Source organism: Dactylosporangium sp. NPDC050588 (assembly GCF_040654975.1).
Taxonomy (GTDB): domain Bacteria; phylum Actinomycetota; class Actinomycetes; order Mycobacteriales; family Micromonosporaceae; genus Dactylosporangium; species Dactylosporangium maewongense.
Map to the genome: position 1 here is coordinate 55,869 of NZ_JBFAJA010000022.1, position 57,671 is coordinate 113,539.

The following is a 57,671-nucleotide window of genomic DNA, read 5'->3' on the forward strand; positions in this document are numbered from 1 at the left end:
CGGTCACCAGGGCCACCTGCCCGGGCACGTCGAACCGGGGCGCCTCGAACGGGGGCACGGCGGAGCGGGGCAAGGGCGCGTCAGAGCCGTCCATGCCGGCAGCGTACGTGAAGGGGCACGATGATCATCGAGGCGCGGTACAACGGTCCACCCGGCTCCGGCAACGGCGGCTACACCGCCGGGCTGGTCGCGGCGCACCTCGAGGGGCCGGCCGAGGTGACGTTGCGGAGGCCGCCGCCGCTGGACACGCCGCTCGCCGTCAGCGCCACGGCCGGTTCGGTGCAGGTGCACGACGGCGACGCGCTCGTCGCCTCCGCGCGGGCCGACAGCGGGGAGCGGCCCGGCGCGGTCCCGCCGGTCCCGTTCGCGGCGGCCGTCGAGGCGTCGGCGGGCTACCCCGGGTTCGCCGCGCACCCGTTCCCGACCTGTTTCGTGTGCGGGCCGGAGCGCACCGACGGCCTGGGCCTGTTCCCCGGTCCGCTGCCCGACGGCCGCACCGCCACGCCCTGGCGCGTCCCGGCGGACGTGTCGCCGGTCCTGGTCTGGGCGGCGCTGGACTGCCCCGGCGGCTGGTCCGTGCTGACGGAGGGCCGCCCGTACGTCCTGGGCCGCATGACCGCCCACGTCGACGCCGTCCCGCCGCCGGGGGCCGAGTGCGTGATCACCGGCCGGCACGTCGGCTCCGAGGGGCGCAAGGCGTCGGTGCTGTCCACGCTGTACGGCCCCGGCGGCGACGTCCTCGCCGTCGCCCACGCAACCTGGATCGCCGTCGACCGCTGACCCCGGTGCCCACCGTGGTGATGCCGCGGTGCCGCCGTGGTGATGCCGCGGTGCCGCCGTGGTGATGCCGCGGTGCCGCCGTGGTGCCGCCGTGGTGCCGATGCGGTGACGCCGTGCTGTCGTGATGCCACGTGTCCCGCCGACTCAGGACCTTCGGCCCTGAGGACCGGTGCCGGGCCCGCCGATCCTGAGATGGCAAGGATGACGGCGGACGCTGGAGGCGACCCGATGCAACGCGACGACATTGTGCTGGCCCACGAGAAGTGGTTCCTCAAGGACCCGTCGGCCTACACGCCGGACTGGTCGTTCGCGACCCGGCCGGCCACGCTCGCGGTGCTCGCGCTCGTCGTCGCGGTGACCGTGGCCTGGCGGGCCGCCGGCCGGCGGGTCGGCACCCCGGAGCTGGGGATCCTTCGCCCGCTCGGCCGGATCACCCCCTACCTGCCGCGCCTGCTGGCGATCCACCTCGGCGTCAGCCTGCTCACCCTCGCCGCCCGCGGCTACTTCCTCGCCGCCGACCTGGAGCTGCACGAGCTGCCGGCCCCGGCGCTGCTGGGCGTCGTGGAGGGTGCGCTCGGCGTCTGGTTCATCACCGGGTACCGGCTGCGCCCCGCCGCCCTGCTGCTGGTGGTCGTCGGGCCGGTGGCGCTCGCCGCGACCGGGCCGGTCAGCCTCCTGGAGGCCGCAGACCTGCTGGGCATCGCCGGGTTCCTCGCGTTCCTGCCGCCGTCCGGCGACCGGCACGGCGCCGTCACCCCCGACCCGAAGACCCTGCGCCGGGCGCTGCTCGCGCTGCGGGTCGGCGTCGCGACCGCCCTGGTCACGCTCGCGTTCTCGGAGAAGCTCGCCAACCCGGCGATGGCCCGCGCCACCCTGGAGCACTACCCGCAGCTGGACGTCTTCGCCTACCTCGGCCTGCACGTCCCCGCCGACACGTTCATCCTCGTCGCCGGCGCCACCGAGCTGCTCTTCGGCCTGCTGGTCCTCTCGGGCGCGATGCCGCAGCTGGCGATGCTGGTCGCGGCGGTCCCCTTCAACGCGACGCTGCTCATCTTCGGCGCCCCGGAGCTGCTCGGCCACCTGCCCGTCTACGGCGTCTTCCTGACCCTGCTCGCCTACGGCTCGGACCCGGCCACCGCGGGCGACGTCCGCTGGCTGCCCCGCCTGCGCCGCACCCCGGCCCCGCAGCCCGCCACCGCCTGAGCGGCCAGTCCCTGGGCGAACCGGACACCACCCGAGCAACCCGTACAGAGCAGCCGCCTGCGTCGCACCCCGCGCCGCGGGCGGTTCCTCGTACACCGGCAGACGCCACGGTCCTGAGAAGCGCGGGACCAAGGTCCCGCGGGTGGGGGTATCTGCGCCCTGCCCGCCACCCGCCGCCGGCGGCGAGGCTGGAAGCGTCACTCTCCGAGCATCCGAAGGAGCCCGTCATGGCCGCCATCCTGTACACCGATCACGGCGCCGCCGTGCGGGTCAGCCCGGCCGGCCGGGCGCTGACCGACGCCGTCCTCGCCGCCCTCGGCGCCCCGTCGATCCTCAACACGCAGCCGTGGCACTGGCGCATCGACGGCGACACCGCGCAGCTGCTCGCCGACCGGTCGCGGCAGCTGCCGGTGATCGACCCCGACGGCCGGCTGCTGACGCTCAGCTGCGGCGCCGCCCTGCACCACGCCCGGGTCGCGCTCGCCGCGGACGGGTTCGCCGCGGAGGTGACGTACCTGCCGGACGCCGGCGACCCGGACCTGCTCGCCACCGTGCGGGTCACCGGCGCCGGGGAACGCACCGCGGCGGCGCAGCGGCTGCGCCGGGCGATCGGCATCCGGCGCACCGACCGGCGGCCGTTCGCCGAGCGGGACGTGCCCGAGGCCGCCCTCGACGGGCTCCGCCGGGCGGCCGCGACCGCCGGCGCCGACCTGCACGTGGTCCGCCCGCGGGACCTGGTCGACGTCGTGGTGGCCGCCGGCCACGCGGCCGACGTCGAGCGGGCCGACCCGGCGTACCGCGCCGAGCTGGCGACCTGGGTGCGCGACGACGCCGAGGACGGGGTCCCGCCGGCGACCGCCGCGGAGGGCGGGCCGCGGCCGGTGCCGGTCCGTGACTTCACCGGCACGCCGGAAGCTCTTCCCAGCGTGTACGCCGGCGGCGACGTCGCCGACCGGCACGCCCGCTACGCGGTGCTGGTCACCGGCGGCGACCTGGCCCGCGACTGGATCGCGGCGGGCGAGGCGCTGTCGGCGGTGCTGCTCACCGCCGCCGGTGACGGCCTGGCCGCCTCGCCGATGAGCGACCTCGTCGAGGTCCTGCCGGCCCGCACGATGCTGCGCCGGATGCTCGGTGACGTCGGCCACCCGGCGATGGTGGTGCGCATCGGCGTCCCCGGCCGGATCCAGCCCGCCCCCGCCTCCCCGCGCCGCCCGTCGGGCTCGGCGGTCGACCTGGCTGGGTGAGCATCGCCACACTTGCCACCCGTACATCGGGTGAACACGGGACGACCAGTGGAAACTCGTCGGCGCTATCGTCAGAGACGGCCGACCCGAGTAGCGAGACGCAACGTTGCACGCCCCGGTTCCGTCTTCAGCATGAGATCGACGGTTGGAAGGGCGTGCGGTGGCGAAGAAGAAACGCAAGGACCCGCTCTGGGCGAAGCTGCTCCTCGTGCTGGGCGCGTTGCTGCTCGTCGCCAGCGGCGGCGGGCTGATCGGCGGCAAGCTGCTGCTGGACCACTACAGCGACCAGATCACCCATGAGGGCGGTCTCGGCCAGGCCGCCGCCGAGGGCAACACCATCGACGGCCCGATCAACCTGCTGCTCGTCGGCGTCGACGAGCGCGCCGGTAACGCCGAGATGGGCGCCCGCGCCGACTCGATCATCATCGCGCACATCCCGGCCAGCCACGACGCCGTCTACCTGACCTCGATCCCCCGGGACACCCGGGTCAGGATCCCGGCGTTTCCGAAGACGAAGTACACCGGCGGCACCGGCAAGATCAACGCCGCGTTCCAGGCCGGCTCGGAGAACGGCGGCGGCCGCGAGGGCGGCCTGGAGCTGCTCGCCGAGACCGTCAAGGAGCTGGCCGGCGGCCTGCGGTTCAACGGCGCCGCGATCGTCAACTTCGACGGGTTCAAGGGCCTGGTCACCGCGATGGGCGGCGTGCACATGTGCGTCGACGAGCGGGTCATCTCCATCCACACCGGCTGGAACACCAAGACCGGCAAGGAGGGCGTGCCCTACAACTTCGTCAACGACCTCCCCACCACCCTCAAGCCCAACATGCGCCCCCAGATCTACGAGGTCGGCTGCTACGACATGGCGGCCTGGGAGGCCCTGGACTACGTGCGGCAGCGCGACAAGCTCGCCAACGACGACGGCGACTACGGCCGGCAGCGCCACCAGCAGCAGTTCATCAAGGCGATGCTGAAGAAGGCCACGAGCTCCGGCGTGATCCTCAACCCGATCAAGATCACCGAGATGCTGAACCGGATGGGCGACGCGGTCTCGTTCTACAACAACAAGATCGACCTCACCGACTGGATCTTCACCCTCAAGGGCATCAAACCCGACCAGATGGTGACGTTGAGGGTCAACAACGGCGACTACCACTCCGAGACGATCGGCGGGCAGTCGTACGAGATCCTCGACGACAACGCGAAGGCGCTCCTCGCCGCGATCGTCCGGGACGAGGTCGGCCCGTTCCTCGCCGGGCACCCCGAAATGATCAACAACAACGCCGACCAGCCTGCCGTGACGCCCGGCGCGACGCCGTCGAAGTCGGCGTCTGGGAAGCCTTCCACCCGTTAGGCACCGACAATGGGGTGGTGGGTGCCGAGACGCTGCTGCTGTTCGCTCTCGCCGCGGTAGCCGTCGTCGTCGCGGTGCGCTGGTTCGCCGGGCGCACCGGGCTGCCCGCCGCCGCGATCCTGCCGGTCCTCGGCATCGTGTACGGGCTGCTGCCCGCCCCGGACATCACCCTCGAGCCGGAGATCCTGCTGACGTTCGTGCTGCCGCCGCTGCTGTACAGCACGGCGCTCGACGCGTCGCTGATGGCGATCCGGCGCAACGTGCGGATCGTCGTCAGCCTGTCGGTCATCCTGGTGCTCATCACCGCGCTCGCCATCGGCGCCGGCTTCCACCACCTCGTCGCGGGCGCGTCCCTCGCCGCCGGGATCGCGGTCGGCGCCGCCGTCGCCCCGCCCGACCCGGTCGCCGCCCTCGCCGTCGGGCGCAGGGTCGGCCTGCCGCAGCGGCTCGTCACGATCATCCAGGGCGAGGGCCTGCTCAACGACGCCACCGCCCTGACGATCCTGAGCTTCGCGTCCGCGGCGATCCTCGGCGACAAGTTCTCCGCGACCGCGGCCGTCGTCCGGTTCGTCGTCGCGGCCGTCGGCGGTGCCGCCGTCGGCGCGGTCGTCGCCGTGGGCGTCGGGATGCTGCGGCCCCTCAACCGGGACCCGCTCACTGCCAACGCGATCTCCCTCGCCACCCCGTTCGCCGCGTACCTGCTCGGGGAGCACCTGCACGTCTCCGGGGTCCTCGCCGTCGTCGTCGCCGGTCTCGTCGTCGGCCACCACGCGCCCCGCGCCGCGTCGGGCGCCAGCCGCCTGCAGACCAGCGCCGTCTGGCGGCTCGTCGACTTCCTGCTCGAGGGCTTCGTGTTCCTGTACATCGGCCAGCAGCTGCCGGACGTGCTCCAGGGGCTGCGCCGGTACGAGACCTCCACCATCGTCACGGCGGTCCTCGTGTCGGTCGGGTCGGTGCTGCTCATCCGGCCCGTGTGGCTCCTGCTCACCCAGTCGCTGCCCAGGTCGCTGCACTCCCGCCTCGGCACCGGGCAGCACGCCGGCAAGCTCACCGGCCGGGAGGTCACCGCGCTGAGCTGGGCCGGCACCCGCGGCGTCATCAGCCTCGCCGCCGTGTTCACCCTCCCCCGCATCACCCCCGACCGGGACCTGCTGCTGTTCTGCACCCTCACCGTCGTCCTCGTGACGCTCGTCGGGCAGGGCCTCACGTTCGGCCCCCTCGTGCGCCGCCTCGGCCTGCGCGCCGACGCCGTCGACGAGGCCCGCCTGCGCAACGAGGCCCGCTCCGCGTCGGTCCGCGCCGCCCTCGAACGCCTCGACGACCTCGCCGTCGTCATCGGCGAGAAGCCCGGCCGGCGGTCCGCGGAGGACGCCGCCGCCGAGATGGAGGCGATCCAGGTCATGCGCGGCCTGCTCAACCAGCGCCTCGCCCGCTACCAGGGCCGCATCGACCTCCTGCAGAACGCCGAGTCGCCCGAGATGCCGGTGTCGCCACGGTACGAGGCGGCGCTGCGGGTCCGGCGCGCCGCGATGGACGCCCAGCGGGAGGAGCTGCTGCGCTGGCGCGACGCCGGCACCCTGCCCGACGAGGGCCTGCGGGTCCTGGAGCGGGAGCTCGACCACGAGGAGCGGCTCCTGCCCGAACGGCCGTCCCGATGACGTAGCGTCGCAGCATGGAGCGCAGGCGGGTGCTGGTGTCGGGACGGGTCCAGGGCGTCTACTACCGCGACACGTGCCGGCGGGTCGCCGTCGGCGCCGGCGTCGGCGGCTGGGTCCGCAACCTCGACGACGGCCGCGTCGAGGCGGTCTTCGAAGGCCCCCTGGAAGCGGTCGAGCGGCTGGTCGCGTGGACCCGCCAGGGCCCCGCGGAGGCGTCCGTCTCCGGCGTCGAGATCCACGCGGAGGCCCCGGAGGGCCTGGCGGTCTTCGCCATCCGCTGACCGGCGGCGTTGCGCCCCGGCGGAGGGCTCCGGGATAGTCGGCGGATGGGTGACGGGGACCGCCTGACGGCGCTGCTCGACGAACAGGCCGCCTTCTACCAGGCGGTCGCGTCCGAGTACGACGACCACGCGCTGCACTTCGCCGGCGGCGACGAACTGACAGAGCGCCTTGAGAGAGCCATCGACGACTTCCGGCCGACCGGCCGGGTCCTGGAGCTCGCCTGCGGCCCGGCCACCTGGACCCGGCAGCTGCTGCGGCACGCCACCGACCTCACCGCCGTCGACGCCTCCGCCGAGATGCTCCGCATCGCCGCGGCGCGCGTCGGTGCGGCGCCCGTGCGCTTCGAGCGGGCCGACCTGTTCAGCTGGCGGCCGGACCGCCGCTACGACGTGGTGTTCTTCGGCTTCTGGCTGTCCCACGTCCCGGCGGAGCGCTTCGCGCCGTTCTGGTCCATGGTGTCCGACTGCCTCGAGCCGGACGGGCGGGTGCTCTTCGTCGACGACCCCTACCGCGCGGAGGAGGAGCTCATCGAGGGCGCGGACTCCCCGGTGATCCAGCGCCGGCTCACCGACGGGACGCCCTACCGGATCCTCAAGATCCCGCACCGGCCCGCCGACCTCGAGCGGCGGCTCGAGGAGCTCGGCTGGGCCGTCACCGTCCACGCGAACGGCCCGTTCTACTGGGGCAGCGGCGGCCGCCGCTAGCCGGCCAGCTCCACCGGGGCGGCGGCGGGCGCGACCGGGCCGGCCGCGGTCGGTGCCGTGCGGCGGGAGACGGACCAGGCGCGCAGCGCCACGATCGGGACGACGAGCGCCGGCGTGACGACGTACAGGAACATGCCGGCGCTGCCCCCGCGGCTGACGGCGACGGTGTAGCCCTCGGCGTCGAGGCGCTGGGCGACGCCGTCCAGGAGGTCGGCCGAGACGCCGACGGCGAGACCGATCCAGAGGGGTGCGACCGCGGCGGCGAAGGTGGCCACGCCGCGGAACCACTTCGGCAGGAACGGGATCGCGACGACGAGCGCGGCCAGGAGGGTGATGACGGCGGGCCAGGCCAGGGCGCGGCCGCCGAGCTCGAACGCGGAGTAGCTGACGCGCTCGGCCCTGCCGTCGCGCAGCCCCCAGAAGTCGGCGCCGAGGTGCGGGGCGCTGAGCATCGTGACGCCGGCGGTCACCGCGACGAGCACCACCAGGTCGTGCGGCCGGGCGAGCAGCAGCACGAGGACCATCGCCAGGAGCGCGACGCCGAGGACGCCCATGATCCAGCCGCCCATCGCGTACGCGCCGGCGGCACCGTCGCTGGCGTCGGGGGTCGGCCCGAGCTCCGGCAGGTGGGCGCCGGCGAGGCGCTCGTCCAGGTGGCTGATCTTCAGGCGCAGCGCGGCCATCAGCAGGATCATCAGGGCCGCGACCAGCGCCGCCGGCGGGCCCACGACCCGGCGCAGGGTGGCCGGCGACTTCAGCAGCGCGGTGACGAGGACGACGAGGAGGCCGCCGCCGATCAGGTACGCGATCCAGTACACCGGTGCCTGCCGGCCGTGCAGCTCGAAGAGGGTCGCGGAGTCGCCCGGGTGGGCGTCGACGAACGGGATCCGGGCGCCGAAGAACAGCAGCACGGTCGCGATCACCGTGAGGAACGCCAGGCCGAGCGCCGGCCGGCCCGGCGGCGGCGCGACCGGGCCGCGCCTGCGGCGCAGCACCGCCAGGGTGGCCAGCAGCGCGAGCGCCAGCAGCACCCCCACCCCCGTCAGCACGGTGACGACGGTGGCCTCCGTGTCCGACGGTGCCAGGTCCTCCATGCGGCGCCTCCCCCGAGTCGACCGCCGATCCTAGAGGACCCGGCGGCGGCAGGAGGCCCTGTGCTAGGCGGCTTCCTGCAGGGCGACGCGGCCGGCGCGGGTCTTCTTCGCGCGGTACATGGCGGCGTCGGCACGGGCGACGAGGGCGTCGGCGGCGACCGTGCCGGGGCGCGCCCAGCTGACGCCGATGCTGGCCCGCGGCAGTATCCGCACGCCGTCGAACCGCAGGGCGGCGCTGTCGGCGGCGACGGCGGTGGCGAGGGCCTCGGCGATCCGGCGGGCCTGCGGCCGGCCGGCGACGTCGCGGCAGACGACCACGAACTCGTCGCCGCCGAAGCGGCCGACCACGTCGCCGTCGCGGACCGCGCCGCGCAGCAGGTCGCCGACGTGGGTGAGGAGGCGGTCGCCGGCGGCGTGCCCGTGCCGGTCGTTGACCTGCTTGAACTCGTTGAGGTCGACGAAGACGACGGCGACACCGCGGCCGCCGGCCGGCAGGGCCAGGGCCTCCTCGAGGGCGGTGAGGGTCGCGGCGCGGCTGCGGCAGCCGGTGAGGGCGTCGTACGTCGCCTGCCGGTGCAGCTCCTCGCGCATCCGGACCGCGTCGGTGACGTCGGTGAGGCAGATGATGGCGCCGGTCACCCGGCCGTCGTCGCCGGCGAGCGCGCGGACCTTCGCGTCGACGCGGCGCAGGCCGGTGTCCGGGTGGCGGAAGCCGTACTCGAGGTCGGCGTCGGCGCCGTCGCGCAGGACCGCGTCGAGGGCGGCGGAGACCTTGGGCAGGTCGCCGGGGATGACGCCGCCGGCGAGGCGGGTGCCGTCGAGCACGTCGCCTTCCGCGGTGCCGACGGTGCGGGCGACCCGCGCGTTCTGATACACGATGACCCGGTCGGCGTCGATCTGCAGGATGCTCATCGGCAGCGCCTCGGTGAGCCGGCGCAGCCGCTGCTCGCCGGCCCGCAGGGCCTCCTCGGCGGCCATCTCGTCGCTGATGTCGAGCATCTCGCCGACGACGTGCGGGTCCCCGGGCGTGCCGAGGAAGCTGTGGTTGGTGATCTCGAACCAGACGGCGTGGCCGTCGCGGTGCAGGTGCCGCAGCCGGACCCGGCGGGCGCCGCCGTCCGGGACGGTGAGCAGGTCCATCCAGCTGGCGATGGCCCGCTGGTGGTCGTCGGGGTGGACGAGGTCGATGGCGCGGCGGCCGACGAGCTCCTCCGCGGTCCAGCCGAGCAGCCGCGCGATGCCCGGGTCGGCGGCGGTGATGACCGCCGTCTGGTCCTTGCGCACGGTGACCATCCGCGGCCGCACCGGGTCGGCGCCGAGCGCGCCGAGCGGTCCTTCCAGTCCCGTGATGCAGCAGGTGTACAGGCCGAAGCGGTGCGTCGTGTCGACCAGAAGCATGCGGGCGACGACGCCGGGCGCGGCCCTCGGGCGGACCAGGCACTCGGCGGCGCCCTCCGTCACCGCCCGGTGCCACGCGTCGACGACCGCCGGGTGGTCCTCGCCGACGATGAGGCCGAGCGCGGACGACGGACCCTCGAGCGGGCGCAGGCCGGTGCGGCGCAGCTCGTCCGGCAGCGGCGCGAACAGCCCCTGGACCGTGACGGCGCTGATGAACGCGTCGGGGTGCTCCGCCAGTACAGTGGCGAACACCGCGTCGCGGGCGGCGGCGTCCATCGTCGGTCCCGGCATGCCCGCGTCATCGGCCGGGCGGCCACCCGCTGAAGGACACGCTCCTGTGACCTACGGCGCGGTCTACAGCTCATAGGCGTCGCGGGCGGCCATGATGTGCTCGATGTTGGTCTCGGCCCAGGATTTCAGCGCGCCGAGGACCGGGGCCAGGGACCGGCCGAGCGGGGTCAGCTCGTAGTCGACGCGGACCGGGACCGCGGCGGTGACGGTGCGCTTGACGAGGCCGTCGCGCTCCAGGGTGCGCAGCGTCTGGGTCAGCATCTTCTGGCTGGCACCGGCGATGCGGCGCCGCAGCTCGCTGTGCCGGCGCGGGCCGTCGGCGAGCGCGTTGACCAGCAGGCCGGCCCACTTGTCGGCGATCGTCTCGAACACCTCGCGGGTCGGGCAGGCGGCCATGTAGGCGTCGTAGAGGACCTTCGCCTCGAGGCGCTGCTGCTCCGCGGTCTTCGTCATGACGGTCCCTTCGCGTCCCTAGGGCACTTTCAGGTGCCTGGTTTCGAAGAGTACCCACCCCCGGCAGGCTGGTCCCAGTCACTTCCGATCAAGGGGGCAGGTCATGCGAGTCGTTGAGGTGCAGGGGTACGGCGGCGTGGACACGGTGCGGGTCGTGGAGCGGCCCTCGCCGGTGGGTGCGGCCGCCGGGCGGATGCGGGTCGAGGCGGCCGCGGTCAACCCGGTCGACGTGGCGACGCGGGCCGGCTGGCTGGCCGCGCTGCTGCCGGACCTGACCGGGCCGTTCGTCCTGGGCTGGGACTTCGCCGGGGTCACCGACGACGGGCAGCGGGTCGCCGGGTTCGTGCCGTGGTTCGAGCAGGGCGGCACCGTCGGCGCCCAGGCCTCGGTGCTGTTCGCGGACCCGGCGTGGTTCGCGCCGGTGCCCGCCGGCACGGATCTCGTCACGGCGGCGACGCTGCCGCTGAACGCGGTCACGGCGGCGCAGGCGCTGCGCATCGCCGGGCTCACCGCCGGCCGGTCACTGCTCGTCACGGGGGCGAGCGGCGGCGTCGGCGGGTTCGCGGTGCAGCTGGCGGCGGCAGCGGGCGTCGAGGTGACGGCGGTCGCGTCCACGGGCGACGAGCCGTTCGTCGCGGGGCTCGGCGCGAAGACGGTGTTGTCGCGCACCGACCCGCTGCCGCCGAACGCGTTCGACGCGGTGCTGGACGCGGCGTCGGTGCCGGGGGCGATCGGCGCGGTCCGCGACGGGGGCGTGCACGTGGCCGTCACCGACCCGTCCGCCCCGGCCGCCGAGCGCGGCGTGCGGGTCGGCACGGTGCACGTGACCCCGGACCGGGCGCTGCTCGCCGAGCTGCTCGGCGCGGGCCTGGTCACCCGGGTCGCCGGCACCCTGCCCCTCGACGAGGCGGCGGAGGCGCACCGGCGGCTGGAGGCCGGCGGCCTGCGCGGCAAGCTGGTGCTGACCATCTCCTGAGGGCGGTGGTCCAGGCGGTCGGCCGGTGCCGGCCACCTCCTGACGGCGGCGGTCCAGGCGGTGCCGGCCGTCCCCTGACGGTGGTGGTCTAGGCGGTCAGCTGGTGCTGGCCGCTCGGCCTGACGAGATCCGGCGTGGGCCGGCCGTAGAGGTACCCCTGGACGAAGCGGTAACCCAGCCGGTACAGCTCCTCGGCCTGCGCCGCGGTCTCGACCCCCTCGGCGATCGCGGTCAGCCGCAGATGGTTACTCACGTCGATGAGGGCCCGCGCGATCACGGCCTGCCGCCCCGGCGTACCGACGTGATCCACGAACGACTTGTCCACCTTCAGGATGTCGACCGGCGCCGTCTGCAGCAGGCCGAGCGACGAGTGCCCGGTGCCGAAGTCGTCGAGGGCGATCCGCACGCCGAGCGCGCGCACCGCACGCAGCGTGTCCAGGGCGGTGTCGCTGTCGAAGACCGCGGTCTCGGTCACCTCGACGACCAGGTGCCGCGGCGGCAGGCCGGTGTCGGTGAGCACGGCGGCGACCGACTCGGCGAAACCGGGCTCCGACAGCTGCCGAGCCGAGACGTTGACGCTCACCCGCTGCGGCGCGTCGGCGCCGAGGGTGGCCCGCCAGTGCGCCATCCGGGCGCACGACTCGCGCAGGATCCAGGCGCCGAGCTCGACGATCAGGCCGTTGTGCTCGGCGACCGGCACGAAGTCGGCCGGGCTGACGAGCCCGCGCAGCGGGTGCCGCCAGCGCACCAGCGCCTCCACCGCGACGGTCTCCCCCGACGGGAGGGCGACGATCGGCTGGTACGCCATGAAGAACTGCGACTCGTCGAGGGCGGTGCGCAGCTCGGCGCCGAGCTCGGCGTGCTCGGACGCCTGCCGGTCGAGGGCGGCGTCGTAGCGCAGCACCCGCCCGCCGGTCTTCTTCGCCGCGTACATGGCGACGTCGGCGCGGCGCAGCGGCTCGAACTCCTCGCCGGTGCCCAGGCAGTCCGCGACGCCGACGCTGGCGCGCACCAGCAGCCGGTGCGGCCCCGCCTGGAACGGCCGCTCCAGGGCCTCGGCGTAGGCGGCCACGTCGCCGCCGGGCAGCAGCAGCGCGAACTCGTCGCCGCCGAGCCTGGCCACGGTGTCGCCCGGGTGGGCCACCGACCGCAGCCGCTCGGCGACGGCGATGAGGAGCCGGTCGCCGACGCCGTGGCCGAGCCGGTCGTTGATGCCCTTGAAGTCGTCGAGGTCGATCAGCGCGACCGTCGCGGGGGTGTCGAGCGCCGCCCGGATGCGCGTCTCGAGCTCCCGCCGGTTGGCCAGGCCGGTCAGGTCGTCGAGCATGGCGAGCCGGTGCACCTGCCGGACCAGCCCCGCCATGCGTACACCCACCAGCAGGAACAACACGACGGCGCAGGCGCCGACCGGCAGCCAGTCGATGTCGTGCGGCCGGGTGACGCCCTGGACCAGGAGCACGCCGGGGGCCAGCAGCGACGAGCTGGCCAGGGTCAGCAGGCGCACCCACCCGACCGTCGCCCGCGCCTCCCGTGCCTTCGCCCGGGGCGCTCTCGACGACGGGTGCAGCCCGGCGGCCGCCCACAGCACGTAGGACAGCATCCAGCCGGCGTCGAACAGCCCGCCGCCATAGGAGGTGTACGACGTGACGATCGAGTACATGACGTCGGCGCAGTTCAGCAGGGCGAGCGAGGTGGCGAGCAGGCCGATCCCGGCGTCGCGCACGGCGCCGGAGACGAACAGCCTGGCGAGCATGGCCAGCAGCAGCGCGTCGAACGCCGGATACGCGAGCGCCACCACCCGCGTGCCGATCGCGGTGCCGTCGTGCGCGATCGGCTGCATGACGAACGTCCACAGCACCAGCCCCGCGCCGGTCGCCACGATCGAGGCGTCCAGGACCGCCGCGCGGCTGCGCCCGGCCCGCTGCCGGACCAGCACGAACACGCCGGCGGCGAGCAGCGGGTACGCGGCCAGGTAGAGCGCGTCCGCCACCGACGGGAACGGGTCCTGGTGCAGCACGTGCGCGTAGTAGGTGTAGACGGCGTCGCCGCCGGACCACAGCACCATGCCGGCCGCGAACAGCCACCACGCGGGCCGTTCCTTCGCGGCCTGCCTCGGGGCCACGGCGAGCAGCACCACCGCGGCGGCGGCGCCGAGCCCGTCGTAGACCAGACTGGCGGCGAACGACCCGGTGGGGAGCAGAAAATAGCCGACGGTCGCCAGCACGCCGGCGACCGTCCACCACATCCACAGCTTCCCCCGCACCTGTGCTATTTCGGCGGGTTCACCGCCTGGTTGAGGGTGCTTCAGCTCACGGTGTCGAGCTGCGCCCGCAGCTGTGAGTCGAGCTGCGCCCGCAGCTGCGACTTGGGTCGCGCCCCGACCACCTGCGACACCAGCTCCCCGTTGCGGAACAGGCTGAGCGTCGGCATCGACAGCACCCCGTACGCCCGCACCGTCTCAGGGTTCGCATCCGAATCGATCTTCACGATCCTCGCCCGGCCCTCGTACTCCTTGGCCAGCTCCTCCAGCACCGGCGACAACCGGTGGCACGGCGGGCACCATTCCGCCCAGAAGTCCACCAGCACCGGCAGCTCGCTGCCGAGCACCTCCTCGGCGAACGTGGCGTCCGTGATGTCCTGCATGACTCAGCCCAGCTCCTTCACGATCGTGGCCCGGATCCGCCGCAGCCGCACGATGTAGTCGTCGATCTCGGCGAGCCGGCGGGTGAGCACCTCGACCGACCCGGGGCACTCCGCACCCGAGCTGTGCCCCTCGCGGATGCACTCCACGAACGGCCGGGTGTCCTCGAGGTTGAACCCGATCTCCAGCAGGGCGCGGATCTCCCGCACCAGCCGCAGGTCCTCCTCGTCGTACTCCCGGTACCCGTTCGACGTCCGCCTGGCGCTGAGCAACCCCTGCTGCTCGTAGTACCGCAGCGCCCGCGCACTCGTCCCGGCCTGCTCCGCCAGCTCACCGATCCGCATGCCGCCAACCGTAAACCTTGCCACCAGCGTCAACGCCAGCTGTAATTCCCCGCCACCGCTGCCGCGGCAGGTCCCGGCGGGGATGCTCACCCGACCGCGGTGCTTCCGCCCCACCGCTGCCGCGGCGGGTCCCGGCGGGGATTCTCACCCGCCGCTCACCACCGACGCCGTGTCCGGTGATCGAAGTCGCCTGGTGGCCGTCCGGACGACCACAACCGTCCTTGGATCACGAACGGGGCGAGCCGAGGACGGAAGAGCCCAGGGCGTGGGTGCAGGTCCGCAACTCAGCGCGGGAAGCCACGGCAACGCCACCGAACATGGCGTCGGTCGTGCTCACCGCCCGGCGCCCCCACCCGTGATCGAAGTCCCGCGCTGGCCGGTACGACCACCGTGCGACTTCGATCACGGACGGCGCCGCCGAACGACAACACGACCGACGCCATGCCAGGACGCAAGCCGCGGGCCCCCGCACCAAGGCCGCGGACCTGCACCCACGCCTCGGGAGCCCCTCCGTCCCCGGCTGACGCCGCTCGTGATCCAAGGACAGCTGTGGCCGTCCAGACGGCCACAGCGCGACTTCGATCACCGGGCGGCGCCGCCGAGCGGCAACACCACTGTTGCCTTGTCAGGTTGCATTGCCGCGGCCTCCCGCACCGAGACGCGGACCCGCACCCACGCCCAGGAAACCCCCTCCGCCCTGGCACGCATGATCCAAGGACAGTCGTGGCCGTCCGGACGGCCACCAGACGACTTCGATCACCGGGCACGGCGGCCTTCGTGAGCGGTGGGGTGGGGCGAAGGCCGGCCACCGGATGCGGCGTAAGCCGCTTGGCCTGCCTCGCGTCGCGGAGCGGCGCATTGGGGCCGCGGGTGAGAATCCCCGCCGCAGCACAACCTCAGCCGGCCAGGTGGCCCCAGTGGGGTTCCAGGTCGTGCCAGGTGCCCTGGGCGGCGGCGGTGCCGTCGAGGAGGACGACGACGCGGTCGGCCTGGGTGAGGGCGGCGCGCTTGGAGGTGGAGCCGATCACCGTGACGCCGTGGGCGCGCAGTGCGCGCCAGAGGGCGAGCTCCGTCGTGACGTCGAGGGCGGAGGACACGTCGTCGGCGATGAGGAGCTCGGTGCGGGGGGCCAGGGCGCGGGCGAGGGCGAGGCGCTGGAGCTGGCCGCCGGACAGGCGGGTGCCCTTGTGGCCGATGAGCAGGCCCAGGCCCGCGCCGGCGGCGGCGAGGTCGTGGGTGAGCTGCGCGGTGGAGACGGCGTCGTCGGGGTCGACCTCGTGGCCGAGGCTGATGTTGTCGGCGACGGTGCCGGACAGCACGCGCGGGAGCTGGGCGACGTAGCCGATCTGGTTGGGGCGCAGGAACATCTCGGGTTCGGTGACGGGCTCGCCGTTCCAGCGCAGGGCGCCGGTGTGGTGGACGATGCCGGCCAGGGCGCGCAGGAGCGAGGACTTGCCGGAGCCGACGGGGCCGACGACGAGGACGAGCTCGCCGCGGGAGACGGTGAGGTCGAGGTCGCGCACGGCGACGGTGCCGTCCTCGTGGACGGCGGTGAAGCCGTCGAGGTCGAGGCGGCGCAGCGGGCGGCGCGGCGGCGCGACCGGGGCGGGTGCGGTGCCCAGCGACAGGTCGACGCCGGGGACCTGCGCCGCGTACTCCGCCTCGCCGGTCATCGCGACGGTGCGGCGGGTCCAGACGCGGGCGGAGGGCAGCTGCGAGACCAGCGACGCGGTCGTCCACGCGAACCAGCGGGCCGAGCCCAGGGTGGACACGGCGACGAGGGTGGCGCCCGGCGTGAGGTGGCCGGTGAGCAGCAGCGCCCAGGCCCCGATCGGCAGCAGGCCGCTGGCGATGGCGGGGGTGGAGCGGGCCCAGACCTGCATCGAGATCTCCCAGCGCTGCCGGGCGCTGCGGATCTCGTCGAGCTTGGCGAGGTGGTCCAGGACGGGGCTGGTGGCGCCGGCGAGCTTCACCGTGCGGGCGGCGGACAGCGACGAGACGAGCGCGGTGGCGAACGCGGCGCGCGCCGCCACCGTGAAGGTCGCCGAGCGTTTCAGCACGGGGCCGAAGAGGGTGGCGGTGAGGCCCGAGACGACGATCGTGGCGGCCATGAACGCGGCCGGCACCAGGGAGCCCGAGACGAGGGTCATCGAGACCAGGACGAAGGCGCAGATCCACTGGTCGATGAGGTTGTCGGCGAGCACGACGACGCGTTCGGTGTCGCCGCCCTGCGCGACGACCTCGGCGGGCGTGTGGCTGCTGACGCGGCGCGGGCCGGTCTGGCCGTGCACGAGCCGCAGGCTGATGCGCAGCAGCTGCCTGACCCACCACTCGGGGAACCACTTGCCGGTGTAGTACGGCAGCGGCAACGGCAGCAGGAGGCCGGCGACGATCCCGACGGCGGGCCACAGCAGGTCGCCGGTGCCGTCGACGAGGTCGGCCCACAGCCACGGCAGCACCGAGCCGTCGAGGCCGAGGAACACCATGAGGGAGAACATGGCGACGGAGACCAGGCCGAACCGGGCGTCGTTGGTGGCGAGCTTGTAGATGTTCCACAGCGTGCGGGCGCGCGGCAGCTTCGGCAGCGGCGGCGGGTCCGTCTTTTCCGTGACGGCGGAGACCAGCGAACCTTCCAACGGCGGCGGCGCGTCGAGCACCGCGACGGACGAGGAAGACGCGGGCACGGTGGCGCGGACCTCGGAAGAAGCCAGCAGCGAGGCGAACCGGGTCGAGGACGCCATGGGGCCGGCCTCCACGACGGCGCCGTCGGCGAGGACCACGACCTCGTCGCAGCGGCGTACGGAGGACAGCCGGTGCGCGACGATGATGCCGATGCGCCCGACAAGCAGCCGGTCGGTGGCCCGCTGGACCTGCGCCTCGGTGACCGGGTCGAGCCGCGCGGTGGCCTCGTCGAGGATGACGACCTGCGGGTCGCGCACGACGATGCGGGCGAACGCGACGAGCTGCTCCTGCCCGGCGGACAGTGCGTGGCCGCCCTCGCCGAGCTTGGTGTCGATCCCGTCCGGCAGCTCGGCGACCCACGACGTGAGGCCGAGCTCCTCCAGCGCGGAGGCGGCCCGGGGAAGCAGCGCGGGGTCGAAGAGGGCGATGTTCTCCGCGAGGGTGCCGGCGAGGATCTCGGTGCGCTGCGGCACGACGGCGATCCAGCGGCGCAGCGCCTCGATGTCGAGGTCGAGCAGGTCGGTGCCGCCGAGGAAGACGGTGCCGCGGGGCAGTTCGACGGCGCGGGTCAGCACCTTCGCCAGGGTCGACTTGCCCGATCCGGTCCGGCCGATGAGGGCGTACGAACGCCCCCGCGCGAACGTGAGACTGACGTCGCGCAGCGCGGCCCGCGCCGTGGAGTCCGCCCCGTACCGGAAGGTCAGGTCCCGCACGACGAGGTCGCCGGGCGCGGGCGCGGCACCCCCGAGCGGCTCCTGCCGCGAGTCGCGCAGCAGGAGCACCCGGCCCCAGGCGCCCAGCGCGTACTGCAGCTCCGGCACCATCCGGCTGGTGTGCTCGACGGTCGCACCGAAGCCGAGGGCGAGCAGCCACACGGCGGTGAGGCGAGCGCCGTCGATGTGGCCGGAGGTCAGGGCCCACAGCCCGGCGACGACGATGACCGCGATGCCGGCCCGGACGGCGCCGGCGGCGACGGCCGTGACGGCGCCGGAGCGGGTCCAGACCTGGCGGCCGCGCTCGAGCACGACGCTGGCGCGCCGGGCGTACAGGCGCAGGACATAGGGACGGGCGAGGCTGGTGCGCACGTCGTCCTGGCCGTGGATGGACTCCTCCATCAAGGCGGCGAGGTCGGACCAGGCCTCCTCCTCGCCCATGCGGGCGGTGCCGATCTTCGACGTCGGCTTGCGCAGCACGGCGGTGAGGCCGGCGACAAGCACGATCATGCCGACGCCGGCGGGCCACCAGACGTACATGGTGGTGCCGATCGACAGCACGCCGAACGCGATCGACTGGGCGATCCGCACGCCGCTGCCGCGCAGCTCGGAGCCGACCTGGTAGACGTCGCCGTCGATGCGGTCGAGCAGCTCGCCGACCGGCGTGGTCTCCAGGGTCGGCAGGTCCTGGCCGAACGCGACCCGGCACAGCCGCCGGCGCACGTCGGCGGACCAGTCGGCGGTGACCCTGGCCATGATGAGCCCGACGAGGAGGTCGGTGGCCACGGCGGCGAAGAGCGCCACCGCGAGGACCACGAACATGGTCCATGATCGATGGATCAGGACCGATCCGGCGACGCCGGCGGCGAGGGCCTGACCGGCGGCGCCGAGGACGACCAGGAACACCACGAAACCGGTGCGGCGCGGCGACGTGGCCCAGAGGTCACGGAGCAGGCGCATGGTGGGATCCCCCCGGATCGTGTTGGCGGCCTCTCAGCCTGCGCCGCGACGCGGGGCTTTTCAAACCATTTACAGGAGATCAACCGCCGTCTCGATCGACAGGGCGTGACCTCTGGCGACCGCCGCGGCACGCTCCGCGACCGGCAGAGCAGCCTCGGCGTCCGTCGTGAGCGTGGCGACGTGTGGGCGGGTGCGGTCGGGGCCGCCCCGGGTCTTCCGGGCCGCCGTGAGCAGCGTCACGGCCGTGGCCGGGTCACCGCCGAGCAGCAGGACCTCCGCCGCGTCCTCGAGCACGGCTCCGGCGACGGGCCCGTCGAACGCGTCGCGGGCGTGTTCAAGAGCCACCGCGGCCATGGTACGGGCGGCGGCCGTCGCACCTTCCCGGGCGCGCACCACCGCCAGTCCACCGTGGACGGCCGCGAGCAGCTGCGGCGAGGCGCGGTCGGCGCCGAGCACCTCGGCCGCGCGGTCGAACCGCTGCCGGGCGTCGGCGAGCCGGCCGGCCCGCAGCGCCCGGTCGGCGTGCACGTACTCGACGTAGGCGATCCCGTCGGGCAGCCCGACCTTGAGCGCCGTGTGCCGCGCCCGGTCCAGCATCGCCTCCGCCTCCTCCGTGCGGCCGAGCAGCTCGTACAGCTGGGCGAGCCGCACCTCGGCGGGCGGCCGGTCCTCGGCGGCGCCGAGCACGTCGAACAGGCGCAGCCCTTCCTCGATGTGCCCGGCGGCGGTCGCGTAGTCGCCGCGCCGGGCGTGGATCTCGCCGAGGGACTGCAGCGACGCCGCCATCCCCCACCGCTCCCCGATGGCCCGGAACCCGGCGAGCGCGCGGTCGAAGCGCTCGACCGCGGCGTCGTACGGGATGCCGACGTTCATCTCGGCGTGGCACAGCAGCAGCTGCCCGAGGCTCGACAGCCACGGGTCGGGGTCGTCCAGGAGCGCGCCGATGCGGTCGAGGGTGGCCTCGCTCGACCCCTGGCGGAACAGCATCGCGACGGCCTGGAACAGCCGGAACATCGGGTGGTCGCCCTGGTGGGCGAACGCCTCGTCGAACCACTCGTTCACCTGCGAGGCCTCGCCGACGCCGTCGAACCCGTTGACGGCGGCGACCCCGCACGCCATCGCGCGCGCCCCGGGGTCGCACGGCCCGTCGAGCGCGAGGGCGGCGACGGCCAGGGCGCCGCCCTCGACCCGGTGCCCGCGCATCCACCAGTACCAGCTGAGCACCAGCACGAACCGGACGGCAAGGTCGGCGTCCCCGCCGGCGATCGCGCGGCGCAGCGCGCCGTGCAGGTTGTCGTGCTCGGCGGACAGCACGGCGAGGGACTCGAGCTGCCCGGCGGTGCGCAGCGTCGGCTCGAGCCGGTCGGCGAGCGCCAGGAACCAGGTCGCGTGCCGGTGCCGCAGCCGCGCGGTCTCGCCCTGCTCGTCGAGGCGCTGCAGGCCGTAGGCGCGGATCGTCTCCAGCATCCCGTACCGCCCGCCGGTCTCCACCAGCAGCGACTTGTCGACCAGCGCGGCGACCAGCTCGACCGGGTCGCCGAGCGCGCCGTCCGGGTCGCAGACGGCCGCGGCCGCCTCCAGGGTCGCCCCGCCGGGGAAGACGGCGAGCCGGCGCAGCATCACCCGCTCGGGCTCGGTGAGCAGGTCCCAGCTCCAGTCGACGACGGCCCGCAGCGTCTGGTGGCGCGGCAGCGCGGTGCGGCTCCCCCGGGTCAGCAGCCGGAACCGGTCGTCGAGCCGGTCCGCGACCTGCGCCGCGGTCATCGACCGGCAGCGCGCCGCCGCCAGCTCGATCGCGAGGGGCATCCCGTCCAGGGCCCGGCAGATCCGCAAGGCGGATCCGTCCAGCCGGAAGCCCGGTCGTACCGCGGCCGCCCGGTCCGACAGCAGCCGCACCGCCGCCGAGTCCAGCGCGTCCGCGGGCAGCGGCCCGACCGGCAGCAGCACCTCCCCGGTGATGCCGAGCGGCTCCCTGCTCGTGGCGAGCACGCGCAGGTCCGGGCAGTCGCCGAGGAGCCGGTCCGCGAGCGCCGCGGCGGCCTCGACGACGTGCTCACAGTTGTCGAGGATGAGGAGGATCCGCCGGTACGACAGCGCCTCCGCGATCCTCGGCAGTGCCACCGTCGCCCGCCGGACGGGCCCGGCCGCCGCCGACGGGTCCCGCATGCCCAGCCCGGTCCACACCGCCTGCACGACGTCCGCGGGGTCCGTGACGTTGGCCAGCTCGACGATCCACACCCCGTCCCGCGGCGCGGCGGCCCGCCCGGCCTCGGTCGCCAGCCGCGTCTTGCCCGCTCCCCCGGGCCCGACCAGCGTCACCAGCCGCGCCGTGGCGAGCGTGTCCCGCAGCGCTCGCAGCTCCTCCGCCCGCCCGACGAAGCTGGTCAGCGGCGCCCGCAGGTTCCCCACCCCGGTCGCCGCGGACTCCTCCGGCGCGGCCTCCCCCGGCGTCTCCGGCGGCCCCGGCAACTCCGCCACGTGGTGGCCGGGTGGGGCGCTGCGGAGGATCGTCAGGTAGGTGGAGGTCAGCGCCGGGGACGGGTCGGCGCCCAGCTCCTCGGCGAGGGTCTCGCGGCAGCGGGTGTAGGCGCGCAGCGCGTCGGCGGTGCGGCCCTCGGCGTGCAGGGCGCGCATCAGCAGGTCGACGAGGCGCTCCCGGAGCGGGTGGGCGGCAACGGCGGCCTCCAGGTCGGCCACGACGCGGCGGCCGAGGGCCAGCTCGGCGGCGGTCCGGTCCTCCGTCGCGGCCAGGCGCAGCTCGTCGAGCGTGGCCCGCCGGGCGAGCACGAGCGGCGCCTCCCCCGCGTCCTCGAGCGCCGGGCCCCGCCACAGCGCCTCCGCGTCGCGGAACAGGCGCACCGCGGCGGCCGGGTCCTCGGCCAGCAGCGTCCTGGCCCGCTCGACCAGGTCGGCGAACAGGAGGTGGTCGACGTCGCGGGGGTCGACGTCGAGCTGGTAGCCGGAAGGGCGGGCGAGCAGCATCCCGTCAGGCAGGATCCGGCGCAGCCGGGACACGAGGGACTGCAGGGCGTTGGTGGCGTCGCCCGGCGGGGTGCCGCCCCAGATGCCGTCGGCGAGGCGGGCGCCGGTGACCGGCCGCCCGGCGTCCAGCGCGAGCAGCGTGACCAGCATCCGCAGCCGCGCACCGCCGATCTCGACGGGCGCGCCGGACGTGGCCCGCACCTCGAGCGGCCCCAGCACCCCGATCCGCACGTCCCCGATTGTGCCCCGCCGCGCGCAGAACGAGGGTTTCCACCCGGCGCCGCGCGTTGTACGGTGCCGGGAGAGCGCTCTCTCAGCTTCACCGCATCGACCGTGGCCAATCACACGGTCCGCGTCCACCCGCCCGGACGTCCCGGCACCGCCCGCCGACCCGCCATCGGCCGCATCGTCGCGCCCATCGGCAGGACTCCGCCGCTCGTGGACACCCCCGCCTGAGGAGATTCCGCATGAACGACCCGCACGAAGTGCACACACCACCGCACGCGCCCGCCCCGAAGCGCCGCTTCCGCGGGTGGGTCGCCGCCGGTACCGCCGCCGCCACAGCCGCCGCCACAGTCGCCCTGGTGGCGATCATCGCCGTCGCGAACGCCGCGACCACCGCCGGCACCGCGCAGGCCCCGGCGGCGGCCGTGCCCGCGCCACCGGCAGGCTTCACGCTGACCTGGAGCGACGACTTCGGCGCCGCCGCCGGCACCGGCGTCAACACCGCCAACTGGAAGTACGACACCGGGCCGGGCAGCAGCTTCGGCACCGGCGAGATCGAGACGATGACCAGCAGCACCGCCAACGTGTTCCACGACGGCAACGGTCACCTGGCGCTGCGGGCGCTGCACTCGGGGACCGACCCGCGGGCCGGCTGGACGTCGGGGCGGATCGAGACGCAGGCCGCGACGTTCGGCGCCGAGCCCGGCGGCGTCGTGCGGATGGAGTCCTCGCTCCAGCAGCCGGACGTGACGACCGCGAACGGCGCCGGCTACTGGCCCGCGTTCTGGATGCTCGGCTCCACGCTGCGGACCGGGACCAGCTGGCCGACCAGCGGCGAGATCGACATCATGGAGGACATCAACGGGCGCAGCTCGACGTTCGGCACGCTGCACTGCGGGGTCAACCCGGGCGGGCCGTGCAACGAGTCGACCGGGCTCGGCAGCGGCGAGCGGCCGTGCGCCGGCTGCCAGACCGGCTACCACACGTACGCGGTGGAGATCGACCGGTCGAAGTCGCCGGAGGAGATCCGCTGGTACCTGGACGGCGCGCTGTACTTCACCCTGCCGGCCACCCGGGTCGACGCCACGACCTGGGCCAACGCGGTGCACCACCCGTTCTTCATCATCTACGACCTGGCGATCGGCGGCGGCTTCCCCGACGCGTTCGGCGGCGGGCCCAACGCCGCCACGGTCTCCGGCGGGCAGCTGAACATCGACTGGGTCGCCGTCTACAACAAGGGCCCCGGCACCGTGCCGCCGACGAACAACGTCGCGCTGGGCAAGCCGACCACGGCGTCCTCGAACGAGGGCGGGGCGGGCTGCCCGGCCTGCGCCACCGACGGCAACCTGAACACCCGCTGGTCGAGCGCCTTCAGCGACCCGCAATGGCTGCAGGTGGACCTGGGCCAGACGTACAACATCACCAACGTCGCCCTCAACTGGGAGGCGGCGTACGGCAAGGCGTACAAGATCCAGACCTCCAACGACCAGCTGACGTGGGTCGACATCGCCGCGACCACGACGGGCGACGGCGGCACCGACGTCTGGAACGTCAACGGCTCCGGCCGGTACGTGCGTATGTACGGCACACAGCGCGGCACCGCGTACGGCTACTCGCTGTGGGAGCTGTCGGTCAACGGCACGCCGGGCAGCAACACCGGCGGGACCCTGGTCTCGCAGGGCAGGCCGACGACCGCCTCGTCGACGGAGAACGCCGGCACCGCCGCGGCGAACGCCACCGACGGCAGCGGCACCACCCGCTGGTCGAGCGCGTTCAGCGACCCGCAGTGGCTGCAAGTCGACCTCGGCGCCGTCATGAACGTCAACAAGGTCGTGCTGAACTGGGAGGCCGCCTACGCGAAGGCGTTCCAGGTGCAGACGTCCACCGACGGCACCACCTGGACGACGGCCTACTCCACGACGACGGGCACGGGCGGCGTGCAGACGATCAGCGTGAACGGGTCCGGCCGCTATGTCCGCGTCCTCGGCACCCAGCGCGCGACGAACTACGGCTACTCGTTGTTCGAGTTCCAGGTGTACGCCATGACCTGCTGCACCCCGTAGCAACCCCGCGCGTGTCGGCCGGCCGGTCACCTGAATCCGGCCGGCCGCACGTCGCGGACGGCGCAGTATCACGGGATGTGCCCGACCCGTGGCACGGCAACCGGATCGAACCGGTCCGGGACCGTGCCCGCCACCTGCCCGCAACGACCGGCCGTGACGCTTGCCCCTCACGCACAACGGCGGGCACGGAGGTCGGGCATGGCACGGAAGTTGTGGGCGGTGGCCGCGGCGCTGACGGTCGGGCTGACCCTCGCCCCGACCGCGGCGTCCGCCGCCACGAACAAGCCCGCCACGAACAAGCCCGCGACGAACAAGCCCGCCACGAACAAGCCCGCCGCCACGAAACCGGCCGCCGCGAAACCGGCCGCGACGAAGCCGGCCGCCGCAATGCCGGCCACGACGGTCACGAAGACCACGACCGATTCGAAGGCGAAGACCATGGCCAACTCCCGGGCGATGTGGTTGTGGTCGCAGGCCGATCCGGCGGCCGTCGTGCCGTGGGCCACCGGCCAGCGCATCACGGAGATCTTCGTGGCGGTGCCGTGGCAGCCGACCGCCGCGCAGCTCGCCCGGCTGAAGGACCTGCGGACCCGCACGCGCGCCGCCGGCATCCGGCTCTCCGCCCTCGGCGGCGACCCGTCCTGGGCCCTCGACCCCGCGTCGGCCGTCGCCTGGCGCGAGCGGGCCACGGCGACCGGCCTCTTCGACGGGATCCACCTGGACGTCGAGCCGTACCTGCTGCCGGGCTGGACCACCGACCAGCCGCGGATCGTCGCCGGTTACCTGGCGATGCTCGACGCGGTCCGCACCGCCGGCCCGGAGCCGCTCGACGCGGACGTGCCCTTCTGGCTCGCGACCGTGCCCGCGGGCAAGGGCAATCTCGCCGACGCCGTCATCGCGAGGGTGCACGCGATCACGGTCATGTCGTACCGCGACAGCGCGGCGGGCGTCGTCGGCGTCGGCGCGGACCTGCTCGCCCGCGGGCAGAGCGCCGGCCGCCCGGTCCGCCTCGCCGCGGAGACCCGGCCCCTGGCCGACTGCGCCTACTGCACGTTCGCCTCGGGCACCCGGTCCGCCCTGTCCACCGCATTGTCCACAGTGGACACCGAGGCGGCGCGGTACACCTCCTTCAACGGCATCGCGATCCATGACTACGACAGCTGGTCGAGCATGGCCGCATGAGCCTTGACACGTGTCGCCCTCCGCCGCCAAGGTCGGTGCAACGCATCGCCGTCGATCTGCGGAAGGGCTACGGATGGCCAGCAGCGAGCACAGGTACGTCATCGTCGGGGCGGGACCCGCCGGAGTTCAACTGAGCTACTACCTGCAGCAGCACGGTGCCGACTACCTGACACTCGAGAGCGGAGACGCACCGGGCGGGTTCTTCACCAAGTTCCCCCGGCACCGGCGGCTCATCTCGCTCAACAAGGTGCACACCGACAGCACCGACCCGGAGATCCGGCTGCGGTGGGACTGGAACTCCCTGCTCAACGACGACCCGGAGCTGCTGTTCCCGAAGTTCAGCGAGGAGTACCTGCCGGCGGCCGACGACCTGGTCGGCTACCTCGCGGAGTTCCAGCGGGTGCACCGGCTCAACATCCGGTTCGGCACGACGGTCGAGCGGATCACCAAGACGGGTGACGGGTTCACGGTGCGCACGGCGCAGGGTGACGTGCGCGCGGCGTGCGTGATCGTCGCGGCCGGCTGGGGAGCGCCGTTCGTGCCCGCCATCAAGGGCATCGAGCACGCCGTCGGGTACGAGGACATGGACATCGACCCGAAGGCGTACGACAACCAGCGGGTGCTGATCATCGGCAAGGGCAACTCGGCGTTCGAGACCGCGTCGGCGATCCTCGGGCGCGCGTCGATGGTGCACCTCGCCAGCCGGCAGCCGCTGCGGCTCGCGTGGAACACCAAGCATCCCGGGGACGTCCGCGGGCAGTACGGGGCGATCCTCGACAGCTACCAGTTCAAGACGCTGCACTCGGTGCTGGACTGCACGATCGACGAGATCCGTCCCGTCGACGGGCGCTTCCAGGTGTCGATCACGTACACGCACGCCCAGGGCGAGACCGCGGTCCTCGACTACCACACGGTGCTGCGCTGCACCGGCTTCCAGATGGACACCGGCATCTTCGACGAGACCACGAGCCCGCAGATGATCCGCGACGGGCGGATGCCCGGGCTGCGCCCCGACTGGCAGTCCAGCAACGTCAACGGCCTGTACTTCGCCGGCACCATCGCGCAGGCGCGGGACGTGAAGCACGCGTCGTCGCCGTTCATCGACGGCTTCCGGTACAACCTGCGGACCTTCACCCGGATCCTGCGGGAGCGCTACGAGGGCGTGCCGCTGCCCCGCACGGCGACGCCGGCCGACCCCGGGTCGCTGGCGGAGCTGATGCTCGACCGGGTCAACTGGAGCTCGGCGCTGTGGACCCAGTTCGAGTACCTGTGCGACGTCTTCGTCCGCGACGAGGACACCGGCGACTTCCACCACTACGAGGACCTGCCCGAGGACTACGCCGTGGACCGGTTCGCCGACGCCCGGCACTGGTACACGCTCGCGCTGCGCTGGGGGCGGGACGACTACGGCGACGTCTTCGCCATCGAGCGCCACCCCACCCCCGACCGGGCCAGGGAGAGCGCCTTCATCCACCCGGTGATCCGCCGGTACCGCGGCACGGAGCTGGCCGCCGAGCAGCACCTGCTGGAGGACCTCCTCGCGGAGTGGCGGCGCCCCGACCGGCACGTCGAGCCGCTCGTTGACTTCCTGGCCAAGGACTTCACCAGCGGACCATGACCTCCTCGAGGGGTTTGCGGGTCAGGTCCGGGACGCGGGCGTCCGGCGCGGGGTAGCCGACAGGCATCACCACGTACGGGCGCTCCTCCGGCGGGCGCTCGCACACCTCGTTGAGGAACCGCATCGGGCTGGGCGTGTGCGTCAGGGTGACCAGGCCGGCGTGGTGCAGCGCGGTGATCAGCAGGCCGACCGCGATGCCGACGGACTCCTTGACGTAGTACGGCTTCGGGCTGTGCGGTCCCCGGTGCACCTCGAACACGACGATGACGGCGGGTGCGGTCTCCAGGAACGGCTTGTGCCAGTCGGTGCCGAGCGCGGAGAGCGCACCCAGCCACTCCTGCGGGGCGCGCCGCTCGTAGAACTCGCGCTCCTCCGCCTCCGCCGCCTCGCGCAGCCGGCGCTTGCGGGCCGGGTCCGTCAGCACGACGAACCGCCACGGCTGCACGTTCGCGCCGCTGGGCGCGGTCGAGGCGGCGCGGATCGCGGCCTCGATCACCCCGTCCGGCACCGGGTCTGCGGCGAAGTCCCGCACGGAACGGCGCTGCGCCATCCGCTCCGCGAACACCTCCGCCGCGCGGACCATGTCCGCCGGTGGCCTGCGGTCGTGCCGGATCGGGACGGTGGCGAGCAGTTCTGCGTCGGTCACCTGTGGCCTCCCTGCGAGGGTCGGCCGGTCGCCCAGGCGGCGCCCGGCCCCTCCAGCGTCGCGGAGGCCGGTGCGGTTCGTCGCTATGCGGACGTGCTCTCTTCGACTGTCATCGATGCCAGGGGTGCGCCGGGGGCGGTGTGGGCGACGAGCTCGTCGACGACGTCGGTGAGCCGGTCGCGCCGCGCCGCGGCGGCGCGCTGACGGGTGGCGCCGTCGCCGCCGGTGGCGAGCCGCGCCAGCCAGTCCTCGACCCGCGGGCGGTCGCCCGCCTCGTCCAGCGCCGGCCGGGCGAGCGCCGCCAGCCGCTCGGCCAGCGCCGCCGCGGGCAGCAGCCGCCCGGTGGCGACGTCGACGCCGTGGCCGCCCATCCCGTCGCGGGCGGCCCGCCAGTACGACAGCCGCAACAGCTCAGCGAGCGGCCTCGGCCCCTCGTCGCCCTTGTCCACGGCGTCACCGGCGACGACGACGAGCGCGCGCACCAGCGCCGCGAGCGCCGCGGACTCGTCGGCGGTGACGGGCACGTCGGACACCCGGACCTCCAGGGTCGGGTGGTTCGCCGACAGCCGCAGGTCCCAGAAGATCGTGCCCCGGTCGACCAGCGCACCCGCGTCGAGCAGCATGTCCACGTGGTCGTCGTACTGGCGGGCGGAGGTCAGGAACGGCGGCGGCCCGGCCACGGGCCAGCGCCCCCACGTCACGCTGCGCCAGCTCGCGTAGCCGGTGTCCCGCTCGGCCCAGTACGGCGAGTTGGCCGTGAGCGCGATCAGCACCGGCAGGTGCGGGCGCAGGTGGTTGCCGATCAGCACGGCGCGGTCCCGGTCGGGCTCCTCCACGTGGACGTGGACGGCGCAGATCGCGAGCTCGTCGTGCAGCCCGCGGAAGGTGGCGTTGCCGCGGTCCTGGCGGGGCCCCTCGGTGATGGGCGGCGGCACGGCCCGGCCGAGCACGGGCGAGCCGCTCGCGATCACCCGCAGGCCCGCTCGCACGGCCGCGGCCTGCACGGCGGCGCGCCCGCCGGCGAGCTGCGCGGCAAGGTCGTCGACGCTACGGCACGGGTCGGTGCGGGTCTCGACCTGCAGCTTGGTGATCTCACCGCCGACCCTGGCGCCGAGGGCGGGGCGGGCCGCGTCGACGACCGTCGCGGCCTCGGGGACCACCTCACCGCTGGCCGCGGCGACGACGAGGAACTCCTCCTCGACGCCGACCAGAGGGACTGACGATGCCGGGCGCTGCGCCGAGGTCATGCCGACGCACGTTACGGGATCCCGCCCGCCGTCGCGGCATCGGCACGCCTGGCCGCGGCGAGCGTTTCGACGAGACCGGCGAGCAGCGCGGCCCGCTCCGGCATGCGGTCCAGGCGGATGTACTCGTCGGCGGCGTGCGCGCCACCGCCGACCGCGCCGAGGCCGTCGAGGGTCGGCACGCCGAGCGCGGCGGTGAAGTTGCCGTCGGACGCGCCGGCCGCGTACGCCCCGGCGAGGTCGGCGATGCCGAGCCGGCGCGCGGTCGACCGGGCCAGGGCCAGCAGCGGGCGGGCGAGCTCCGCCGGCATCGGGTACCGGTTGATCCCGCCGCCCACCGCCAGGGTCGCGTCCGACAGGACCGGGACCAGCCCACGGATGGCGTGGTCGACGCGCTCCAGCTCGTCCCTCGTCCATGCCCGCACGTCGACGGCCAGGCTGGCGCTCTCGGGCACGGTGTTGGTCGTCGTGCCGGCCGACAGCAGGGTGGGCGTGACGGACGTGCCGCCGCTGTCGGCCACGCCGAGCCGGCCCAGCGCGAGGACCTGGTGGGCCACCTCGACCGTCGCGTTGATCCCGCGCTGCGGCTCGACGCCGGCGTGCGCGGCGCGGCCCTGGATGGTGAGGCTGTACACCGAGCCGCCCTTCCTCGCCACCTTCACGTGCCCCTCCGGCGTGGCCGCCTCGCAGACGAGCACCGCGGCGGAGCGCCGCGCCTCGGCCTCGATCAGCGGCCGCGACGTCACCGACCCGGTCTCCTCGTCGCAGGTGAGCAGCACGCCGACCGCCGAGGTGTCCTCGACCAGGCGCAGCGCCGCGAGCATCTGCACGATGCCGCCCTTCATGTCGAGCACGCCGGGACCGGTCGCGATGTCCCCTTGTACGGTGAAGGGCCTGGTCCTGGTCGTGCCGACCGGGAAGACCGTGTCGAAGTGGCCGAGGAGCAGCACCCGCTGATCGGCGGCCGGCCACAGCAGGTGCGGCAGGCCGTCGATCACGACCCGCCGGGCGGGCCGGCCGAGCACCTGCGAGCCCCAGCGGGCGAGCAGGTCGGCACAGGATTCGAGATGGGGCAGCGAGCCCGGCGGCGACTCGCACGCGACGAGCGTGGCCAGCCGGTCGACCATGTCTGCCAGGAGTTGCTGCGCGGATTGGAGCAGGCGGCGTTCACGATCCATTCATCGACGATCGCAGTTGGATCGGGCCCGGTCACCCTTGTGTTTGCTCAGTCCATCGGAATGGCGTTGCCGTAGCCGACCTCGACGATGCGGCGGGCCGACTCGGCGTAGGCGTCGCGGCCCTCGGGCGCGAACGTGCCGAGCCCGTCCACGTACCGGTTGAACATGCAGAACGCGGCGGCGATGAGCACCGTGTCGTGGATCTCCACGTCGGTCGCGCCCTCCGCGCGGGCGGCCTCGACCAGCTCGGTGGTCACCTGGCGGCCGCTGACCTGCACCGCGCCGGCGATGCGCAGCAGCGCCCGCAGCTTGGCCGAGACCGGGGCGGTGTCGAGGTCCGCGCGCACCTGGTCGACGAGCGGGTAGCCCTCGTCCAGCTGCACCGCGGCGAACGCCGAGTGCGACGCGCAGCAGAAGTTGCAGTCGTTGCGCCCGGACACGTAAGCGGCGATCAGCTCCCGCTCTCCGGCCGGCAGCGAGTGCGGTGCGCGCAGCAGCACCTCGGCCAGTTCGTTGAGCGGCTTCGCCGTCTCCGGGCGGAACCGCATCGGTCCGGTGATGCCCGGGAACTGCTTCTCGTCGACCCCGAGATCGATGTGTGCCATGTCGCTCCCCTTCCGGTATTGGCTGTCACGATGCCACTTTCTCCGGCGTCCGTGTTTCTCCGTTCGTGCGGTGCTTCTGTCCACTGTGGACATGGTTGAATGACCCGTGACCTATGACGTCCTGGTGCTCTGCGGCGTGGGGGTGGACACCATCGTCCGCGTCCCCGACCTGGCCATCCCGCCCGGCGACAACCTGCATGTCGACCCCGTCCGCGACTACGTCGCCCACTCCGGCAACGGCGTGGCGCTGGGGTTCCACGCGCTCGGGCTGCGGACGAAGTTCATCGACTTCCTGGGCGACGACCCGCAGGGCGCGCAGATCCTGGCCCGCTACGCGGCCGCCGGCCTCGACTTCGCGCATCTGCCGGCCCCGAACGGCACGCCCCGCAGCGTCAACCTGGTCGACGCCGCCGGCCGCCGGTTCTCGTTCTTCGACCCGCGTCACCCGGCCGACCTCGTCCTGCCGCCGGACGCGTACCTGCCGGCTCTGGCGCAGTCGCGGCACGTGCACATCGCCGCGGGCCGGGCCGCCGCCGCGTTCGCCGAGGCCCACCGGCTGGGCATCACGACCTCGACCGACATCCACGCGTGGGACGGCACGTCCGAATGGGGCCTGACCCTGTCCCGCGAGGCCGACCTGGTGTTCCTTAGCGCCGAGGCCGCCCCGGACCGGATCGACGACCTCATGCACACCGTCCTCGACGCGGGCCGGGCGACGCTCGTCGTGGCGACCCGCGGCGCCGACGGCTGCCAGGTGCTCGACCGCGCCGACCGCCGCATCGTCCGCTACCCCGCCGTCACCCCGGACCGCCCGGTCGTCGACAGCAACGGCGCGGGCGACGCCTTCAGCACCGCCTTCATGAGCCGCTGGTTCGCCGGCCGTCCCGTCGCCGAGTGCGCCCTGGCCGGCGCGGTGTCGGGCGCGTACGCCTGCGGCGCCCCCGGCACCCACGAGGACCTCATCACCGCCGCCGGCCTGACCACCCGCCTGTCCGCCCTCGCCGCCCCTCTCACATGATCCGGAAGACTTCGTGCACTCCGGCGCGCACAAGGTCTACCGGATCACGGGAAGCGCCGGCCGGACCGCAACCGCCACCGCGGCTCAGCCGCCACGCCCGTTCCTCGTGATCCGGAAGATGTCGGGTAGCCCTGGGTGCACAAGGTCTACCGGATCACGGAATGCGCAGGCCGCTTCCTTGTGCGGCGCGGGGCACGGGTGCGGGAGGCCGCCGCCTGGGCGGTGAGGCCCGCCACGGCCAGCGCCGCCAGCATCACCCCGACCGTCGCCGCGGGCACGCCGAGCGGCGGCAGGCCGGTGCCCTTCAGCCCGGGCAGCGTGCCGCCGACGGCGAACCACGCGAGCCCCGCCCCCAGCACCCCCGCGACGCCGGCCGCCGCGACGAGGACCAGCACCACGAACGGCTCGACCAGCGTGCCGGTCGAGCGGCGCAGGCCCTGGACGCGCAGGGCGCGCAGGTCGTGGGTGCTGGTGCCGATCGCGGCCACCGCGAGGCCCGCCGCGCCGAGGGCCGCCGACAGCCAGCCGGCCATGAGGTAGAAGCGCAGGCCGAGCGCGGTGCCGCCGGCGGCGAGGGCGGCGCGGGTGTCGGCGACGGTGCGACGGCCGGTGACCGTGAGGCCCTGCGCGCGCAGGGCGTCGACGATGCCCGGCGGCGCGGTCGCCGACAGCCACACCTCGGCGCCGGTGGCGCGGCCGTCGTCCTCGGCGGTGAGGTCGGCGTACTCCAGGTCGACGAGGGCGCCGGCGGTGCCGACGCGGGGCAGGCGGGTGGCGCTGAACTCGGCGACCGGGACGGCCTTGCTGCCGAAGGTCTTGAACTCGGCGTCGGGCAGCGGGGCGGTGGTCGCGACCGGCAGCTCGGCCGGGCCGAAGGCGGGACGCAGCACGCCGGCACCCGGCTGGGAGGTCATCGGCAGGCTGAAGGTGATCCCGTCGGCGCCGCGCACGGCGGTCGCGCCCGGTGCGGTGCGCCACTCGGTCGGCGGCGACGAGTGCAGGGTCACCACGATGGTCGGCCCGACGTACGGCGGCAGCTTCGCGGCGATCTCCACGAGACGGCAGCCGCGCACGCACATGGGGGTTTCGCCGGTGTACGTCTGCCGCCCCAGGACCAGCTTGCCCAGGTCGGCGGTGGCGGTGGGCTGGCCGTCGAGCGGGGCGAGTGTGGCGGTGAGGACGACGTCGGGCCGGTCGAGCACGGAGACGGTGACGTCCAGAGCGATCTTGGCGCCGGTGTGCGTGACCGCCTCGGCGGGTGCCGGCGGGTGCAGCCGCGCGGCCACGTCGGCGACGGGTGGCGCGCCGGCGGGCCACAGCGCGACGGCCGGCAGGCGGGCCGCGTCGACGGCGACGGCACCGGAGTTGTCGTCGGAGTCGCGGATCGGCACCACCGCCATCGCGGACCGCCCGCCGGGATCGGCGGCGCGGACGGCCCGCAGCAGCTGGGTGCGGCTGGTCGCGTCGACGTTGAGGACGACGGGCGCGCCGGTGGCGAGGGCGGCCTGGTCGCGCTGCCGCTGGTCGACGGCGGACGTCGTGCCCGCGGCGAACGCAAGCGACCCGACGGCGAGGGTGAGCAGCGCGAGGAGCCGCGCGCCGACGGGCCGCCGCGCCAGCCGGAACCCGGCGAGGGCCCCGGCGAGCCGGAACCGGCCGGCGGAGGGGCGGCGCAGCACCCTTGCGGCGGCCAGCCCGCTCAGGATCGGCCCGACCCGGCCGGCGAGGACCGCGACCGCGACCAGGACGAGGGCCGGCGCGAGCAGGGCGACGCCGCCGGGCCGGCCGCGGACCTGCGCGACGGCGACGACGGCGGCCACGACGAGGACGCCTTCCAGGGCGAGGCCGCGCCAGCGGGCGGTGTGCCGGTCGACCTGCCGCAGCAGCGCGGACACGGGCGCGGACACGGTGCGCAGCGCGACCGTGAGGGCGACGGCGAGCGCGCCGAGGACGGCGACGGCCGCGTACGGCCAGGCGCCGCGGATCTGCCAGCCGCCGGCGGCGGTGAACCCGAGCGCCGCCCCGATGAGCACCGACAGCAGCGTCTCCCCCGTCGCCAGCCACCACCGGCCGGGGCGGGCCACGCCGCGCAGCGCGATGATGCCGTGCTCGAAGCGGCGGGCCCGGATGACGGTGGACACGGCGAGCGTGATGACGGCCCAGGCGAGCAGCAGCACGGGCGCGACCGCGAACGGGACGGCGGCGCGGACCTCGGCGCGGCGCTCGTCGATGCGGTCGAGCAGCACGTCGAGGTCGGTGTTGAGCCGCGCCTCCTCGGTGCTGCGCTGCTGCGCCTTCCCGGTCCACTCGCGCAGCGCGGGGAGGGTGTCGACGGTGATGGCGCCGGGCAGCGGGTACGCGTCGTAGGACTCCAGCTCCGCCGGCCGCGAGAACGTGTCCAGGGTGCGCCGGTCGACCTGGAACGCGTCGCGCATGCCGCCGGTGCGGCCCCAGTAGGGTTCCCCGGCGTCGCGGGGCTCGACGACACCGACGATCGTGAGCGCGGTCGGCGGCCCGGCGGGCACGTACCGGCTGGACAGCTGGTCGTACCTGGAGCCGGTCAGCGACATGGTGTCGCCGGGGTGCAGGCCGAGCCGGTCTGCGGTGCGCCCGGAGAGGATCGTGTCGCCGGTGCCCATCAGGCAGCGGCCGGCGACGACGCGGACGTGCGCGCAGATGTTCTCGCGGAACACGACGGTGGTGAGCTGCGACGCGGTCGCCATCGCCAGCTCTTCGGGCTGCGCGGGGAACTGGGCGGAGAACACGGTCGCGTAGCCGGGGGCGTCGAGCCAGCCGCCGGCGAGGCTCTGGAACGTCTTGGCCATGCTGCCGCCACCGGAGGACAGCACCTCGCCGGTGATGAGCACGGTCCGCTCGCTGGGCGCGGCGGCGGCCACCTCGGAGCGGACGATCCGGTCGTCGGCGGCGGTGAGGTACGCGGGCGCGGCGAGCGCCCCGGCGGTGGCGAGCGCGGTCAGCAGCATGACGGTCGCGGCCCGTCCCCGCCGCGACCACAGCATCGCCAGCACGAGCCCGATCACCGCGATCCCCTCCCCGCCGCCGGCGCGGCTCGTCGTGCCCGGTCGCCCGAGCGGGACCACAGCGCGGGCGGCAGCAGGACCGCGAAGACGACGACGGCCGCGGCCAGCAGCGCGAGCCACTGCACCGGCGCGACCGGCACCGGCCACCGGTCGGCGAACGGCCGGACCGGTGCCGGGGTGAGCAGGCGGAGCAGGACCGCGGCGGCGAGGCCGACGGGGACCGCGACGAGGACCGGGGCGGCGGCGGTCCATCGGCCGACGGTGCGGGCGGTCGGGGCCGGCAGACCCTGGCGGCGCAGGGCGGTGAGCTCGGCGCCGCGCCGGCGGCGGTCGACGGCGGCGACGACCGCGGCGGTGACGGCGGCGAGCAGCAGCGCGACGGCGCCGCCGACGAGGCCGGCGAGCAGGGTGACGGCCGGGGAGAGCCGGTCGGCGCGGGCCGCGGCCGCGGCGGCGCTGTCGCCGCCGATGATGGTGAGCCCGGCGGCCCGCAGCCGGTCGGGCAGGTCGGCGGGGGCGGACGGGCCGAGCCACACCTCGAGGCGTTCACGGGCGCCGGAGGTGGCGCCGCCGGCCGGGCCGGCGATGTGGGCGGCGTACTCGAGGTCGACGAGCGCGCCCCTGGCGCCGCCGCGCGGGATCGACGTGACGCCGTGCGGGGCCACGGGGATGTCGGCGCCGAAGATCTGCACGCGGGCCAGGTCGTTGTCGTCGGACAGGTCCGGGTCGCCGGCGACGAGGGCGGGCAGCGGGACCGGGGTGTCGACGACGTACAGGCGGTTGTCGCGGGGGCGCTCGCTGGGCGGGTCGGTGTCCAGCAGGCGGAGCCGGCCGTCGCGCTGGGCGGCCTGCACGGTGCTGATGGCCCGGCCCAGCGTCGTCCGCCAGCGGGTCGGGTCGGCGAACGTGGCCCCGTCGACCGCCACCTTGCCGTCGGCGCGCAGCTCCAGCAGGTCGACGGGGCCGCGCTTGATCTCGACGGAGACGATCCGGCAGCCGGCCGCGCACTGCGGCACGGCGACCTCCACGGTGGACTCCACCGCCGGCGGTGGCGGCACGTCCGGGTCGACGGGCACGGCGGGGGGCTCGCCACCCGGCGGCCGGAAGACCGCCGTCACGCGCTCCGCGTCGCCGGCCAGCAGCATGGTCACCGGCGAGCCCGCCGAGACGAAACGCAGCGAGAGCCTGGCCCCGGTCAGCGTCAGCGGCGCGGGCGCCTCGGCGCGCAGCGACGGCAGGTCGACGCCGGTGACCGCGCGCAGGCGGGTGCCGTCGACGGCGATGACCGGGGCGCCGATGCCGGTGCCGATCGCGACCGCCATCGCGTCCCGGCCGCCGGGGTCGGTGGAGCGGACCGTGGCGAGGAGCCGCTCCCGGTCCATCGGCGCGATCCGCAGCACGCGGTCGGCGCCGACCTCGACGGCGGCCCGGTCGGCGCGGGCGGTCGCGGCCCCGGCCCAGTCCTGGGCGGCGACGGCGAGGACGCAGGTGGCGGCCGCGAGCACGGGCACGATCCGGTACGCGGTCCGCCGTCGGCCCAGGGTCAGGCCCGCGAGGGCACCGCCGACGTGCCCCCCGGCGAGGGCGGTCCGGCCGGCGAACCCGGCGAGGGACAGCAGCGCGCGCGTCGCCAGTACACCTGCCGCCAACGCGATCAGGAGCACCGCGGCCTGACCGAGGCCGAACCCGGTGTCGCGCCGCACGTTGGCGGCCGGCTCCGCGGCGAGCTGGAAGACGGCCGCGGCGCCGACCGCGAGGACGCAGATCTCGAGGGTCGCGGCGATCAGCGGGCGGCGGGGCTGCACGACCCGCAGCAGCGCCGGCACGCTCGCCCGGGTCGCCGGCCACTCGGCGGCGACGACGATGACGACCCCGGCGACCAGCGCCGGCCACAGCGCGGGGCGCAGCGCGACCGCCCAGGCGGCGCCGGCCAGCAGCGGCACGAGGCTCTGCCCGGCGGTGCCGGCGAGGATGCGCCACGGCGGCATGCCCCGGATCGCCATGCGGGCGGCGTCGGCGCGGCGTTCCTGCGCCGCGTAGCCGGCCGCGACCGCGATCGCGAGGCCGCCGCACAGCAGCAGCTGCAGCTCGACCAGCAGCAGCCCGCGCCGGACCCCGCGGCGGTCGGCGGCGACGGTCGCGGCGAGCGTGCCCGCGGCCGAGGAGACGTCCACGGACCCGTTGCGCAGGCGGGTGACCATGGCCTCGATCCCGGCCGGGTCGTCGAAGGCCTCGCGGGGCAGCAGGGCGTCGTAGGTGGCGACCGCCGCGCCGCCGGGCTTCGCGACGGTGTTGCGCGTGGTGTACGCGGCGATCCCGTCGAGCCCGGACCAGTACCAGCCGAGCGGGTCGCTGGGCGTGTAGAGCCCGACGAGGGTCAGCGGGACCACGGCGGTGCCGGAGCCGCCGTCCTGCTTGAGCGTGCCGCCGACGGCGAGGTCGAGCTGCCGGGCGACGTCGGGGGCCAGGACGATCTCGCCGTCCTGCTCGACGCAGCGCCCCTGCACCAGGGTGATGTTGTCGCAGAATCCGTCCACGGCCCGCAGCTCCAGCGGCAGGCGCGAGGTGTCGGTGCGCAGGACGCCGGAGTACCGCACGCCGATCAGGGTCCGGTCCGCGGGGACCCGGGTGATCGCCGCCCGGAACCGGCTGACGATGTCGTCGGGTGCGGTGCCGAGGGCGACGGAGGCATGGACGGACAGGGTGCGCTCGACGGGCGTGGCGGCTTCGACCCTGGCGGTGGCGGCGCCGCGCTCCAGGCGCCCGGACACGGCGTCGGCGCCCACGGCCGCGCCCATGGTGACCGCGGCGAGGACGAACATGACGACCGCGGTGGCGCGCCGGGCCCGCAGCGCGGCGAGAATCAGGCCCAACACGTAGAGGACCTTACGTCACACGAGGCTGTTTTCGGGGTCCTGTGCGCCCGGGGGCGCCACCTCGTGCAGCGGGCCGGCGAGCCCGTAGCGGTGGCCTTGGCCGTACCGGCAGCCCAGCGCGGCCATCGTCGCGGCCTGACGGTCGGTTTCGATGCCTTCGGCGACGACGGTCACGCCCATGCCGGCGCAGATCGACACGATGGACCGGCAGATCGCCTCGCTGCGGCCGCCGTCGGCGAGGGTGAAGCTGCGGTCGAGCTTGACCTCGTCGACGGGGATCGCGTGCAGCTGGGCGAGGGCGTTGTACCCGGTGCCGAAGTCGTCGAGGGCGAAGCGCACGCCGAAGCGGCCGAGCCGCCGCACCGCCCCCGCGGCGGCGGACAGGTCGGGCAGCGGCGCGGTCTCGGTGAGCTCCAGCAGCAGCCGGTGCGGGGCGAGCCCGTGGCGCAGCACGGCGGCCCGGACGGTCTCCTCGTGCCCGGGCCGGCCGAGGCGGGCCGCGGACGTGTTGACGTGCACGGCGATGCTCGCCCACGGCCCGCGGAACGCGGCGGCGTCGCGGCAGGCGCGGTCGAGCACGAAGTCGTCGACGAGGCGGATCAGGCCGATCTCCTCGGCGGTGGCGATGAACATGTCGGCGCTCACCGGGCCGAGGCTCGGATGGGTCCAGCGGGCGAGGGCCTCCACGGCGACGACCGTGCCGTCGTTGAGCCGCACGATCGGCTGGTAGTGCACGTCGAGGCCGCGCCCGTCGCGCAGCGTGTCGGCGAGCATCTCGGCGAGGTCGGAGCTGCCGGTGCCGTCGGGGAGGTCGACGCGGTAACGCACGAGGGTGCCCTTGCCCTGGCGCTTGCCGGCGTACATGGCGGCGTCGGCGCGGCGCAGCAGCATGTCGGCGCTGTGCACCGGCCCGTGGGTGCCCGCCTCGACGAGCCCGACCGACGCGGCGACGCCGACCACGGCGCCGTCGAGGTCGAACGGCTCCCGCAGCGCGGCCATGATCCGCTGCGCGGGGACGCCCGGGTCGCCGCCGCCCTCCAGGAGCACCGCGAACTCGTCGCCGCCGACGCGGGCGATGGTGTCCCCGTCGCGCACCGCGCCGCGGAGCCGCTCGGCGACCTGCCGCAGCAGCCGGTCGCCGGCGTGGTGGCCGTAGCGGTCGTTGACGGCCTTGAAGTCGTCGAGGTCCAGGAAGAGCACGGCGAGGGGGCGGTTGTCGCGGTGGTGCAGGGCGAGGGCGTGGTCGAGCCGGTCGTGGAACAGCACCCGGTTGGACAGCCCGGTGAGGCCGTCGTGGAACGCCTGGTGGCTGAGCCTGGCCTGGCTGTCGGAGAGGCGGTCGAGCAGCACCGCGTTCTCGACCAGGGTCACCGCCTGCCGGATGATCAGCAGCGAGATGACCGCCGTCTCGACGGCGATCTCGAAGGCGTCCATCGGCCGGCCCTGCACCAGCTGGATCATGAAGAGGACGCCCGTGCCGGCGACCGGCACGTACGGCAGCAGCAGGTGCCCCCAGCGGTGGTGCGGCCTGCCTGTGGCCGGTGCCTGGTCCGGGCTCGCGCTCTGCGTCGGGGTCAGCGCGGCCACGGCGACGAAGGCCTGGCCGGCGATGAACCCCGCGTCCGCGAGCGGCGGCATGCGCTCCGCGCCGGCGGCGACCAGATAGGCGAACACGCTGTCGGAGAACGACAGGCAGAACAGCCCGATGCCGAGGAACGACAGCTGCCGCCGGTTGGCGGCCGCGGACCTGGCCAGCAGCAGGATCACGATGACGGTGAGCAGCAGGTCGGTGACCGGGTAGGCGATCGCCACCGTGTAGGCGAACGGGGTCGCGGCGCCGGCCCGCACGACCGCGCCGAGCGACGTGGCCCAGGTCAGCACGAACAGCGCGCCGACGACGATGAGCCCGTCCAGGACCATCACCAGCTGCGCGGCGAGCCGCCGGGGCCCACCGCCGCCGGGCCGGTCCACGGCGAGCGCGACCAGGGCCGGCAGCGCGAAGACCGGCAGGGTCAGGTAGCCGGCGTCGGCGAGCGACGGCGAGGGCAGCGCGTCGTCACCGAACAGCTGGTGCCAGGACCAGATGAACTGTCCGATCGACCAGCCGCAGGCGCCCGCGCCCATCCACAGCCGCCAGCTGCGCTGGGCACCGGTGTGCCGCCGGGCGGTGAGCCAGCAGGTGAGGGTCGCGGCCAACCCGGCACCGAACTGCGCCAGGTCGTCGACGAACTGCGACCACCACGGGCCGAGCAGACCAGAGCCACCCAGACCGACGGCCCCGAACACCCCGGCCACGGCGACGGCGAGCGGAACGGACACAGGTCTGCGCGACAATGAACGCATCCTCACCGGAGGTGATCACGACAACACGCCTCCGTACGCTACCTCAACCGTCCATCGTTGAGGTCACGAAACACATCGGGCCGTCCTGCATTGCCACAATGCATGACGGTCCTTCAGTCCGCCCCTATCCGGCGGGCGAGGGCCGGCTCCAGCGGGAACGGCCGCTCCACCGGCAGCAGCCGCTGCGCCTCGGCGGTCCTGCCCCCACGCACCAGCGCGGCGATCTTGTGCACGGCCGGGGTGAGGTCGGTGAGCCCGGTGACCCACTCCTGCGCGTATGTGCGGATCAGCTCCCGCCCGACCCCCACCTGGATGCTGTAGTGGTTGAGCGCCGCACCACGCAGCGACCGCTCCGGATCCCACTGCACGTGGACCCGCGCCCGCGCCAGCTCAGGGTCGCTCGTCAGCACAGCCTCACCAAGCGCCCGCTCCCACCCCGCCCGGCTGATCCGCACCGCGAGGATCCGCTCCTGCCCGGCTTTGCGCGCCCAGTTGCTGCGGTGCATCAACCACAGCAGCGACGGCTTGATCCACGTCATCCTCCCGAACGAGAACGGCGCCACGAACCTCCCCGCCGCCAGCGCCGCGTCGGCGATCGCCCGCGGGTACGCCTGGTAGACCACGATCGTGCTCGCGTCGAAGTCGGCCCGGATCTGGCGCTGCCCGGTCATCACCACCTCCGCCCCCGACGATCGACCCACCACCCCCACCCCAGCAACCCGATTCCCGCCCCGGCCCGCCCCGCCCCGGCCCGCCCCGCCCCGCCCCGCCCCGTCCCGCCCTGCTCCTCGCGACGCCGGCGGCTGCGTTGGGGCCGGGTTCAGGGCATCCTCTTCAGTGGCATCCGCCGAGGTCGCGGAGGACTTCCGAGGCCGAGACCGGGTCCAGTGCCGAGAACGGGACGGTGCGCTCGCTCGACCACTGGTCGCCGCCGGCTGGGCAGATCCAGATCTCCAGGGACTGCTCGGGGAGCTCGCCCGGGACGCCCATCATGATGCCGGGATCGAGGTCGGCGATCAGGGTGCCGCCGCCGGGCAGTCCCGGGCCCGCGGGCAGGTCACGCTCGATCCGGCCCTGGTGACCGCCGTCCTGCCCGGACCGGCGCCAGCCGCGTCGCTCCAGGCTGAGCAGCTTGACCGTCAGCGCCTTCCTGCCGTCGAACCGGTCCAGCCGCGCCGCCGTGCCCTCCTGTGCCGTCAACGCGTGGGTGTCGCGGGCCAGTTGGCGGAACGGCTGCAGGATCTCGTAGTCGGCGAACACCTCGGACCACTTCGGCACGTCGAGGTGCACCGGATGCGCCACCGACACGACGGCGTCGTCGGCGAGCAGGACCGGCCCGTCGCCGGCGTCCGCGAGCGTCCGGTCCTCCGCCAGTCGCACCGCGACGTCCACGCCGCCGTGCGTGACGAGCCAAACCAGCCGCCGGGCGAGCTGCCACAGCAGCGGGTGCTGCAGGAACGTCCGGCGGAACTCGGCCCCGGTCCACTCCCGCCGCATCACCATGGCCCGCTCCAGCCGCTGCGCCTGCTCGCCGGCGACCTTGCGGACGGTCTTCTTCGCGGCGGCGAAGCGTTGCTGGGCGGCCGGAGCGAGGCGCGGGTCGTCGCCCGCCGCGGGCGCCGGCAGGTCCTTGCGCCTGGCCCCGGCCTCGTCGATCACGTACGGCCGGAGCCGCTCGTCGAACCCACCCACGAACCCGCGCGGGCCGTAGTCGAGGGTGAGGGTCGCGTCGGGCGCCAGGTCCAGGTGCGGGACGAGCCGGTCGGCGAGCTGGTCCGGGGTCAGGTCGAGAGCCTCGGCGACCTCGCGGAGCTTCAGCTCGGCGCGTGCCCTCACCGCCTTGGCCTTCATCTTCGCGGCGATGTCCTGCAGCTGGGTCAGCGCCGCGTCGGTGCCGAGCTGGGCGAGCACGTCCAGGCCGGCCGCCGCCCGCTGGTGGGCGCCCTGGTGCGGCCAATCCCGCACGGCTGCGGCGAGCCGGACCGCGGTCTCGTCGTCGCCGATCAGCGCCTGCGCGTCCAGCACCCAGCTGTCCGCCGTGGGCGCGCCGGCCCGCTCCCAGCGCTCCAGCAGCGCCCAGGCGAGCCGGGCCAGATCGGCCGGCTCGCAGGCGTCCCTGACGATGGGGATTCCGGCGTACGGGTCGCCGCTCCTCGACACCATCAGCATCGTCACCAGGTGCCCGGCGGCGTCGGCCGGCAGGACGTGCGTGCCGCCCGGCAGGACGTGCGCGCTGCCCGGCAGGACGTGCGCGCTGCCCGGCAAGACGTGCGCGCTGCCCGGCAGGACGTGCGCGCTGCCCGGCAGGACGTGCGCGCTGCCCGGCAAGACGTGCGCGTCGCCCGGCAGGACGTGCACGCCGGCCCGCAGCCTGACCGGTGGCAGCGTCGCCGGGTCGGCCCACGCCGGCGCGAACGGTATCCGCGCGGGCAGGACGTCGAGCGGGTCGGTGTCGAGCAGGTCGCGGATCGCGTCGCCGGCCCGCGGCCCGTGCCCACCGGCGACGTCGAGGACCGTGTCCCGGTGCCCCGCGGCGGCCAGGGCGAGCAGCGCCTGCTCCGCGTGCCGGCGGCCCACGCCCTGCCTGCCGAGGGCGGGCGGCACCAGCGCCCGCGCCGCGCCCGCGGATGCCGCCGCAGCCATTCCAGAGCGACCGCCCGCGCCGCCTTCAGCCGCCCGTGCCACCCGGCGACGAGCAGGGCGACCTTCGGCCCCGCGTACGCCAGCAACGCCGGCCCTCCGTCCGCCGGGCTCCGCCGCGCGACCCGCAACACCAGCGGCAGGGCCGCGACCCCGAACCGCGCGGCGAGCAGCCGAAGCCAGTAGTGCGCACCCCACAGGCGCTTCGGCTCCCACGTCGCCAGCAGCGGCCTGACGAGGTCCTCGGGCCCCGCCTCGAACAGGTCGACGGCGAGCCAGTCCTCCAGCGACCCGGCCCGCAGCTGCGAGGCGAGCTGCTCGGGGTCGTCACGGTCCACGCCGCGCTTGAGCCGGGCGACCAACTGCTCCCGCTCACCGGGCGGCCACACCACGGCCGGCTCGTCGTCGCACCGGAGACCAGGCACCACGACCGGCTTCACCACCGCCCGCCGGACCTCCCACGGCGGCGTGACCAGCACCGCCGGCAACGCGATTCGCCCCGCCTCGGCCAAGCCCCCGCCCGCCGCCCGCGCACCGTCGGCCACGGCCGGCACCAGCCCCGGATGCCGCACGGCATGCCGCCGCAGCAGCTCGGCGATCCTCGCACCACGCTGCGCCGCCTCGACCGCCAGATGACCCGCCGCAGCCGGACTCCCCGAACCCGCCGCGACCGCGCCCGGACTCTCCCAACCCGCCGCGACCGCGCCTGGACTCTCCCAACCCGTCGCAACTGTGGCTGGGCTCCCCGAGACCACCGCGGCCGTGCCTGGACTTCCCGAACCCGTCACGACCGTGGCCGGACTCCCCGAAACCGTCGCAGACACAGCCGAACTCCCCGAGACCGCCGCGGCTGCCGCCGAACCCACCGCTTCCGTGGCCGGATGGCTCAAGGCTGCCGGTGCCGTCGCCAATTGGTCGGCACGGGACGCGGACGACAGGAGGCGCATCGCCCGCTCCGGGAAGCGCTCGGCGGCGGTCTCGACGGCCGGCTGGGCGCCGCGGACATCGAGGGCGTCGAGCAGTGCCTGGAACGCGCGGTCGGTCGGGACTGCGGCCAGGGTCGCCATCAGGACGCGCTGCTCGTCGGCAGTGCCCCAGTCCGACCGGTGCCAGCCGGCGTAGACGTCGAGGACGCCGTCGCCGAGCCCTTCGGCAACCGTGTGGATCATGGCGGTGCCGCGCAGCAGCCGCCAGCCGACGGAGTGGATCTGGGGACGGATGAGAGCCGCCTGCGCCGGGGTGTGCGCGGCCGCCATGAGCAGCGGTGCGTACGGATGCCGCCGGCCGTCGGCGGCCAGCTCCCGGGCGTCCTCGTCGACCCAGGCCGTCCGGTCGGGGGCGAGGAACGACGCCGCGATCCGCCGGGCGAGCGTCCCGGCCCGGGGCTCCCGCAACGGCTCGGCCGCCGGCACGTCAAGGCCACCGGACACGGCCACCTGACCGGACGGCACCCCAGCCAGCAACTCCGACACGGACTCAACCGCCGACACGTCGAGACCACCGGACACGGCCACCTGACCGGACGGCACCCCAGCCAGCAACTCCGACACGGACTCAACCGCCGACACGTCGAGACCACCGGACACGGCCACCTGACCGGACGGCACCCCAGCCAGCAACTCCGACACGGACTCAACCGCCGACACGGCGAGGCCATCCGATGTGGCGACCTGGCCGGACGGCACCCCGGCCCACGGCTTCGACACGGACGCGCGGCGGGTCCTGTCGGCCTCGCCGCCGAGGGACTCAACCGCCGGCACGTCAAGACCACCCGACACAGCCACCTGACCGGACCGCGCCCCGGCCCGCGGCTCCGGCACGGACGCGATCGCCGGCGCGGCGGGCTGGCCGGATGGCGTCCTGGTCCGCAGGTCCGACAAGGACTCGATGACCGTCGCGTGGAGGTCGTCGGAGGCGGTGGTGAGGGCGACCCGGAGCTGGGCGAGGATCGGCTCGACGCCGAGGGTGCCGTTGTGTGCGTCGGCCTCGTCGGCACGGTGGGTGACCGTCGTGTGCCGGCCGGGACAGGCGGGGGCGTCGCAGCGCACGGTGAGTGGTCGGAGACCGGCGAGCTCGATGCCCGCGGACGCGGCGAACGCCAGGCCTTCGTCGGCGATCCAGCGGTCGGCGATCGCCCGGGGGTCGAACTTCGGCACCCGCGGTGTCCAGAGCAGGATCGCGGCCGCGGCCGCCGCGCCGGATGGGCTGCCGGAGGGCGCGTCGGCCAGCGCCGCGGCCGGGGAGAGGCGCAGGGCGGCTGACGTGTCGGGCCAGTCGGGCACCGCATCCGTCACGGGGGTGTACGCCACGCGCGTCCCGCCTCGCCGCGGGTGGATGCTGCGCCGCCACGACGCCGGCACCACCAGCCGCGCAGGCAGAGCGCCCCCGACCACCGCCTTCTCAGTCACGCCGTCACCCTTACCAGACCCACCGACAATTTCGGGCCGCGACCGGGGCGAAGGTGGGAGCGCGGGGTGCGGGCCGGGGCGAGGGTGAGAGCGCGGGGTGCGGGCTGGGGCGAGTTCGGGCCGCAGGGCGAGGGCGGGCGCGGCGCAAGAGGCAAGGGGCCGGCAACAGCGCGAGGGCGGGGCTCAGGCGAACACCGGCGGCTGCCCGGTCGCCTCCAGGACCGACATCCACAGGTCGCCGTTGGGATCGGCGAGGTTGCGGGAGCTGATCGCGAGGGAGATCGGCACGTGCACGAACCGTCCCCGCCACCTGCCCACCACCATCTCCGTCCGCCCCGCCATCGCCGCGTGCACGGCGGCGTGTGCGAGGCGGATGCAGTACACGCTGTCGTACGGGTTCGCGGGCACGCTGCGGATCGTGTAGCTCGGGTCGATGTACTTCAGGTTGGCCTCGACGCCCGCCGCGGCGAAGTCCTCGGCGATGCGGTGCCGCAGGTACCGGCCGAAGTCCTGCAGGCGCACGTTGCCAGACGCGTCCAGTGAGGAGGCCGCGTCGAACAGCTCCTGGCCGGCGCCCTCGGCGACGACGATCATGGCGTGTCCGCGGTCGACGACGCGGGCGCGCAGGTGGGCGAGGAAGCCGCCGGGGCCGTCGAGGGAGAAGGGCACCTCCGGGATGAGGACGTAGTCGGCGTCGTTGTTGGCGAGCGCCGCGTAGCACGCGATGAACCCGGAGTGCCGCCCCATCAGCTGGACGAGCCCGATCCCGTTCGGGAACGCGGTCGCCTCCACGTGTGCGGCCCGGATCGCCTCCGTGGCCTTGGCGAAGGCCGTCTGGAAGCCGAAGGAGCGTTCGATGTACGGGATGTCGTTGTCGATCGTCTTCGGCACGCCGACCACGGCGATGCGGCGGCCGCGCTCGGCGACGACCTCGGCGATCTTCAGCGCGCCGCGCATGGAGCCGTCGCCGCCGATGACGAACAGGACGTTGACGGACAACTGCTCGAGGCAGTCGACGATCTCGTCCGGGTCCTGGTTGCCGCGGGAGGTGCCGAGGATCGTGCCGCCGTACTCGTTGATGCCGGCGACGACGTCGGCGTCGAGGTCGACCACGGACCGGCCGTAGCGGGCGGTCATGCCCTGGTAGCCGTTGCGGAAGCCGAAGATGCGCCGCACGCCGTAGTGGTTGGTGAGCTCCAGGACCAGCGCGCGGATCACGTCGTTGAGCCCGGGGCACAGCCCGCCGCAGGTGACGATCCCGACGCGGGTCTTCGACGGGTCGAAGAAGATCTTGCGTCGAGGGCCGCCGGGCTCGAAGCCGGGCAGCTCGTCGACGGGCACCCCACGCGCCGCGACGAGGGACACGGTGTCGTCGAGCAGGACCCGGTCGGACTCGTCGACGTAGTGCTGGGTGGTGCGCCCGGTGCGCAGCAGCGCCGCCAGGGGTGAGTCGATGCGGCTCTCGCCGAGCGTCCTGACCTCGAGCCTGGCCCGTTCGTCCACCATGTGCCCATGCTGGTCGACGCGCGTTTCGTGCCGGTGAATTCGGTTGAGCGCTTTGCCGCCGGCGGGGATGGTGGAGCGATGCGGGTCACCTTCCACCGGCTTGCCGACCACCAGTGGGCCGATGTGCTCATCGAGCGCGACGACGGTGTGGTCTACCGGATGCACGCGGGTCCGGTGACCGCGCACGCGCCGCACGACCTGGTGCACTTCACCGTCGAGGACGCCCTCGGCATGCCCGACGGGATCTGGGGCTCGATCGCGGGCGGGGTCGTGTTCCGCAGCATGACGCACGTGTCGGGGCGCCGGCCGCCGCACGCGGCGGAGCGTTCGGCGGAGCTGATCCGGGCCAACCGGGACCGGCTGCAGCGGGCCGAGCTGATCGGCGGGTTCGTCGAGCGGGCCGCCGCCGTCCCGGACGGGGACCTGGACCTGGACCGGCTCGCCACCCAGCAGGGCGCGGACCCGCTCGCCGTGAGCGACAAGGCGGCCGTGGTGCGCGCGGTCGCCGCGCTGCGGGCCGCGCAGCGGACGTGGGCGGGCCTCGAGGTGGGTGCCGAGCTGACGTTGACGTGGCCGCGGCACCGGCGGCTGGCCCCGCTGGAGCGCAAGGTGCGGCGGCGGCAGCAGACGTTGCGGCGGGCTTCCTAGGTGTACGAACCGAGGTAGCGCAGCCGACGTCGCGGCGGGATTTCCCGGTGTACGAACCCGGGCGGCACGGCAGACGTCGCGGCCGGTTTCCTAGGTGTACGAACCGGGGTAGCGCAGTCCACCGCAGAGGCACAGCAGCACGATCGCGAGGATGAACGCGATCCCGAGCGTCCATGCCGCGCGGATCGCCACCCGCGTCTGCAGGTCGCGTGGGCGGGTGGGGGTCACGACGGGCGGCTGCACGGAAGCGGGGCGGCTGCCGTCGAGGGGGTCGACCCAGCCGGCGGCCGCGACCGCGAAGTCGCCGGCGAACGCGGCGTGGTCGGCGGGGATGCGTCCGGCCAGGCGGACCGGCAGGGCGTCGAAGTCGCCGCCGTCGCCGACGACGATCACCGACCCGGGCACCCGCCGGCGGTCGAGGGCCTCCAGCGCCAGGAGGGTGTGGCCGACGGCGTCCGCGTCGGTGCCGGTCACCACGGCGACGGGAGCGCGGACGGCGGAAGCGAGGTCGGCCACCGTCCAGTCGCCGCCGGTCGGCGTGACGACCCCGTCGCCGACGAGGATCACGACCCGGTCGTGCTTCGCGCCCAGGTCCCTCACGACCGCGGTGACGGCGTCGAGCCCGGTCCCGGCAGGCAGTTCGACAAGCGCCGCCACGTGCGAAGCCAGCACCGCGAACTGCGAATCCGACCCCGCGACCTCCGACGACGGCGCCGCGACATCCGAAGAAGGCGCCGCGACCTCCGACGACGGCGCCGCAGACTGCGGAGACGGGGCCGTGAACTGCGAAGAGGCCGGGGGGCCGCCGAGCACCAACGCGGCGGCGCTCCCGCCGGTGGTCGCGGCGAGGGCGGCCGCGGCCACCACCCAGTCGACGGACGACGAGGTGGGGGTCACGACCCACGGGCCGCGTACAGGCAACGACATCGACGACGATCCTAAGCCCGCGGCGGCGCCGTCGACGACCGCACCACGAGGTGCGTGGCGAGCTCCACGTGCAGGGCGTCCAGCTGGTGGCGCTCCAGCAGGCGCACGAGCAGCGACACCGCCATCCGCCCCATCTCCGGCAGCGGCTGGCGGACCGTGGTCAGGCTGGTGGCCTCGGCCAGGTCGATGTCGTCAAAGCCGGTCACCGACAGGTCGTCCGGCACCCGCAGGCCCCGCTCGGCGGCCGCCTGCATCGCCCCGACGGCGGCCTTGTCGTTGAACGCGACGAGCGCCGTCGGCGGCTGCGGCAGGTCCAGCAGCGCGCCCGCGGCCCGCCGGCCGTGCTCCGTGGTCGGCTCGATGGCCCGGAGCAGCTCGACGGACGGCAGGACCCCGACGTCGGCGAGCGCGGCGTTGTGCCCGGCCAGGCGGGCGTCGCTGGCCAGCCACTCGGTCGGGCCGCCGATGACGCCGATGCGGCGGTGGCCGAGGCCGACGAGGTGCGCGGTGACCTTGCGGGCGCCGGCGAAGTGCGCCGCCGACACCGACACGATGTCGGGCGGCAGCGTGGTGCGCGGGTCGACGACGACGAACGGGATCCGCCGCCGTTGCAGCTCGACCAGGTCCGCGCCCGGCTCGGGCGGCAGGATGACGATGATGCCGCCGATCCCGTCGTGCCGCTCCAGGTCGCGCAGCAGCGGGGTGCGCTGGGCCGCCTCCCCCGCGGTGAGGACCAGCTGGCGGCCGTGCAGCTGGACGGTCTCGGCGATCGACGACACGATCAGCCCGAAGTAGTCCGTCAGCACGTACGGGCAGCGCAGGTACACCCGGTCGCCGGCCGGTCGCGGCTCCCGGGCGGGCCCCTGCGCGCTGAGCCGCTCCGCCGCCTGGCGCACCAGGTCGCGGGTGTGCGGGGCGACCGTGCCGTGGTCGTTGAGCGCCCGCGACACCGTGGCGATCGACATACCGGTCGCCGCCGCGATCTCTCTCACCGTGACCTTGCGCATCCGTTGCGGTCCCCGTTTCCGGCGTCTTTGGGAAGGACACTTGACAGTAGGCCGACCAGGGCTGTTTCCTGGTTCCAGGCGATGTTACACGCCGATGTTTCATTTGTTACAGCTCCCCGGCAGGGGTGTCCGGGCGAGGACGGCGACGGTGGGGTGGTCGTCCGGGCCTGGCGGACGGGGCGGACGGTCGGGGCCGGCCGCCCCGTCCACTACGCTCGTCCCGGTGCTGTTCATGGTGATCGAGCGGTTCAAGGACGGTCAGCCCCGGCCCGTGTACGAGCGGGCCCGCGAGCGCGGCCGCCTCATGCCCGACGGCCTGCGCTACGTCGACAGCTGGGTCGAGGCGAGCTTCGCCCGCTGCTTCCAGCTCATGGAGTGCGACGACCTCACGCTGCTCATGACGTGGATCGCCCAGTGGTCCGACCTGGTCGACTTCGAGGTCGTGCCGGTGGTCACCAGCGCCGCGGCCGCCGCCGCGGTCACCGGCACGGAGGCGGCGAGCGCGGCCACCAGCGCGGAGGCGGCGGCCGCCACCGGCTGAGGTTGCGGGCGGCTGGCACGATCGCCGGATGCTGTTCGCCGGGCTGGTCCTCGTCGCCGTCGCCGCGTCGCACGGGTACCTGTGGCTGCGGCTGGTGCGCGACACGACCCGCCACCCCCGGGCCCGGCGGATCGGCGCCTGGGTGGTGGGCGCGCTGGCGCTGCTCTTCGCCGTCACCGCTGTCGGGAACCGGGCGCTCCCGCGCCGGTTCGAGATGACGTTCGAGCGCGTCGTCGGCTGGCCCGGTTACGTGTGGATCGCAGCAGCGGCCTACCTGTCCCTCGCGCTTCTCGTCCTCGAGCTACCGGTCCGGTCGGCGACGTGGGTCCGCGGCTTACGCCGTACATCTGCGGAAAACGCAACGACGAGTGAGGATGCGGACCGGAGCCGGCGGCTGCTGGTGGCACGCGGCGCCGCGATCGCCGCCGGGCTCGCCGCGACCGGCGTCACCGCCGCCGGGATGGTCACCGCGCTCGGCCCGCCGCGGACCCGCCGGGTCCAGATCCCCCTCGCGAAGCTGCCGCGCGGCATGGACGGCACCCGGATCGCGCTCGTGTCCGACGTCCACCTCGGCGCGCTGCTCGGCCGGGCGCACACGGAGCGGGTGGTCGCGGCCGTCGAGGCCCTCGACGCGGACATCGTCGCCATGGTCGGTGATCTCGTCGACGGTACCGTCGGTGACCTCGCCGACGCCGTCGCCCCGCTGCGGGCGCTGCGCAACGCGTACTTCGTGACGGGCAACCACGAGTACTTCTCCGGGCACGAGGACTGGGTCGAGCACCTCGGCACGCTGGGGCTGCGGGTGCTGCGCAACGCGCGGGTGGAGCTCGGCGGGCTCGACCTCGCCGGGGTCAACGACGCGACCGGCGGCACCGTCGGCGACCCGCCCGACCACGACCTGGCGCTCACCGGCCGCGACCCGGCCCGGCCCGTCGTCCTGCTCGCCCACCAGCCGGTCCAGGCGCACGAGGCGGCCCGCCGCGGCGTCGACCTGCAGCTGTCCGGGCACACGCACGGCGGGCAGCTGTGGCCGTTCCACCATGTGACCCGGATGTCCCAGCCGGTGATCAGCGGCCTGGGCGCCGTGGACGGTATGCCCGTCTATGTCACCAACGGGGCGGGCTTCTGGGGCCCGCCGGTGCGGGTCGGCGCGCCGCCAGATGTGACGTTGATCGAACTGCGGTCCGCCTGAGGGTGCATCGCGGTGTTCTTGGCGTACGATGGCCGCGTGATGATGGCGTATTGGCGCTTTACCGTGGCTCCGGGTGGAGCCGGCGGGCGTTTGCGCTGACCTGACATCACCCGGAGCCAGCAAGGGCAGAGACCAACGTCTCTGCCCTTTGTCGTGTCACACGGCGGGCTGGAGCACCGGACCCGCCTCACACCTGAGAAGAGGACGGGACATGAACACCAGCAACCTGCGCGTCACCGGCTACCGGCCACTCGTCACGCCGCGCGAGCTGCAGGCCGAGCTGCCGATGGACGACGCCCGCGCCGAGGTCGTCCGACGATCCCGGGACGAGGTCCACGCGATCGTGACCGGCGCCGACGACCGGCTGCTCGTCGTCGTCGGCCCGTGCTCGGTGCACGACCCGGTCGCCGCCGTCGACTACGCGCGCCGCCTCGCCGCCGTCGCCGCCGAGCACAGCGCCGACCTGTGCGTCGTGATGCGGGTGTACTTCGAGAAGCCCCGCACCACGGTCGGCTGGAAGGGGCTCATCAACGACCCCGGCCTCGACGAGACGTTCGACGTGCCCACGGGCCTGCGGCTGGCCCGCCGGCTCCTGCTGGACGTGCTCGGCCTCGGGCTGCCGGTCGGCTGCGAGTTCCTGGAGCCGACGAGCCCGCAGTACATCGCCGACGCCGTCTCCTGGGGCGCGATCGGCGCACGGACCCCGGAGAGCCAGGTCCACCGCCAGCTGGCGTCGGGCCTGTCGATGCCGGTCGGCTTCAAGAACGCCACGGACGGTGACGTGCAGGTCGCGATCGACGGCTGCCACACCGCCGCGAGCCGCCACGTGTTCTTCGGCGTCGACGAGGACGGCCGCGCCGCCGTCGTGGAGACCGCCGGCAACCCCGACTGCCACATCATCCTCCGCGGCGCCCGCTCCGGCCCGAACTACGGCCCGGCGGAGGTCAGCGACGCCCTGGCGCGCCTGGAGAAGGCCGGCATGCCGCAGCGGCTCGTGGTCGACGCCAGCCACGGCAACAGCGGCAAGGACCACATCCGCCAGGGGGCGGTGGCCCGGGAGATCGCCGAGCAGGTCGCCGCGGGCCAGGCCGGCATCGCCGGCGTCATGCTGGAGAGCTTCCTGGTCGAGGGCCGGCAGGACCTCGGCGGCGAGCTCGTCTACGGCAAGAGCGTCACCGACGCCTGCATGTCGTGGGACACGACGGAGACCCTCCTGGCGGACCTGGCCGCCGCCGTCCGCGCCCGCCGCGCCGCCTGAGCCACCCCGCCGCCGGCCATCTTCCATCGGTGGCCGGCGGCGACTTCGCGGTCTCGAAGGGAGTCTCCACCGCCGCTCTCGAACGCGACCTCGGCAACCCTGTGAGTGATGCCGAATCGCTCGGCAAGGGCAACGACACGGCGCAGTTCTTCGAGCGGGGGCTCGTCACGGTGCGCGGGGGGAGGGTGCAGGCGTGGACCAGCACCAGTTCGTAGACGCCCAGGGCGTGCAGATCGGGGACCACGGCACGCAGACGAACAACTTCACCAACGCCGTCTACGCCACCACCGGTCACGGTGCCGTGGCGCTGCACTGGGCGATGCTCCCGCTCTACGAAAGGCTCGGCGGCGCCACCGGCTGGCTCGGCTTCCCGACACACGGCGATGCCGACGTCCAGTGGTTCGAGGGCGGCGTGATCGCCGGCGACCAGGCCGTCCCGCTCGCGATCTACACCGAGGCGCGGGAACTGCCGCTCGGGCCGGTGCGGCGGCTCGGCGACGGGGCGGACCAGGCGCAGTTCTTCGACAAGGGGCTGGTCACGGTCCGCGACGGGGTCGCCGAGGCGTGGGTCCAGCCGCCGCCGGTGGACTTCTTCAAGGACTGGATCAGCTGAGGCGCAGCTCGCGGCCGGGCCAGCGGGAGCGGAGCCAGCGGTCGTGGCTGGCGACGACGATCGCGCCGGGGCCGGGGCCCAGGGCGTCCTCCAGCTCGTCGGCGAGGGTCGGGGACAGGTGGTTCGTCGGCTCGTCGAGAAGCAGCAGCTCCGGCGGGTCGGCGATGAGCAGGGCGAGGGCGAGCCGGCGGCGCTGGCCGACCGACAGCTCCCCCACCGGCCGGGCGACGTCGCGCGGGGCGATCAGGCCCAGCGACCGCAGCGGCACCGCCGCGGCGCGGTCCGGGCCGAGGGTCTGGTCATAGACGGCGGCCACCGTACGGTCGGGGTCTGGGAAGACGGTGTCCTGGGTGAGGAGGCCGACGGTGAGGCCGCCGCGACGCTCGACGGTGCCCGCGGACGGGAGCCGGCCGGCGAGGACGGCCAGGAGGGTGGACTTGCCGGCGCCGTTGGGGCCGGTGACGAGGATCCGGTCGGTGGCGAGGATGTCCAAGCGCTCCACGGACAGGCGGCCAGGCACCGTCAGGGAGCGGGCGGCCACCAGTACACCATCCGCCGACGCCGAAGCGAGCGCCGTGGCGTTGAAGCGCAGCGGGGCAGGGGGTTTGCGGACCTGGGTGCGGGTGAGGTCGTCGAGGCGGCGGCCGGCGTTGCGGACGCGGCGGGAGATCTGCTGCTGGACGCGGCCGGCGGTGTGGCCGTAGCCCATCTTCTCGCTGTCGCGGCGTTCGCGGCCGGGGGCGACCTGGTGCGCCGTGACGGCGACGGCCCGGCGCAGCTCGTCGAGCTGCTCCTGCTCCTCCTCAAAGCGGCGCTCCCAGCGTTCCCGCTCGGCCCGGCGGGCAGCCTGGTAGTCGGTGTAGTTGCCGCCGTACCGGGTGGGGCCGTCGACGGCGGGGTCGAGGTCGATCAGGTCGGTGCAGACGGCGTCGAGGAAGGCACGGTCGTGGCTGGCGAGGACGACGGCGCCGGGCAGGTCGCGCAGCTGCGCCTCCAGGAACGCGGCGGCGTCGTCGTCGAGGTGGTTGGTGGGCTCGTCCAGCAGCAGCGCCGCCGGGCGGCGGATGAGCACGGCGGCGAGGGCGAGCCGGCCGCGCTGCCCGCCGGAGAGCGAGCCGAGCGGGCGGTCGTGCGCCAGCGCGCCCAGGCCGAGGCCGTCGAGGACGAGCTCGGCGCGCCGGTCGGCGTCCCACGCGTCGTGCAGCTGGGCGCGCTCCAGCACCACGCCGTACTCCTCGAGCGTCATCGACGACGGGTCCTCGAGCGCCGCGATGTCCGCGCGGGACTCGCGCAGCGCTTCGTCGAGGACGTCGGCGATGGTGGCGTCCGCGTCGAACGGCATCTCCTGGTGCAGGTACCCCAGGTCCTCCGGGCGCACGACGGTGCCGGACTCGGGCTCGTCGGCGCCGGCGAGCAGCCGCAGCAGGGTGGACTTGCCGGCGCCGTTCTCGCCGATGAGGCCGATGCGGTGGCCCGGCGAGGCGGTCAGGGAGACGCCGTCGAGCACGCGGCGGGTGCCGTACGTGCGGACGAGGTCATACGCGAGCAGGGCGGAAGAGGACATGCGGACACCACCGGCGTTTGGGTAAACGGAAACCCGCCGGGCAAGTGGCCTCGGGCGCGGGTCGGGGAGGTGTCAGTGGATCACATCCCCTCCAACGTACCCCACGACGCGGCGCTACGGAAGCATGGCGTCGGCCACAGCCCGGCGGGCGGGGTTGTTGCTGCCCCTGCTGGCATCGGGGTGGACGCGGTTGGTGAGCAGGACGAGGACGATGCGGCGGCCCGGGTCGCAGACCAGCGACGTGCCGGTGAAGCCGGTGTGGCCGAAGGCGCCCCGGCCGGCGAGCTTCCCCATGTACCAGGCCTGGTCGACGTCGACGCCGAGCCCGTGGGCGGCGGCCGGGCCGAAGCGCCGGTTGGCGTCGGCGCGCATCAAGTCCACTGTGGACGGTCGCAGCAGCGGGCCGCCGGTCAGCAGCGCCCGGCCCAGCAGTGCGACGTCGGCGGCGGTGGCGAAGAGCCCGGCGTGCCCGGCCACGCCGCCGAACGCGGCCGCCGACGGGTCGTGCACCGTCCCCCGGATCCCGCCCTCGGTGGCGGCGGTGGGCAGCGACGGCGGCGGGTTGTAGCCGGTGCGGGCCAGGCCGAGCGGCCCGGCGATCTGCTCCCGGACGAGCAGGTCGAGCGGCTTGCCGCTCAGCCGGGAGACGATCGCGCCGAGGGCGATGAAGTTCTGGTCGGCGTACAGGTAGCCGCCCCCGGCCGGTCCGACCGGCGGCTCCCGCAGCACGTGCTCGACCCGTTCCGCGGGTGTCGAGCCGGCCAGCGGGACGTCCTTCGACAGCCCCGACGTGTGTGTCAGCAGCATCTGTACGGTGATCGCCGGCTTGTCCACAAAGGACGGCAGATACCCGGCCACCGGGGCGTCCAGCGCGAGCCGGCCCTGCTCGACGAGGCGCAGCGCCAGCACCGCGGTGAACGTCTTCGTCAGCGAGGCGAGGTCGTAGAGCGTCTCCGTGGTCGCCGGGACCCGCCGGTCCGCGGGCAGCTCGGCCTTCGCGGCGTCGTACCGGACGGCGTCGCCGAACGCGAAGTGCGCGACCACCGCCCCGTCGACGGCCGCGAACACCACGCCGCCCGGGAACATCAGCGAGGACAGGAACGGCGTGACGGCGTCCCGCAGCCGGTCGGCACGCGACTTCCCGGTCCGCCACGGCGACGGCGTGACGACCGGCAACGTCCAGGGCGACACCGGCGAGGGGCCGGCAGGGGCGCGGGGCGTCCCGCGGGCCGGGCGGGCGGTGCAGCCCGCCAGCGCCCCCAGACCGACGCCGAGCAGGGCACGGCGGCGCACTACGACGGCGACCGCACGGCCTCGTACAGCGCGGCCAGGTCGTCGTCGGCGAACCCCCGGTCCGCGGCGGTCCGCAGCAGCGCCGCCGCCGCGTCCACGACGGACCGGTCGACGCCGACGGCCGACGCGAGGTCGCCGACCAGCTCCGCGTCCTTCACCCCGCCGCTCACCGGGAACGCCACCGGGTAGGAACGCTCCATCATGGACGGTGCCTTCGCGTGCAGGTACGGCATGTCCAGGGCCCCGCCGGAGACCAGGGACAGGAACAGCTTCGGGTCGAGGCCCAGGCCGTCGGCGAGCGCGACGCTCTGCGCGAGCCCGGCGACGGCGGTCAGCACCCAGCTGTTGACGACGAGCTTGATCCGGCTGCCGGCGCCGGCGTCGCCGAGCCAGGTGACCTTCGCCGCGATCGGCCCGCACAGCGCCTCGACCCGCTCCCGCACCTCCGCGGGGCCGGACGCGAGGACGTTGAGCTTGCCCTGCTCCGCGGGCTGCCGGGTGCCGAGGACCGGCGCGTCGACATACACCAGGCCGAGCTCGGCGGCCAGGGCGGCGAGGTCGTCGGCGCCGGGCACGCCGACGGTGCTCAGCTGGAGCCACAGGGTGCCGGGCGCGGGCGCCGCCGCGGTCATGACCGTCGCCACCGACGCGGCGTCGAACAGGACGGTCACCACGACGTCGGCGCCGTCGACGCACGCGGCGGGCGTGTCGCAGACGACCGCGCCGTCCGGCGCCAGGGCCTCCGCGGTCTCAGCCGTGCGGTTCCACACCCGCACCGCGACCCCGGCCCGCAGCCAGTTCCGCGCGACGGCCGCGCCCATGATCCCGGTCCCCAGCACCGCGACGGTCATCCACTGCCCCTTCCAGGAGGTCCCCGCGCATTGTCCCACCCGAGGACCGGGTGCCGAAGCTGGACAGCGCCGTCTCCAGCAGCGGCAGCGCGTGCAGCACCTGCCCGGACCGGATGAGCACGTCCCACACCCGCTCGAACTTCTTCCACCCGCCCGCGTACGCCAGATGCCGCAGCCGGTCGCCGGGCCGCGGCTTCGCCGAAGCGCCGCGCCAGAGGTTGGACCAGCGGTAGAAGTCCTTGTAGGCCCGCCAGTAGCCGTCCTCGAGCTGCCGGGCGGTCATGCCGCGCGGCTCGTAGACGACGTGCCGGGTGTCGTACAACTCCCAGTCACGGTGCACGATCCGGCCCTCGGCCTCGATGCGGCGGAAGAGGCCGGTGCCCGGGTAGGGGGTCATGATGTGGAACGTCGCGGTCTCGATCCCCTGCCGCACCGCCCAGTCCACGGTGCGGTCGAACACGTCGGGCCCGTCGGAGTCCATGCCGAACACGAAGCTGGCGTTCACCATCACGCCCGCGTCGCGCAGCCGGCGCACGACCTGGCCGTAGTCGCGCCCGACGTTCTGCCGCTTGCGCTGCTCGGCGAGGTTGCCGGCGTTGATGGTCTCGAAGCCGACGAAGAGGCTGCGCAGGCCCGCGTCGACGGCCCGCTCCAGCAGGCCCGGCCGCAGGATCGAGTCGACGGTGCCGGCCGCCTGCCACACCCGGCCCGCGCCGCGCATCCCCTCGAACAGTTCGGTGGCGAAGCGCGCGTTGCCGAACAGGTGGTCGTCGAGGAAGTACAGGTGGCGCCCCGGCAGCCGGTCGATCTCGGCGAGCGCGTCGTCGACCGCCTGCGTGTAGAACGACTTCCCGCCCTCGAAGAACGCGTCCTTGTAGCAGAAGTCGCAGTGGTGCGGGCAGCCCCGCGACACGACGATGGAGTTGGGCACCAGGTAGCGGTGGCGTTTGATGAGGTCCCGCCGGATCGGCGGCAGTCCTTCGAGCGTGCGTTGTTTCGAGGTGTACCGCTTGGCCGTGGTCCCCTGTCGCAGGTCGGCCAGGAAGGCGGGCCACGTGTCCTCGCCCGGCCCGCAGAAGACGCTGTCGGCGTGCGCGGCGGCCTCGTCGGGCAGCGACGTGACGTGCAGCCCGCCGAGCGCGACGAACACGCCGCGGGCCCGGTACCAGTCCGCCAGCTCGTAGGAGCGCCGCGCGGAGGTGATGTAGACCTGGATGACGACGAGGTCCGGCAGCTCCTCCTGCGAGGGGTCGAAGCGCTCGACGTGCTCGTCGACGATGCGCACCTCGTCGTCCTCCGGCAGGTAGCCGGCGAGCGTGGCCAGGCCGAGCGGTGGGAAGAGGCTGTACTTGATCGGCCGGAACAATGGGCTGGTCGCCTCGGTCAGGGCCGGAAGGATCATCAGCACCCGCATGGCACCGACGGTAG

General features: G+C 74.5%; 44 protein-coding genes (1 of these 44 only partly in view). 18 read left to right on the forward strand and 26 right to left on the reverse strand.

Translation table 11 applies throughout. From position 1 onward, the window contains the following. Window positions 1–94, reverse strand: the start of a protein-coding gene (locus tag AB0I21_RS17330) for a 3-oxoacyl-ACP reductase family protein (RefSeq protein WP_360562152.1). 719 nt of this gene lie to the left of the window's left edge; 94 of the gene's 813 nt are visible here — the first part of the coding sequence; the start codon lies at window positions 92–94; its stop codon lies off the left edge, out of view. A 26-nt stretch (window positions 95–120) separates the two neighbouring features. Here AB0I21_RS17330 and AB0I21_RS17335 point away from each other — a divergent pair, with 26 nt between their 5' ends. The 7 genes from AB0I21_RS17335 (at window position 121) to AB0I21_RS17365 (ending at window position 7,222) form a co-directional block, all read left to right on the forward strand. After that, the gene (locus AB0I21_RS17335; RefSeq protein WP_360562153.1) at window positions 121–780 is read left to right on the forward strand and encodes a hypothetical protein; all 660 of its coding nucleotides are present in this window, start codon (window positions 121–123) and stop codon (window positions 778–780) included. A gap of 201 nt (window positions 781–981) precedes the next feature. Further along, entirely contained in the window at window positions 982–1,983 is a 1,002-nt protein-coding gene (locus AB0I21_RS17340) for a hypothetical protein (protein WP_360562155.1), read from the forward strand. Between the two features lie 227 nt (window positions 1,984–2,210). Then, window positions 2,211–3,227, forward strand: coding sequence for a nitroreductase (locus tag AB0I21_RS17345; RefSeq protein ID WP_360562156.1), 1,017 nt, complete (start codon window positions 2,211–2,213; stop codon window positions 3,225–3,227). A 160-nt stretch (window positions 3,228–3,387) separates the two neighbouring features. Then, a complete protein-coding gene (locus AB0I21_RS17350) occupies window positions 3,388–4,578 on the forward strand; it encodes an LCP family protein (RefSeq protein WP_360562158.1) in 1,191 nt (396 codons plus the stop codon). A gap of 17 nt (window positions 4,579–4,595) precedes the next feature. Continuing rightward, entirely contained in the window at window positions 4,596–6,236 is a 1,641-nt protein-coding gene (locus tag AB0I21_RS17355; RefSeq protein ID WP_360562160.1) for a sodium:proton antiporter, read from the forward strand. A gap of 14 nt (window positions 6,237–6,250) precedes the next feature. Then, window positions 6,251–6,517 carry an acylphosphatase gene (locus tag AB0I21_RS17360; protein WP_344504242.1) on the forward strand — a complete coding sequence of 89 codons (267 nt, stop codon included), beginning with the start codon at window positions 6,251–6,253 and terminating at the stop codon, window positions 6,515–6,517. Window positions 6,518–6,562: 45 nt separating this feature from the next. Beyond that, complete coding sequence (locus tag AB0I21_RS17365) at window positions 6,563–7,222, forward strand: methyltransferase domain-containing protein (RefSeq protein ID WP_360562161.1); 660 nt, start codon at window positions 6,563–6,565, stop codon at window positions 7,220–7,222. Here AB0I21_RS17365 and AB0I21_RS17370 read toward each other — a convergent pair. The 3 genes from AB0I21_RS17370 to AB0I21_RS17380 form a co-directional block, all read right to left on the reverse strand. Then, window positions 7,219–8,316, reverse strand: coding sequence for a hypothetical protein (locus AB0I21_RS17370; RefSeq protein ID WP_360562162.1), 1,098 nt, complete (start codon window positions 8,314–8,316; stop codon window positions 7,219–7,221). The two genes, AB0I21_RS17365 and AB0I21_RS17370, sit on opposite strands and share 4 nt — an antisense overlap. A 63-nt stretch (window positions 8,317–8,379) precedes the next feature. Next, the gene (locus AB0I21_RS17375; RefSeq protein WP_360562163.1) at window positions 8,380–10,005 is read right to left on the reverse strand and encodes a sensor domain-containing diguanylate cyclase; all 1,626 of its coding nucleotides are present in this window, start codon (window positions 10,003–10,005) and stop codon (window positions 8,380–8,382) included. A 63-nt stretch (window positions 10,006–10,068) separates the two neighbouring features. Beyond that, complete coding sequence (locus AB0I21_RS17380; RefSeq protein WP_360562165.1) at window positions 10,069–10,458, reverse strand: helix-turn-helix domain-containing protein; 390 nt, start codon at window positions 10,456–10,458, stop codon at window positions 10,069–10,071. A 103-nt stretch (window positions 10,459–10,561) separates the two neighbouring features. Between AB0I21_RS17380 and AB0I21_RS17385 the strand changes: the two genes are divergently transcribed. Next, window positions 10,562–11,434: an NADP-dependent oxidoreductase gene (locus tag AB0I21_RS17385; RefSeq protein WP_360562167.1), complete on the forward strand. Its 873-nt coding sequence runs from the start codon at window positions 10,562–10,564 to the stop codon at window positions 11,432–11,434. A gap of 88 nt (window positions 11,435–11,522) precedes the next feature. On the opposite strand, the gene AB0I21_RS17390 is transcribed toward AB0I21_RS17385, so the two are convergent. From AB0I21_RS17390 to AB0I21_RS17410, 5 genes are all read right to left on the reverse strand, one after another. After that, window positions 11,523–13,697: a bifunctional diguanylate cyclase/phosphodiesterase gene (locus AB0I21_RS17390; RefSeq protein WP_360562168.1), complete on the reverse strand. Its 2,175-nt coding sequence runs from the start codon at window positions 13,695–13,697 to the stop codon at window positions 11,523–11,525. Window positions 13,698–13,738: 41 nt separating this feature from the next. Beyond that, window positions 13,739–14,077 (reverse strand): thioredoxin, encoded by a 339-nt coding sequence (trxA, locus tag AB0I21_RS17395; protein WP_360562170.1) that lies wholly within the window; start codon window positions 14,075–14,077, stop codon window positions 13,739–13,741. Window positions 14,078–14,080: 3 nt separating this feature from the next. Next, a complete protein-coding gene (locus AB0I21_RS17400; RefSeq protein WP_344504232.1) occupies window positions 14,081–14,419 on the reverse strand; it encodes a MerR family transcriptional regulator in 339 nt (112 codons plus the stop codon). A gap of 896 nt (window positions 14,420–15,315) precedes the next feature. Next, window positions 15,316–18,774 carry an ABC transporter ATP-binding protein gene (locus AB0I21_RS17405; RefSeq protein WP_360562171.1) on the reverse strand — a complete coding sequence of 1,153 codons (3,459 nt, stop codon included), beginning with the start codon at window positions 18,772–18,774 and terminating at the stop codon, window positions 15,316–15,318. 69 nt (window positions 18,775–18,843) lie between these two features. Further along, window positions 18,844–21,987 carry a BTAD domain-containing putative transcriptional regulator gene (locus AB0I21_RS17410; RefSeq protein WP_360562173.1) on the reverse strand — a complete coding sequence of 1,048 codons (3,144 nt, stop codon included), beginning with the start codon at window positions 21,985–21,987 and terminating at the stop codon, window positions 18,844–18,846. 236 nt (window positions 21,988–22,223) lie between these two features. Here AB0I21_RS17410 and AB0I21_RS17415 point away from each other — a divergent pair, with 236 nt between their 5' ends. The 3 genes from AB0I21_RS17415 (at window position 22,224) to AB0I21_RS17425 (ending at window position 26,844) form a co-directional block, all read left to right on the forward strand. Then, entirely contained in the window at window positions 22,224–24,044 is a 1,821-nt protein-coding gene (locus tag AB0I21_RS17415) for a discoidin domain-containing protein (RefSeq protein ID WP_360562175.1), read from the forward strand. A gap of 198 nt (window positions 24,045–24,242) precedes the next feature. Beyond that, on the forward strand, window positions 24,243–25,226 hold the full coding sequence (locus AB0I21_RS17420) for a hypothetical protein (protein WP_360562177.1): 984 nt from the start codon (window positions 24,243–24,245) through the stop codon (window positions 25,224–25,226). A gap of 73 nt (window positions 25,227–25,299) precedes the next feature. Beyond that, window positions 25,300–26,844, forward strand: coding sequence for an NAD(P)-binding domain-containing protein (locus AB0I21_RS17425; RefSeq protein ID WP_360562178.1), 1,545 nt, complete (start codon window positions 25,300–25,302; stop codon window positions 26,842–26,844). Here the strand turns inward: AB0I21_RS17425 and AB0I21_RS17430 are convergent. The 4 genes from AB0I21_RS17430 to AB0I21_RS17445 all read right to left on the reverse strand — a co-directional run bounded on the left by AB0I21_RS17430 (window position 26,828) and on the right by AB0I21_RS17445 (window position 30,517). After that, a complete protein-coding gene (locus AB0I21_RS17430) occupies window positions 26,828–27,427 on the reverse strand; it encodes a nitroreductase family protein (RefSeq protein ID WP_344504443.1) in 600 nt (199 codons plus the stop codon). The genes AB0I21_RS17425 and AB0I21_RS17430 overlap by 17 nt on opposite strands. Before the next feature lie 146 nt (window positions 27,428–27,573). Then, window positions 27,574–28,737 (reverse strand): glutamate--cysteine ligase, encoded by a 1,164-nt coding sequence (locus AB0I21_RS17435; protein ID WP_360562180.1) that lies wholly within the window; start codon window positions 28,735–28,737, stop codon window positions 27,574–27,576. Between the two features lie 11 nt (window positions 28,738–28,748). After that, the gene (locus tag AB0I21_RS17440; protein WP_360562181.1) at window positions 28,749–29,912 is read right to left on the reverse strand and encodes a M20/M25/M40 family metallo-hydrolase; all 1,164 of its coding nucleotides are present in this window, start codon (window positions 29,910–29,912) and stop codon (window positions 28,749–28,751) included. 47 nt (window positions 29,913–29,959) lie between these two features. Then, window positions 29,960–30,517, reverse strand: coding sequence for a carboxymuconolactone decarboxylase family protein (locus AB0I21_RS17445; protein WP_360562183.1), 558 nt, complete (start codon window positions 30,515–30,517; stop codon window positions 29,960–29,962). A 106-nt stretch (window positions 30,518–30,623) separates the two neighbouring features. On the opposite strand from AB0I21_RS17445, the gene AB0I21_RS17450 reads away from it, so the two are divergent. Further along, window positions 30,624–31,535, forward strand: a complete 912-nt coding sequence (locus AB0I21_RS17450; protein WP_360562185.1) for a carbohydrate kinase family protein — start codon at window positions 30,624–30,626, stop codon at window positions 31,533–31,535. Window positions 31,536–31,681: 146 nt separating this feature from the next. Here AB0I21_RS17450 and AB0I21_RS17455 read toward each other — a convergent pair whose 3' ends face one another. The 7 genes from AB0I21_RS17455 to AB0I21_RS17485 all read right to left on the reverse strand — a co-directional run bounded on the left by AB0I21_RS17455 (window position 31,682) and on the right by AB0I21_RS17485 (window position 46,349). Beyond that, on the reverse strand, window positions 31,682–34,576 hold the full coding sequence (locus tag AB0I21_RS17455) for a hypothetical protein (protein WP_360562186.1): 2,895 nt from the start codon (window positions 34,574–34,576) through the stop codon (window positions 31,682–31,684). After that, complete coding sequence (locus tag AB0I21_RS17460; RefSeq protein WP_360562188.1) at window positions 34,573–37,452, reverse strand: hypothetical protein; 2,880 nt, start codon at window positions 37,450–37,452, stop codon at window positions 34,573–34,575. The genes AB0I21_RS17455 and AB0I21_RS17460 overlap by 4 nt, the downstream gene beginning before the upstream one ends. Window positions 37,453–37,467: 15 nt before the next feature. Then, window positions 37,468–39,771 carry an EAL domain-containing protein gene (locus tag AB0I21_RS17465; RefSeq protein ID WP_360562190.1) on the reverse strand — a complete coding sequence of 768 codons (2,304 nt, stop codon included), beginning with the start codon at window positions 39,769–39,771 and terminating at the stop codon, window positions 37,468–37,470. A gap of 137 nt (window positions 39,772–39,908) precedes the next feature. Then, a complete protein-coding gene (locus AB0I21_RS17470) occupies window positions 39,909–40,466 on the reverse strand; it encodes a DUF4291 domain-containing protein (RefSeq protein WP_360562191.1) in 558 nt (185 codons plus the stop codon). Window positions 40,467–40,629: 163 nt separating this feature from the next. Next, on the reverse strand, window positions 40,630–42,060 hold the full coding sequence (locus AB0I21_RS17475) for a DUF4132 domain-containing protein (protein ID WP_360562193.1): 1,431 nt from the start codon (window positions 42,058–42,060) through the stop codon (window positions 40,630–40,632). Then, window positions 41,967–44,843, reverse strand: a complete 2,877-nt coding sequence (locus AB0I21_RS17480) for a hypothetical protein (protein ID WP_360562195.1) — start codon at window positions 44,841–44,843, stop codon at window positions 41,967–41,969. Before AB0I21_RS17480 ends, AB0I21_RS17475 begins: the two co-directional genes overlap by 94 nt. A gap of 183 nt (window positions 44,844–45,026) precedes the next feature. Next, on the reverse strand, window positions 45,027–46,349 hold the full coding sequence (locus AB0I21_RS17485) for an ATP-dependent 6-phosphofructokinase (RefSeq protein WP_360562196.1): 1,323 nt from the start codon (window positions 46,347–46,349) through the stop codon (window positions 45,027–45,029). Between the two features lie 78 nt (window positions 46,350–46,427). Here AB0I21_RS17485 and AB0I21_RS17490 point away from each other — a divergent pair, with 78 nt between their 5' ends. Then, on the forward strand, window positions 46,428–46,997 hold the full coding sequence (locus AB0I21_RS17490) for a hypothetical protein (RefSeq protein ID WP_360562197.1): 570 nt from the start codon (window positions 46,428–46,430) through the stop codon (window positions 46,995–46,997). A 90-nt stretch (window positions 46,998–47,087) separates the two neighbouring features. On the opposite strand, the gene AB0I21_RS17495 is transcribed toward AB0I21_RS17490, so the two are convergent. Together AB0I21_RS17495 and AB0I21_RS17500 are read right to left on the reverse strand one after the other, a co-directional pair. After that, complete coding sequence (locus AB0I21_RS17495; RefSeq protein WP_360562199.1) at window positions 47,088–47,924, reverse strand: AAA family ATPase; 837 nt, start codon at window positions 47,922–47,924, stop codon at window positions 47,088–47,090. An 11-nt stretch (window positions 47,925–47,935) separates the two neighbouring features. Then, entirely contained in the window at window positions 47,936–48,916 is a 981-nt protein-coding gene (locus AB0I21_RS17500) for a LacI family DNA-binding transcriptional regulator (protein WP_360562201.1), read from the reverse strand. A gap of 247 nt (window positions 48,917–49,163) precedes the next feature. Here AB0I21_RS17500 and AB0I21_RS17505 point away from each other — a divergent pair, with 247 nt between their 5' ends. The 5 genes from AB0I21_RS17505 to AB0I21_RS17525 all read left to right on the forward strand — a co-directional run bounded on the left by AB0I21_RS17505 (window position 49,164) and on the right by AB0I21_RS17525 (window position 52,535). Continuing rightward, window positions 49,164–49,472 (forward strand): DUF3303 family protein, encoded by a 309-nt coding sequence (locus AB0I21_RS17505; RefSeq protein ID WP_360562247.1) that lies wholly within the window; start codon window positions 49,164–49,166, stop codon window positions 49,470–49,472. A gap of 28 nt (window positions 49,473–49,500) precedes the next feature. Further along, window positions 49,501–50,664 (forward strand): metallophosphoesterase, encoded by a 1,164-nt coding sequence (locus AB0I21_RS17510; RefSeq protein WP_360562202.1) that lies wholly within the window; start codon window positions 49,501–49,503, stop codon window positions 50,662–50,664. A gap of 211 nt (window positions 50,665–50,875) precedes the next feature. Further along, on the forward strand, window positions 50,876–51,922 hold the full coding sequence (locus AB0I21_RS17515; RefSeq protein ID WP_360562204.1) for a 3-deoxy-7-phosphoheptulonate synthase: 1,047 nt from the start codon (window positions 50,876–50,878) through the stop codon (window positions 51,920–51,922). 29 nt (window positions 51,923–51,951) lie between these two features. After that, window positions 51,952–52,137, forward strand: coding sequence for a hypothetical protein (locus tag AB0I21_RS17520; RefSeq protein ID WP_360562206.1), 186 nt, complete (start codon window positions 51,952–51,954; stop codon window positions 52,135–52,137). Next, window positions 52,116–52,535 (forward strand): hypothetical protein, encoded by a 420-nt coding sequence (locus AB0I21_RS17525; protein ID WP_360562207.1) that lies wholly within the window; start codon window positions 52,116–52,118, stop codon window positions 52,533–52,535. The genes AB0I21_RS17520 and AB0I21_RS17525 overlap by 22 nt, the downstream gene beginning before the upstream one ends. On the opposite strand, the gene AB0I21_RS17530 is transcribed toward AB0I21_RS17525, so the two are convergent. The 4 genes from AB0I21_RS17530 to AB0I21_RS17545 all read right to left on the reverse strand — a co-directional run bounded on the left by AB0I21_RS17530 (window position 52,528) and on the right by AB0I21_RS17545 (window position 57,657). Further along, window positions 52,528–54,099 carry an ABC-F family ATP-binding cassette domain-containing protein gene (locus AB0I21_RS17530; protein ID WP_360562208.1) on the reverse strand — a complete coding sequence of 524 codons (1,572 nt, stop codon included), beginning with the start codon at window positions 54,097–54,099 and terminating at the stop codon, window positions 52,528–52,530. The two genes, AB0I21_RS17525 and AB0I21_RS17530, sit on opposite strands and share 8 nt — an antisense overlap. 114 nt (window positions 54,100–54,213) lie before the next feature. After that, a complete protein-coding gene (locus tag AB0I21_RS17535) occupies window positions 54,214–55,392 on the reverse strand; it encodes a serine hydrolase domain-containing protein (RefSeq protein ID WP_360562210.1) in 1,179 nt (392 codons plus the stop codon). Then, on the reverse strand, window positions 55,392–56,243 hold the full coding sequence (locus AB0I21_RS17540) for an NAD(P)-dependent oxidoreductase (RefSeq protein ID WP_360562211.1): 852 nt from the start codon (window positions 56,241–56,243) through the stop codon (window positions 55,392–55,394). Before AB0I21_RS17540 ends, AB0I21_RS17535 begins: the two co-directional genes overlap by 1 nt. Next, window positions 56,143–57,657: a radical SAM protein gene (locus tag AB0I21_RS17545; RefSeq protein ID WP_360562212.1), complete on the reverse strand. Its 1,515-nt coding sequence runs from the start codon at window positions 57,655–57,657 to the stop codon at window positions 56,143–56,145. Before AB0I21_RS17545 ends, AB0I21_RS17540 begins: the two co-directional genes overlap by 101 nt. Window positions 57,658–57,671: the final 14 nt, after the last annotated feature.

What these genes read in the sequence shown, in the direction of transcription:
- AB0I21_RS17510 (WP_360562202.1), top strand. Translation starts at nt 49,501, where the DNA reads ATGCTGTTCGCCGGGCTGGTCCTCGTCGCCGTCGCCGCGTCGCACGGG.
- AB0I21_RS17470 (WP_360562191.1), bottom strand. Translation starts at nt 40,466, where the DNA reads ATGACCGGGCAGCGCCAGATCCGGGCCGACTTCGACGCGAGCACGATC.
- trxA (WP_360562170.1), bottom strand. Translation starts at nt 14,077, where the DNA reads ATGCAGGACATCACGGACGCCACGTTCGCCGAGGAGGTGCTCGGCAGC.
- AB0I21_RS17425 (WP_360562178.1), top strand. Translation starts at nt 25,300, where the DNA reads ATGGCCAGCAGCGAGCACAGGTACGTCATCGTCGGGGCGGGACCCGCC.
- AB0I21_RS17340 (WP_360562155.1), top strand. Translation starts at nt 982, where the DNA reads ATGACGGCGGACGCTGGAGGCGACCCGATGCAACGCGACGACATTGTG.
- AB0I21_RS17495 (WP_360562199.1), bottom strand. Translation starts at nt 47,924, where the DNA reads ATGTCGTTGCCTGTACGCGGCCCGTGGGTCGTGACCCCCACCTCGTCG.
- AB0I21_RS17445 (WP_360562183.1), bottom strand. Translation starts at nt 30,517, where the DNA reads ATGGCACACATCGATCTCGGGGTCGACGAGAAGCAGTTCCCGGGCATC.
- AB0I21_RS17505 (WP_360562247.1), top strand. Translation starts at nt 49,164, where the DNA reads ATGGTGATCGAGCGGTTCAAGGACGGTCAGCCCCGGCCCGTGTACGAG.
- AB0I21_RS17485 (WP_360562196.1), bottom strand. Translation starts at nt 46,349, where the DNA reads ATGGTGGACGAACGGGCCAGGCTCGAGGTCAGGACGCTCGGCGAGAGC.
- AB0I21_RS17400 (WP_344504232.1), bottom strand. Translation starts at nt 14,419, where the DNA reads ATGCGGATCGGTGAGCTGGCGGAGCAGGCCGGGACGAGTGCGCGGGCG.
- AB0I21_RS17545 (WP_360562212.1), bottom strand. Translation starts at nt 57,657, where the DNA reads ATGCGGGTGCTGATGATCCTTCCGGCCCTGACCGAGGCGACCAGCCCA.
- AB0I21_RS17380 (WP_360562165.1), bottom strand. Translation starts at nt 10,458, where the DNA reads ATGACGAAGACCGCGGAGCAGCAGCGCCTCGAGGCGAAGGTCCTCTAC.
- AB0I21_RS17440 (WP_360562181.1), bottom strand. Translation starts at nt 29,912, where the DNA reads ATGGATCGTGAACGCCGCCTGCTCCAATCCGCGCAGCAACTCCTGGCA.
- AB0I21_RS17420 (WP_360562177.1), top strand. Translation starts at nt 24,243, where the DNA reads ATGGCACGGAAGTTGTGGGCGGTGGCCGCGGCGCTGACGGTCGGGCTG.
- AB0I21_RS17435 (WP_360562180.1), bottom strand. Translation starts at nt 28,737, where the DNA reads ATGACCTCGGCGCAGCGCCCGGCATCGTCAGTCCCTCTGGTCGGCGTC.
- AB0I21_RS17430 (WP_344504443.1), bottom strand. Translation starts at nt 27,427, where the DNA reads ATGGTCCGCGCGGCGGAGGTGTTCGCGGAGCGGATGGCGCAGCGCCGT.
- AB0I21_RS17490 (WP_360562197.1), top strand. Translation starts at nt 46,428, where the DNA reads ATGCGGGTCACCTTCCACCGGCTTGCCGACCACCAGTGGGCCGATGTG.
- AB0I21_RS17360 (WP_344504242.1), top strand. Translation starts at nt 6,251, where the DNA reads ATGGAGCGCAGGCGGGTGCTGGTGTCGGGACGGGTCCAGGGCGTCTAC.
- AB0I21_RS17370 (WP_360562162.1), bottom strand. Translation starts at nt 8,316, where the DNA reads ATGGAGGACCTGGCACCGTCGGACACGGAGGCCACCGTCGTCACCGTG.
- AB0I21_RS17365 (WP_360562161.1), top strand. Translation starts at nt 6,563, where the DNA reads ATGGGTGACGGGGACCGCCTGACGGCGCTGCTCGACGAACAGGCCGCC.
- AB0I21_RS17530 (WP_360562208.1), bottom strand. Translation starts at nt 54,099, where the DNA reads ATGTCCTCTTCCGCCCTGCTCGCGTATGACCTCGTCCGCACGTACGGC.
- AB0I21_RS17405 (WP_360562171.1), bottom strand. Translation starts at nt 18,774, where the DNA reads ATGCGCCTGCTCCGTGACCTCTGGGCCACGTCGCCGCGCCGCACCGGT.
- AB0I21_RS17335 (WP_360562153.1), top strand. Translation starts at nt 121, where the DNA reads ATGATCATCGAGGCGCGGTACAACGGTCCACCCGGCTCCGGCAACGGC.
- AB0I21_RS17515 (WP_360562204.1), top strand. Translation starts at nt 50,876, where the DNA reads ATGAACACCAGCAACCTGCGCGTCACCGGCTACCGGCCACTCGTCACG.
- AB0I21_RS17345 (WP_360562156.1), top strand. Translation starts at nt 2,211, where the DNA reads ATGGCCGCCATCCTGTACACCGATCACGGCGCCGCCGTGCGGGTCAGC.
- AB0I21_RS17385 (WP_360562167.1), top strand. Translation starts at nt 10,562, where the DNA reads ATGCGAGTCGTTGAGGTGCAGGGGTACGGCGGCGTGGACACGGTGCGG.
- AB0I21_RS17540 (WP_360562211.1), bottom strand. Translation starts at nt 56,243, where the DNA reads ATGACCGTCGCGGTGCTGGGGACCGGGATCATGGGCGCGGCCGTCGCG.
- AB0I21_RS17375 (WP_360562163.1), bottom strand. Translation starts at nt 10,005, where the DNA reads ATGCCGGGACCGACGATGGACGCCGCCGCCCGCGACGCGGTGTTCGCC.
- AB0I21_RS17415 (WP_360562175.1), top strand. Translation starts at nt 22,224, where the DNA reads ATGAACGACCCGCACGAAGTGCACACACCACCGCACGCGCCCGCCCCG.